This window comes from Flavobacterium sp. FlaQc-48 (genome assembly GCF_044007335.1).
Lineage (GTDB): Bacteria > Bacteroidota > Bacteroidia > Flavobacteriales > Flavobacteriaceae > Flavobacterium.
The window spans coordinates 1-57,671 of sequence record NZ_JBIPCR010000021.1 but is presented as its reverse complement, the minus strand read 5'-3'; the positions used below and the strand labels follow the sequence as shown (position 1 = coordinate 57,671).

General features: G+C 37.1%; 37 protein-coding genes (1 of these 37 running past the window's edge). 23 read left to right on the top strand and 14 right to left on the bottom strand.

Annotated features, from left to right (window positions below):
- From ACHRWY_RS23855 to ACHRWY_RS23835, 5 genes are all read left to right on the top strand, one after another.
- On the top strand, positions 1–3,027 hold the 3' portion of the coding sequence (locus ACHRWY_RS23855) for a T9SS type A sorting domain-containing protein (RefSeq protein ID WP_395357895.1). It extends 4,626 nt beyond the left edge of the window; only the last 3,027 of its 7,653 coding nucleotides appear in the window; its start codon lies beyond the left edge, outside the window; the stop codon is at positions 3,025–3,027.
- A 53-nt stretch (positions 3,028–3,080) separates the two neighbouring features.
- The gene (locus ACHRWY_RS23850) at positions 3,081–3,920 is read left to right on the top strand and encodes a hypothetical protein (RefSeq protein ID WP_395357894.1); all 840 of its coding nucleotides are present in this window, start codon (positions 3,081–3,083) and stop codon (positions 3,918–3,920) included.
- A gap of 180 nt (positions 3,921–4,100) precedes the next feature.
- Entirely contained in the window at positions 4,101–4,733 is a 633-nt protein-coding gene (locus ACHRWY_RS23845; protein WP_395357893.1) for a DNA-3-methyladenine glycosylase, read from the top strand.
- 23 nt (positions 4,734–4,756) lie between these two features.
- Positions 4,757–5,269 carry a G/U mismatch-specific DNA glycosylase gene (gene mug / locus ACHRWY_RS23840; RefSeq protein ID WP_395357892.1) on the top strand — a complete coding sequence of 171 codons (513 nt, stop codon included), beginning with the start codon at positions 4,757–4,759 and terminating at the stop codon, positions 5,267–5,269.
- Positions 5,270–5,824: 555 nt separating this feature from the next.
- A complete protein-coding gene (locus tag ACHRWY_RS23835; RefSeq protein WP_395357891.1) occupies positions 5,825–7,792 on the top strand; it encodes a DNA/RNA non-specific endonuclease in 1,968 nt (655 codons plus the stop codon).
- Between the two features lie 472 nt (positions 7,793–8,264).
- Here the strand turns inward: ACHRWY_RS23835 and ACHRWY_RS23830 are convergent, their stop codons facing one another.
- A complete protein-coding gene (locus ACHRWY_RS23830; protein WP_395357890.1) occupies positions 8,265–8,642 on the bottom strand; it encodes a hypothetical protein in 378 nt (125 codons plus the stop codon).
- A gap of 62 nt (positions 8,643–8,704) precedes the next feature.
- A complete protein-coding gene (locus ACHRWY_RS23825; protein WP_395357889.1) occupies positions 8,705–9,772 on the bottom strand; it encodes a Ppx/GppA phosphatase family protein in 1,068 nt (355 codons plus the stop codon).
- 236 nt (positions 9,773–10,008) lie between these two features.
- On the opposite strand from ACHRWY_RS23825, the gene ACHRWY_RS23820 reads away from it, so the two are divergent.
- Complete coding sequence (locus ACHRWY_RS23820) at positions 10,009–11,253, top strand: MFS transporter (protein WP_395357888.1); 1,245 nt, start codon at positions 10,009–10,011, stop codon at positions 11,251–11,253.
- Between the two features lie 159 nt (positions 11,254–11,412).
- Here ACHRWY_RS23820 and ACHRWY_RS23815 read toward each other — a convergent pair whose 3' ends face one another.
- Both ACHRWY_RS23815 and ACHRWY_RS23810 read right to left on the bottom strand, forming a co-directional pair.
- A complete protein-coding gene (locus ACHRWY_RS23815) occupies positions 11,413–11,676 on the bottom strand; it encodes a hypothetical protein (protein ID WP_395357887.1) in 264 nt (87 codons plus the stop codon).
- Between the two features lie 291 nt (positions 11,677–11,967).
- Positions 11,968–13,221 carry an OmpA family protein gene (locus ACHRWY_RS23810; RefSeq protein ID WP_395357886.1) on the bottom strand — a complete coding sequence of 418 codons (1,254 nt, stop codon included), beginning with the start codon at positions 13,219–13,221 and terminating at the stop codon, positions 11,968–11,970.
- 760 nt (positions 13,222–13,981) lie between these two features.
- On the opposite strand from ACHRWY_RS23810, the gene ACHRWY_RS23805 reads away from it, so the two are divergent.
- The 4 genes from ACHRWY_RS23805 (at position 13,982) to ACHRWY_RS23790 (ending at position 17,541) form a co-directional block, all read left to right on the top strand.
- Entirely contained in the window at positions 13,982–15,697 is a 1,716-nt protein-coding gene (locus ACHRWY_RS23805; protein ID WP_395357885.1) for a sensor histidine kinase, read from the top strand.
- 91 nt (positions 15,698–15,788) lie between these two features.
- A complete protein-coding gene (locus tag ACHRWY_RS23800) occupies positions 15,789–16,439 on the top strand; it encodes a response regulator (protein ID WP_395357884.1) in 651 nt (216 codons plus the stop codon).
- A gap of 282 nt (positions 16,440–16,721) precedes the next feature.
- Positions 16,722–17,093 (top strand): hypothetical protein, encoded by a 372-nt coding sequence (locus tag ACHRWY_RS23795; protein WP_395357883.1) that lies wholly within the window; start codon positions 16,722–16,724, stop codon positions 17,091–17,093.
- A gap of 70 nt (positions 17,094–17,163) precedes the next feature.
- Positions 17,164–17,541, top strand: a complete 378-nt coding sequence (locus ACHRWY_RS23790; protein WP_395357882.1) for a YegP family protein — start codon at positions 17,164–17,166, stop codon at positions 17,539–17,541.
- A gap of 97 nt (positions 17,542–17,638) precedes the next feature.
- Here ACHRWY_RS23790 and ACHRWY_RS23785 read toward each other — a convergent pair whose 3' ends face one another.
- From ACHRWY_RS23785 to ACHRWY_RS23755, 7 genes are all read right to left on the bottom strand, one after another.
- Complete coding sequence (locus ACHRWY_RS23785) at positions 17,639–17,959, bottom strand: roadblock/LC7 domain-containing protein (protein WP_395357881.1); 321 nt, start codon at positions 17,957–17,959, stop codon at positions 17,639–17,641.
- A 72-nt stretch (positions 17,960–18,031) separates the two neighbouring features.
- Positions 18,032–19,972, bottom strand: coding sequence for an OmpA family protein (locus ACHRWY_RS23780; protein ID WP_395357880.1), 1,941 nt, complete (start codon positions 19,970–19,972; stop codon positions 18,032–18,034).
- A gap of 11 nt (positions 19,973–19,983) precedes the next feature.
- Positions 19,984–20,901, bottom strand: a complete 918-nt coding sequence (locus ACHRWY_RS23775) for a type IX secretion system membrane protein PorP/SprF (RefSeq protein ID WP_395357879.1) — start codon at positions 20,899–20,901, stop codon at positions 19,984–19,986.
- 48 nt (positions 20,902–20,949) lie between these two features.
- Positions 20,950–29,001 (bottom strand): gliding motility-associated C-terminal domain-containing protein, encoded by an 8,052-nt coding sequence (locus ACHRWY_RS23770; protein ID WP_395357878.1) that lies wholly within the window; start codon positions 28,999–29,001, stop codon positions 20,950–20,952.
- Between the two features lie 850 nt (positions 29,002–29,851).
- Positions 29,852–30,493 (bottom strand): DUF6891 domain-containing protein, encoded by a 642-nt coding sequence (locus tag ACHRWY_RS23765; RefSeq protein WP_395357877.1) that lies wholly within the window; start codon positions 30,491–30,493, stop codon positions 29,852–29,854.
- A 39-nt stretch (positions 30,494–30,532) separates the two neighbouring features.
- Entirely contained in the window at positions 30,533–31,282 is a 750-nt protein-coding gene (locus tag ACHRWY_RS23760) for a DUF2314 domain-containing protein (RefSeq protein ID WP_395357876.1), read from the bottom strand.
- 459 nt (positions 31,283–31,741) lie between these two features.
- Positions 31,742–31,975, bottom strand: a complete 234-nt coding sequence (locus ACHRWY_RS23755) for a hypothetical protein (RefSeq protein WP_395357875.1) — start codon at positions 31,973–31,975, stop codon at positions 31,742–31,744.
- A gap of 448 nt (positions 31,976–32,423) precedes the next feature.
- Between ACHRWY_RS23755 and ACHRWY_RS23750 the strand changes: the two genes are divergently transcribed.
- Positions 32,424–33,458, top strand: a complete 1,035-nt coding sequence (locus ACHRWY_RS23750; RefSeq protein WP_395357874.1) for a hypothetical protein — start codon at positions 32,424–32,426, stop codon at positions 33,456–33,458.
- A gap of 50 nt (positions 33,459–33,508) precedes the next feature.
- Here the strand turns inward: ACHRWY_RS23750 and ACHRWY_RS23745 are convergent, their stop codons facing one another.
- The 3 genes from ACHRWY_RS23745 to ACHRWY_RS23735 all read right to left on the bottom strand — a co-directional run bounded on the left by ACHRWY_RS23745 (position 33,509) and on the right by ACHRWY_RS23735 (position 35,796).
- On the bottom strand, positions 33,509–34,756 hold the full coding sequence (locus ACHRWY_RS23745) for an MFS transporter (RefSeq protein WP_395357873.1): 1,248 nt from the start codon (positions 34,754–34,756) through the stop codon (positions 33,509–33,511).
- 209 nt (positions 34,757–34,965) lie between these two features.
- Positions 34,966–35,193: a hypothetical protein gene (locus ACHRWY_RS23740; RefSeq protein ID WP_395357872.1), complete on the bottom strand. Its 228-nt coding sequence runs from the start codon at positions 35,191–35,193 to the stop codon at positions 34,966–34,968.
- 6 nt (positions 35,194–35,199) lie between these two features.
- A complete protein-coding gene (locus ACHRWY_RS23735) occupies positions 35,200–35,796 on the bottom strand; it encodes a TetR/AcrR family transcriptional regulator (RefSeq protein ID WP_395357871.1) in 597 nt (198 codons plus the stop codon).
- A gap of 256 nt (positions 35,797–36,052) precedes the next feature.
- On the opposite strand from ACHRWY_RS23735, the gene ACHRWY_RS23730 reads away from it, so the two are divergent.
- From ACHRWY_RS23730 to nagB, 12 genes are all read left to right on the top strand, one after another.
- Positions 36,053–37,285 (top strand): ROK family protein, encoded by a 1,233-nt coding sequence (locus ACHRWY_RS23730; RefSeq protein WP_395357870.1) that lies wholly within the window; start codon positions 36,053–36,055, stop codon positions 37,283–37,285.
- 482 nt (positions 37,286–37,767) lie between these two features.
- Positions 37,768–41,202 carry a SusC/RagA family TonB-linked outer membrane protein gene (locus ACHRWY_RS23725; RefSeq protein WP_395357869.1) on the top strand — a complete coding sequence of 1,145 codons (3,435 nt, stop codon included), beginning with the start codon at positions 37,768–37,770 and terminating at the stop codon, positions 41,200–41,202.
- Positions 41,203–41,219: 17 nt separating this feature from the next.
- Positions 41,220–42,674, top strand: a complete 1,455-nt coding sequence (locus ACHRWY_RS23720; protein WP_395357868.1) for a RagB/SusD family nutrient uptake outer membrane protein — start codon at positions 41,220–41,222, stop codon at positions 42,672–42,674.
- 90 nt (positions 42,675–42,764) lie between these two features.
- Positions 42,765–43,685: a dihydrodipicolinate synthase family protein gene (locus ACHRWY_RS23715; RefSeq protein WP_395357867.1), complete on the top strand. Its 921-nt coding sequence runs from the start codon at positions 42,765–42,767 to the stop codon at positions 43,683–43,685.
- Positions 43,686–43,715: 30 nt separating this feature from the next.
- On the top strand, positions 43,716–44,876 hold the full coding sequence (locus tag ACHRWY_RS23710) for a galactose oxidase (protein ID WP_395357866.1): 1,161 nt from the start codon (positions 43,716–43,718) through the stop codon (positions 44,874–44,876).
- A gap of 285 nt (positions 44,877–45,161) precedes the next feature.
- A complete protein-coding gene (locus ACHRWY_RS23705) occupies positions 45,162–46,403 on the top strand; it encodes an MFS transporter (RefSeq protein ID WP_395357865.1) in 1,242 nt (413 codons plus the stop codon).
- A 131-nt stretch (positions 46,404–46,534) separates the two neighbouring features.
- Entirely contained in the window at positions 46,535–48,625 is a 2,091-nt protein-coding gene (locus ACHRWY_RS23700; protein ID WP_395357864.1) for a GDSL-type esterase/lipase family protein, read from the top strand.
- Positions 48,626–48,785: 160 nt separating this feature from the next.
- On the top strand, positions 48,786–49,997 hold the full coding sequence (locus tag ACHRWY_RS23695; protein ID WP_395357863.1) for an AGE family epimerase/isomerase: 1,212 nt from the start codon (positions 48,786–48,788) through the stop codon (positions 49,995–49,997).
- A 907-nt stretch (positions 49,998–50,904) separates the two neighbouring features.
- The gene (locus ACHRWY_RS23690) at positions 50,905–54,051 is read left to right on the top strand and encodes a LamG-like jellyroll fold domain-containing protein (RefSeq protein ID WP_395357862.1); all 3,147 of its coding nucleotides are present in this window, start codon (positions 50,905–50,907) and stop codon (positions 54,049–54,051) included.
- Between the two features lie 86 nt (positions 54,052–54,137).
- Positions 54,138–55,265, top strand: coding sequence for an N-acetylglucosamine-6-phosphate deacetylase (gene nagA, locus ACHRWY_RS23685; RefSeq protein WP_395357861.1), 1,128 nt, complete (start codon positions 54,138–54,140; stop codon positions 55,263–55,265).
- 12 nt (positions 55,266–55,277) lie between these two features.
- The gene (locus tag ACHRWY_RS23680) at positions 55,278–56,186 is read left to right on the top strand and encodes a DMT family transporter (RefSeq protein ID WP_395357860.1); all 909 of its coding nucleotides are present in this window, start codon (positions 55,278–55,280) and stop codon (positions 56,184–56,186) included.
- 284 nt (positions 56,187–56,470) lie between these two features.
- Positions 56,471–57,671 (top strand): glucosamine-6-phosphate deaminase (nagB, locus tag ACHRWY_RS23675; protein ID WP_395357859.1); only part of this gene is annotated, 1,201 nt, incomplete at its 3' end.

The window sequence follows — 57,671 nt, the reverse complement described above, 5'->3', positions numbered from 1 at the left end:
ACAGTAGTTCCGTCAGGAGCTCCGGGACCTTTTACTTATGTATGGGCTCCAGCTGGTGGTTCAGCTGCAACGGCAAGTAATCTTACCGCCGGAAATTATTCTGTAACTATTAGCTCTGGTAATGGATGCTCTATTGTAAAGAACTTTACGATTATTGAACCTACTGCCTTAGCTGTAACTCCAACACAAACAAACATTTCATGTAATGGCGGTGCTACAGGATTAGCTTCTGTAAGCGTTAGTGGCGGAACTGGTGCTTATTCCTATTTATGGGCTCCAACCGGTGGTTCAGCAGCGACAGCTTCAGGGCTTAGTGCCGGAACTTATACAGTCACCATAAAAGATGCGAACTTATGCCAGACAACGCAAAGTTTCACGATTACAGAACCTGCTGCAATTGTAGCAACGACAACTCAGACAAATGTTTCCTGTAATGGAGGTTCAAACGGATCTGCTACCGTAAATGTAACCGGAGGAACGGGTACTTATACTTATTCATGGTCTCCAACTGGCGGATCTGCAGCTACAGCAAGCGGACTTGCTGCCGGTACTTACACGGTAACTATTACCGATGCAAATTCATGTACTCTAACACAAAGCGTTACTATTACTGAACCTGCAGTTCTTTCTGCAACTGTTTCAAAAACAGATATTTCCTGTAATGGTGCCAATGACGGAACAGCTTCTGTAAATGTAGCTGGCGGAACCGGAACTTATACTTATTTGTGGTCTCCTTCCGGAGGAACTGCTGCTACGGCTTCTGGTCTTGCGCCGGGAACTTACACAGTAACTGTAAAAGATGGTAATTTATGTCAAACTACTGTTAGCGTTACTATTACTGAACCTGCAGTTCTTACTGCAACTGCTTCACAAACTAATGTTTCCTGTAATGGTGCCAATAACGGAGCTGCTACTGTAAATGTAGCTGGCGGAACAGGAGCTTATACATATGCCTGGTCTCCTTCTGGCGGAACTGCAGCCACGGCTTCTGGCCTTGCTCCGGGAACTTATACCGTAACAATAAAAGATGCAAATTCATGCCAGACAACGCAAAGTTTCACGATTACAGAACCTGCTGCAATTGTAGCCACTACAACTCAGACAAATGTTTCCTGTAATGGAGGAACTAACGGATCTGCAACAGTAAATGTAACCGGAGGAACGGGTACTTACAATTACGTATGGTCTCCAACAGGCGGATCTGCTGCTACAGCAAGCGGACTTGCTGCCGGTACTTACACGGTAACTATTACCGATGCAAATTCATGTACTCTAACACAAAGCGTTACTATTACTGAACCTGCAGTTCTTTCTGCAACTACTATAAAAACAGATGTTTCCTGTAATGGTGCGAACAACGGAACCGCTTCTGTAAGCGTAACTGGCGGAACAGGAGCTTACACGTATGCTTGGTCTCCTTCTGGCGGAACTGCTGCAACCGCAACAGGATTAAGTCCTAATACATACACGGTAACTGTTACAGATGCAAACGGATGTTTTTTAACTCAAACCGTTAACATCATCACAACTCCAGATGTTACTGCACCAGTACCTACGGTTGCAACGCTTCCTGAGATCACGAATTCCTGTTCTGTTTTAGCATCACAAATTGCTATTCCAACTGCAACAGATAATTGTGCGGGTACCCTAAATGGAACTACAACAGATCCTTTAACTTATAATGCCGTAGGAACTTATGTAATTACATGGAAATACGATGACGGACACGGAAACATTACTACACAGGCACAAACCGTAAAAGTAACGGCCTCTCCGCTTAATCTGGTAACTTTTGCTAACGCTCAGGCTACTTATAACGGAAATGCTCATCCTCTTCAGGTGGCTAATCTTCCAACTGGGGCAAGTGTAGTTTATTCTGCAAATAATTCGTCAACAAATGCAGGAACTTATAGCGTAACAGCAACGATAACACGATCTGCAAGTACACCAAATTGTTCCGGAATTGTTCTTACAGCAAATCTTGTTATTGCAAAAGCTGCACAACAAATTACATTTAATGCTATTCCGGTTAAAACACTTGGAGTAAACAATACTTTCAATTTAACAGGGGTTTCAAGTTCTGGTCTTCCTGTAGATTACACCTTTACCTATGTTGCTGCTTTAGCTCCTGCTTCAGTTTCAACTACTGGTGTGGTAAATATGTTAACATCAGGTAGTGTAATCATCACGGCCCATCAGGCTGGAAATGGCAATTATCTTCCTGCGACAGATGTTTCTCAATTGTTAGTCATCTTAAACAACAACATTGATGTTAAGAGAATTACGTTAGGAACTAAAGTTTTTGATAACCCTGGTAAAACCATTTACCATTTATTATCATGCGGAGATACGAATCCAAATGTTACGATCCTAAACGAATCAAATGCGACAATTACACCAGCTGCGAACTTTACAATTCAAACGCCTAAACCTGGAATTTACAACCAGAATGTAACGATTACATCACAAGATGGAACTGCATCTGCAGTCTATTCTATTACAGTTGAAAAACCTTTTGGTTTCTTTGATATAGTACATCAAAAATTCAACAATGTATTGCTTGTGAATAATAATCCACAAACAAATGGCGGATATGAATTTGTAGCGTACCAATGGTTTAAAAATGGTCAGTTAATAGGAACTGGTCAATACTACTCTGCCGGAGATAATATTGGCGCAAATTTAGATCCTACTGCAGATTACAGTGTAAAAATGACCACTAAAGATGGAAAGGTATTACAAACTTGTACTTCAAAAATTACATTTACCAAAAAACCTGAGGCAAAACTTTATCCTAATCCAATTGAAACCGGAAAAGTTATCACTGTTGAAGCGGACTTCCCTGAGGAAGAATTGCAAAATATGCAAATAAGCCTTTACTCTGCAACAGGCCAGTTAATTAAAGTAGTACAATCATCTTCAGTGAAAACTGAAATACAATTACCACCAACAGCAGAAAGTAGTATGTATCTGGTAGTTCTTGAAACTCCTAATGTCAAAAAATCTTTCAAAGTAATTGTAAAATAAATTAAATCCTGCCGGTACCAGATCAAAATGGTACTGGCATAATATAACTTAAGATGAAAAAATATACAACATCACTCGCTATAATTACTGCACTTTTAGCTGCATGTTTTAACAGTTTTGGTCAGGATAAAAAACACGAATTTTCTATTTATGCAGGAGGCCCGTTTTCCTTTATAAAATCGACTTCGGCAGGAGAAACCGTACCCGGGAATGGCATCAATGCAGGAATTCGTTACTCCTATTATTTAAGTGAAGGTCTTAGTCTTGGAATTGGCGTAGAATATCAAACCTACAACTCTGATTTGAAATATAGTTATACTGCGGGGCAATACAATAGTGTTGACGGTGAAAACGAAGCTTTTCAGTTCAGGTACAAGGCCACAAATTTAAGAGAAGAACAAAAATTAGGATACATTAATGTTCCAATAGGCATTCAGTTTGAAACTCCCGGTACCACAAAATTATATGTTGCTGCCGGAGCAAAAGTAGGCTTTCCTTCAAGTGGAACTTATGAATCGACTATAGGAAACCTTACTACAAGTGGTTATTATCCACAATACAATGTAGAATTGTTTAATCCTGCATTTGCCGGTTTTGCAAATACAAATAATGTACAAACACCTAAACAGGACCTTGATACTAAAACTTCGTATTCCGCAACTTTCGAAACAGGTCTAAAACAGCAAATTGGAAGTAAAAATTCCATTTACATTGGCGTGTATTTAGATTATGGATTAAATAACATTTATGATAAAAGTGAAAATAAAAATTTAGTACAATACAATCCAGAACAGCCGGTACAATTTAAATACAATAGTGTATTTGATTCAGGCCTGGCAAGAGATATGAGATTGGTTTCTTATGGTCTAAAATTAAGAATTGCAATGCGTTAACGTCAAAAAATCAAAATATATAATCGTAACGTTTGTAAAAGCCTGAAAACAATAGTTTTCAGGCTTTTTTATGCCAAAAATTTAAGCGAATCCATAGTATTTTACGGAGCGGAATTTGAATCCCGTCACAATCTTTTTTAGATAATGTATTACTTTTACAACATTATAATCCAGTAGTTCATGTCTAAAGATTCCAAAAGCAATCCAACTAAATTACAATTCTCTTATTATCTAAATCAGGATGTTCTCTTTCTGGCGAAAGATCTTTTGGGAAAAGTACTTTTTACTCAGATAGAAGGAAAAATAACCGCAGGTATAATCGTCGAAACCGAAGCCTATTTTGGTGTACAGGACAAAGCTTCTCATGCTTATGGTGGCCGGCGTACCGACCGAACTGAGACATTATACAGTCAGGGTGGTATTTCGTATGTTTATTTGTGCTACGGCATTCATAATCTTTTTAATGTGGTGAGTTCTGTTGATGGTGAGCCACATGCCATTTTAATAAGAGCAGTTGAACCTCTAATAGGCAAAGACATCATGGAATTAAGACGAAATATGCCTGCCAGCAAAGGAGCTATTTCTGCCGGTCCGGGTTCTGCAGCCAAAGCTTTGGGAATCGACAGGACTTTTAATCAAAAAGATTTAACCGGAGAAGAAATCTGGATTGAAGATCACGGCATTCGCTACAATCCTGATGAGGTTGCAGCTACGCCAAGAGTGGGTGTGGCATACGCACAGGAAGACGCGCTTTTGCCCTGGAGGTTTTTTATTAAAAACAACAAATATGTAAGCAAGCCAAATAAAGTTTAAATCTCAATTCTTAAAATAAAATAATGCCAGCACAATTAACCGATATTATAGGTCCAGACCTAAAAGTTCTTTTTTGCGGAATTAATCCTGGCCTAAAATCAGCTTTAGACGGTCATCATTTTTCCGGGAGAAGCAATCGTTTCTGGAAAGTTTTGCACCAGTCAGGATTTACACCCAAACAAATCGAACCTGAAAATGACAAAACTATTCTCGAATTAGGATTAGGACTTACCACTGCAGTTGCAAGGGCAACAGCGCGTGCAGATGAACTTTCAAAAGAAGAGTTCAAAGAATCTATTGACGTTTTTAAAAATAAAACAGAGCAATTCCATCCCCAATATATTGCCTTTCTGGGCAAAGCCGCTTACATTGCTTTTTCAGGTAAAAAACAAATTTCATGGGGATTACAACCCGACGATTTCTGTGGCGCTAAGGTTTGGGTTCTTCCAAATCCGAGTGGTTTGAACCGTGGTTTTACTTTGGTTGATCTTGTGAGCCATTATGCTGAATTATATCGGGCTATTTCCGGGATCTAAAATAAATATGTTTCTTAAGATGTTTTGGTTAATTACGTCCCCCGTTCGCTTCGCCCGAGCCCTAAAACTTTTATTTAACAAATCTAAACACCGCTTATATATTTTAGAAAAAGAATGAAAAAAGAACGCATTTTTTTTACATCCTAATCGATGTACATTTTAAATAAACAAAACTTCTTCCCTCATAATACCCCTTCTTACGGTTCTCATAAAATAAGTTATCCTATTTAATTTTAAAACGGCTTTGTTCAAAGCCGATACGCTCTCGTGCGCAAAAAAATAGTATCTCTTTTTCTAAGGATAAAAGAATAGCAATTGTGTGTAAAACTGCTCTACATTCAAAAACAGGTATTTACACTTATCTGTAATTCAAGCATTTAACCTAAATTTACAGGTAATAATTTAAAATTGATTATGCTGAGAAACTATATAAAACGATGTTACAATCCTTAGGTACTCCTTCTTACTGTTTGCTCTCCCTCTCAGGAATCATAATCTTTTTTTGTAATTCCCATGCTTCTTTTTCCATCTATTAATAACCTAAATACTCAAACCATGTCAAATTTTACAACATTTTACGAAGAACATTTTATTAGAGAATTAGAGAGTCAAAAGCAACTATCAAAAAGTCAGGAAACCGACATCAAATTAACCACTTTTGCTAAGCGTGTTGGCCGTATGGCTGATAGTGGTGCCGGAATTACAGTTTTAGATCTGGAACGCTATATGGGGCGTAATGATCTTTTGCGATTTAATTATTTGTCGCGCGGTATGCAGGCCGGTAAAGCGGTTTGCCGAATTTACGTGGCAGACAAATTTGGAGGCGGTTCCTGGGGCACTGGATTTTTAATTACACCCAATCTTATTATTACCAACAACCATGTAATACCGGATCCTGAAAGTGCTGCAAGATCCTTTGCAGAATTTGGTTATGAGGCTGATAATAATGGCCTTTTACAACAAGGCAAACGCTTTAAAATACAACCTGAAAAAACATTTTTGACCAGTATCGCAAACGAACTTGATATTACCATTCTCGGGGTGTCGAATATTGCTGATGATAACATAACCTCTATTGCCGATTATGGTTTCCTGAGAATGAATCCCGCGCTCCATAAAGTAGAAAAACTAGAATTTGTATCTATTATCCAGCATCCTAATGGAGATGAAAAATACATTTCGATCAGAGAAAATAAAGTCATTAAAATCGGAGATGAAAATCCGGATAAAGATATTAAAATATGGTATGAATGCGATACTGCAAAAGGATCTTCGGGAGCTGCGGTATTTAATGACCAGTGGCAGGTTGTAGCGTTACATCACAGCAGTGTGGCCGATAGCCGAAATAACAATGGTACAATTGAAGTAAAACTGGTTTCGGGCGAATGGATTCCAAAAAATGATGAAAATGAATATGAAGAAGATCTTTCCTATATCGCAAACGAGGGTATTCGCACCAGCAGAATTGTAGCCTACATTAAAAATCATATTGGATTACCCGAAAATCAGTCTGCTAATTTGTCTTTTCTAAAAGAGTTTCTCGACGATGTACTGGGCGTTAAATCTATCACAACTTCAAATACAAAAGAAAGTATTGTTACCACTTCTCCCCTTCTTGAATCTTATACAGAAAAAACAAAAAACATCTGGCCTTTAGAACATTATACGGGACGCACAGGTTATCAGGATGGCTTTTTAGGAATTAACCTTCCATTACCCGAAGTGACAGCCCGAGCTTTAAAATATGGGCCAATAACACCTGTGCAGGGAACATTGGACAACGTCCTGAAATACCAGCATTTTTCTGTAATCCACAATTCAAAACGAAAAATAGCTTTTGTAACTGCAGTGAACATCGACGGAAATACCTGGAAAAATATAACGCGCGGTGTTGATAAATGGTACTATGATTCCAGAATCCCTCTGGATGTACAATTAGGGGAAGAAATGTATTCGAACGAACCTTCTCCCGGCGGAAGTAAAAAAGGCTGGTTCGATCGTGGTCATCTGGTAAGAAGGCAAGATCCGGACTGGGGAACTGACGATGAGGCATTATTGGCTGATGAGGATACTTTTCACTGGCCAAATTGTTCACCGCAATATTGGTTTTTTAATCAAAAACAGGAGCTTTGGCAGGGACTTGAAAATTATATTTTATACAATACCGATAAAGACAATCTGAAAGCATCTGTATTTTCGGGACCCGTTTTTGATGAAAACGATGAGCTACACAGAGGGGTACAAATTCCGCAGTATTTCTTTAAAATAGTCGCTGTTACTGACAGTACCGGAAAACTTTTTAGCAGTGCTTATGTCGTATCTCAACAAAAATGGGCAAAAGATATTCCGTTTGAAGTATTGCCCGTAGGAGATCTCAATAATTCTCAAACAACAGTTGCCAAAGTAGAAGAGATGACCGGTTTACAATTTCCTGATGCCCTAAGAGAGGCAGATGTCAGAAAAGACAAAAATGATACACCATTACGATCCCTGGCAGATGTTGAAATACCAAGAAGAGCGTAGTGAAATTTTATTCTAAATGAATTCTGACAGTGTCAAAATCCATAAAAAAACCTGTAAAACAATATTTTACAGGTTTTTAAATTTCTACAAAAAATAAAATTCAATATTTTAAACTTTACAGCTACCTGATCATTTTTCAATTACAAATACAAAAGTTTAATGTTGATCAGACAGCCTAGCTCGACCCCAAATCGATGTTATCCCTAATGAAACACAACAAGTAGGCCATCTGAAACAACAAAAAGATAAATAAAAAAACAATGTGCAAAAACTAAATACGGTACAAAAAAACAATTCAACTGTTGGGAATTGTTTTGCTATTTTCCAAAAACACAATCTCTTCGTTAGTATAGGTAGCTTCTCAAAATTTTAATATTTACTGGATATACAGTATAAAATGCATACCCATTTTATAAAAAGCCTTGAAAGAGTTTGAAAGGCATTCTCAAATTCCGGCCTTTCAAATCAACTTTTACAGCTTGCTTGCGATTTCTTTTTTATACTTATTCAGGATTGCTTTTGTCATTCCTAAATTTGCTTTTGTGGCATCTACGGCCAGATAAATAAAATACTCGCCATTGTCTGAAATATCGATGATATGAATTTGAGTCGAGAGCGTAATCATAATATTATCGATGACCTGATCATTTAATCCCAACACATTAATGGCATTCATTTTTGCTTTAACGACTTCTAAGTTAAAGGCAGAAGCCAGTTCCGGATCAAAATCAGGAACTACGGTTAATGATAAATACGATATTCCACTTTTAATTTCAGCTACTGATACGGCAATAAAACCCGGGACATTTTTTTTGAGGTCTTCCCCAAATTGATTTAAAAAATCTGACATTCTTTTTTTATTTAAATTACTATTGTTACTTCCGCTTTAAGGAATTTATTTTTACTGCTATCTTAATAAACCGGTTTTGATCCTTTTGAGTGATCCACAATGTAGCTTACTAACCATGCGACTTGTCCCTGCTTTGCAAAGAATATTTTCTTGTTATTGATATTCGGGATTTCTTCTAATGCGGTAAGCAAAATGTTACTGGCCGCAATAAGGTTTTTTTGAGAATAGGTCTCCAGAACTTTTTTTACATCAGGGTTCGTTAGCGATAAACTCACTATTTTTCCGAAATTATTTTCGATAATAAATTTTGATGAAACAATATCTTCATACCGAATTTCATTAAAATTATTCTCTGCGGATTTCTCATTAAACAAAGTGTAAAATGCCCAGACAGCACCACCCGATAAATAAATGTTTTCTTTCTTTACTGACTCCGGCCTGTTCGAATACATTCTTTCAAAATCTTCTCTTAATGTGGGCATATAATCAAAAGAAGCCTCTTTATAATCCAGAGAAGGTTTTAGCTTATTTCTCTTTATCACTTTTTCTGTTAGTGTGATCGTACCAATATCTACGGCAATAGGGAAAAATATATTTGCCCCATTGACCACATTGATGTAACCTCCTTTTGTATTTCCTCCGCCAATATCCAATATCATGGAGTTCAAATAATTTTTAGGCGGAATACAGCCTTTCAAAAGCAGCTTTCCTTCTAATGATGCCGTAATGACATCCAGATCTTTATTGGTCAGCACTTTTATTCTTTGTACCAGATCGTCTACATTTTTTGCCATTCCAACTCCTGATGAAGCAACTATAAAAATATTCTGGTTTTCAATTTTAAAATCCACCAGCAATTTTTTATAGTTTTTTAAAACAATAGTACTGGTAGAATCGATATCACTTTCTGCTAAATTTCCGTCGATAGACATTCCTCTTGATATTCCGGTATTTTCAGTCCAGAAATCTTTTACTTCAAATATTCCTTTTTTTGAGTTTTGAACATCAATGACAGACATTTTTACTCCTTTGCTTCCAATTTCGATTCCGCCGTAAAGAGATTGCGACTGAACCTGAATATTGCATAGAAGCAATAAATAAAATATAAAATTACAAGTTGTTCTTTTCATTTTTAATACTAATACATTCATACTCTATTTTGATAATGCAAAAGTAATTTTGACAAAATAAATACGCTGTAGAACATGTAATGAGGTTTTGTAGAAAGCATTCTACAGTCTGATAATCTGTCGTTCTACAAATTTCTAACTATTGATTTTCAGAGGCTTTACGACTCAAAAAAAGGTCTTTTTTTACCCTTACAGGTTTGTAAAAAATTCTACTTTTGCGAAAATTTTAAAAAGAAATGTTCAAAAACTATCTCGATAATTATAAAAATTTCCCAAAGGAAATATGGATCCTTACTTTAATTACTTTTATCAACAGAGCCGGAACTATGGTGATTCCGTTTCTTTCTAAATACATGAAAGAAAACCTGCATTTTACTTATAATCAAATTGGCTGGGTTATGGTATTTTTTGGAATTGGTTCCATGATTGGAACCTGGCTCAGCGGAAAACTGTCTGACTTAATAGGTTTTTATAAAGTAATGCTTTTTAGCCTTTTTGCCAGCGGAATCGTCTTTTTTATGCTGCAATACATCACTACTTTTGAAGCTTTCTGTGCCGCAATTCTAATATTAACGAGCATAGCCGATATGTTTCGTCCGGCAATGCTGGTATCATTAAATACGTATACTAAAAAAGAAAACCGTATTCAGGCCTTAACATTGGTCCGGGCTGCAGTGAATTTGGGTTTTCTGTTTGGTCCTGCTTTGGGAGGCTTGCTTATTATGCAAGTGGGGTATCAGTACTTATTTTATGTTGACGGATCAACCTGTATCCTTGCCATTTTAGTTTTTGCCATTTTTGTAAAAGAGAAAAAGCTTCCTTTTAAACTTAAAAAGCATATAATCCCGGAAGAAAAGTATACGATAATCAGGGATAAGCCTTTTTTATTGCATTTGGGTATTTCGATGATCACGGGAATCTTATTTTTTCAAATTTTTACGACTTTGCCTTTGTATCATAAAGAACAATTTTTATTATCTGAATTTGATAGTGGCCTTCTTTTAAGCATGAACGGTTTACTGATTTTACTTTTTGAACTGCCTATTGTGAATCACATGAAACGAAATAAAACCGATAACATCAAAATTATCCTCTTAGGGCTTTCCCTGATGTCTGTTAGTTATTTCCTGCTCTTAATTCCCTGGAGCGGAATTTTGATTGTCATGATGCTTTTGATGGCTTTTGGTGTAATGTTTACTTTTCCGTTTGCCAATTCATTTGCTATGAGCCGGGCTTACAAATCTCAGGAAGGAAAGTATATGGCCGTTTTTACTATTAGTTATAGTATTGCACATATTCTGAGCACCAAAACAAGTATGGCCATTATCCAGCATTACGGGTATAACAGCAATTGGATTTTTATGGGAGTATTAGGTAGTTTTGGGGTTTTGCTTTGTTTTACTCTTCAAAAAATGGTGAAGAAGGAGAAGATTGCGACTAAAAAGAAAATCATAAACTCATTATTCAAATCAAATATTTAGAACAGACTTTCTTTAGCAGATTTACTGCAAAAAAAAAGAGCTGTTTTTCAACAACTCTTAAGGCTTCTATTTATAAATTAAACTAATTCAAATTTCTAAATTAAAGCTGTGTTATTATATTCAGGCTTAAGGCGTATATAAAAGATACCTTTATAACGGTTATTTTGTCATTTTATTGGAATAAAGTACAATGGTGTCGTCAAGATTTTCCTGAGTTATAAAATCTAAAATAAAATTATGAACTACATCCCGTGTCGCTGAGGCAAGGGTAAAGGCATTGATATAAAACTGTTCATCTTCTTCAACAAAATGAATAATCTCTGTATACCCTTTAGAAATCAACTGTCCTTTTAATTTAATTACACTGAGTTCTTTCTGGTTTCCTATCTCCTTTTTGATTTTTAATTTTACGACTTTATCCATTGTGGCATTTTAAAGTGTTGCTAATACATTCATTTATTTTTATAATTCAGGGCAACTACTTTTATGAATGGGTATTAAAATTTAAGATAATTTATACGCTCCAATATACCATCTATCAAAAGAGATGATTCCTCATTTTCCCTCAAAGATTGTCCGACTCTGTGAGTTTTGCTTACCACATTTTATCGCTGATGATACATTTATTGCGGCAATCGAAGCATATAAATATCTCTAGATAACGGGCCTCATAATCAACATTAAGGCCCGTTTATCAACAAAAAACCCAAATCTTTATTTCACTCTAAAAGTAACTTTGCGCACTAATTTTCTGGCAGCATCAGAATCTTTGTCTACTGATGTATCTTCTCCTGCCCCAACAACTTTTAATCTTGATTCGTTGATACCTGCTTTGATCAGGGTATTTTTTACATTGACAGCACGGTCATTAGACAATTTATCATTGTAAGCTGATCTTCCTAATTCATCAGCATGGCCAATAATTTCAACAGATGAAGATGGATTTTTTCTTAAATAATTCAGGATAAAATCAATACCTTCTGTAGATACATTTGTTGGTGTTGTTTTGTTGTAATCAAAATACGTACACACATAATCGCCATTAATTAAGTTTTTAATCAATTCGTTATTATCCGGTGTTGTTTTGCTTTGGTCTTTACCGTAAGTTTTCACTAAATAACTTTCTAATTCGTCCGGAATGTTATTGTTGTTTAAGTCGATCGATTTTCCTTTAGTATTTACCATCACACCTGAAACTGTGTTTGGTTCTTCGTCTAAATAATCTGCAACACCATCTTTGTCCGTATCCAGCATTGACGTTTCAATATCTGCAATTCGTTTTTTCAATGCATCAATTTCACCTCCGTTATCCACAATCCAGTCAGCATGTTTTGCGTTTTTACCCAGGTAAACGGTCAAACCTACGGTTCCGTTAAAAAGAATTCCGCCAAAACCTCTTGTGTTTGCAGTACTTGCTGCATCAAAAGCAATGTTTTGGTTAGTATTAAGAATAGTGGTAAAATCTCCCGTTAAAACAAGTCGGTTCGATAATTTGATCTGACCTGTTACCCCTGCAATAAAATTTCCCATTCTGTCTTTTAAGGCAGAATTCTGATCTTCTAATTGTGCCAGTCCAAAACCCGCATGACCTAACAAACCAATTGTATTGGTCCAGGTTTCAAAATTCATGATTCGGCCTAAGTTAGCTACTGCCTGAATGTCTGCTCTGTAGTATTTAGTATCAAAATCCAGGGAGTTATTTTTTCCTGTAAAACTGTTGTAACCAAAATCGGCTTTTAAACCAAATTTATTATTAAACATATAACGAACTCCTAAATCTGCAACATACGGACTTGGCGTAGAGGTAAAATAACCTTCTGACATTGGTCGTTGAGGTTTGTTGAATCCCCCGCTTAATTCGACAGACCATTTATTAAAATCTAATTTGTTGTTTTCTTCAGTTTTGTTTTGAGCACTTATAGTTGTAATTGCAGCAGCAAAAACCAAAGTAAGCATAACTTTTTTCATTTTTATTTTGTTTAAAATTTTCGCCAAAATTAAATTACAATGATTCATGAAAAAAATGAGCAGTAAAAATCCAGCCCCGATCAGGCGGCACAAACTACTCAAAAACGAATAAAAAACAAAGATTAAAACATTGATAATCAGCAGTCAAAAACATATTCAAAAAATCTCTGATTAAGAGGAATATCCCTATAATTGTAAAATTTAAAGATCTTTTTTATAATTTTACACTTTATTTCAAAATCGGAAATACGGCTCTAAAAATTGTAGTACATGTTCTACAGCCAATATCGTAATGTTCTACGCGCCACTATGTATAAGCAAGTTATCTTTGCCATTAATTAAAAAAAGAAAAACAAATATATTTTTTGAATAAATGAATTTAAATATGTAGATTGTATTAACATATTAAATTATTTACTGAATTAAAAGACCTACCCCAAATCTCTTTTAAATATGTGTTTTTGATTTAGCTTAACGTTAATTTTTTATCAAAAAATTAATGCATTGGTTAAATTTTGTTATTAAATATTCAAAATAACGATTGATTTATCAGATTAATTTCACCTAAAGTGAGTTAATCAGCATCGCAACATCTAAACAATTATTAATTCTAAAAAAAGTAGTACCAGTACTACTTAATGAGTCGGCTAAAAAAAACTAATAACCATTAAACGAGTTAGATTTTTTCTATACTCCGCATCTTTTACTATTTAAAGTATAAATTTTGATTAAAAAGCATTTTAAAGAAAATACCACCAGTTTGAGAAAATTAAAATTTAAATACAGAAAAACAATTCATTATGCCCTGTTGGCAGCCGTAATTTTTTTGGAGGTCGCAGTTGTTGCAATTTGGTATAATGAAAATAAAAAAGAAGCTGAACTTTCAAAAGTTTACAGCACTTTTAATTCAATGAATCGAATATCAAAGCTGACCAGTAAGGTAAGCAACTCCTTTATAGATTCTCAAAAGCATTTTAATAATTATATTATTTCTAAAGACAAAGTTTCTTTAGACAAATACACTACATCTTTAACTGAAGCAAAAGAACTTGTAAACAACCTGAGTACAGTCACTCAGCATGACAAGGCTTTTAAAAGTATATTGATCCGTAAAAAAAAATCAGAAGCAGACATTATAGCTTTGCAATCTGCCATTGATTCTATCATTACTTTACAAAGTGATCCAAACAATAATCAGGCAATAAAGAACTTTAAGCTGCAGAAGTTTGAATTCAAAAAAACGCTGGACAGTCTTAAAACAGACTCGTATATCATGGTCGATAGTGTTTCAAAAAAAGGGCTTTTTTCAAGACTGGGCGATGCTATTTCAGGAAAAGTAGATATCCAGAAAGAGCAGCTCAATACGATTGTAACCATGAAATATAAAGACAAAGTTACAACCGGAAGTGTCGAAGACCAGATTAAGAATGTCTTAAAAACCACAGACAAATATTATGCAGGCGAATTTAATCATTTAAAGAAATCCTTCATCAATTTAAGAAACCAGGACTTAAAACTCATTAAACTTAATAATGAACTGCTGAGTTTAAGCCAGGAAATTTTACCTAATTACAATAATGCTTTGGATACACTTCAGGGAAATTCTCAAAACAAGCTTCAGGACCAACTGAATTCCAGTGAAAAAGTTCGGAATTATAGTATTGTAATGCTGGTTTTGTTAATGTTTATCATCTCGCTGATCCTTTTTAATTTTACAAGACTGGCATTCGAATATGAAAAACGATTAACCAAAGCGCAGGACCAGATTCGTCAGAGCTTAGATTTTAAAAATAAAATTATGGGTATGATCAGCCATGAAATCAGATCGCCTCTTAATATCATTTCGATTTACAGTAAAAAAGTAAGTTCGTCGATTGTTGATGTTGAAATAAAAGACACTTTTAAATCGATTCAGTTTACCACAAATGCCCTGGTTCATTTGGCGAATCAAATTTTGGAATACTCCAAGGATGAAAATTATCAGCCCACTTTAAAATGTGCCAATTTTAATCTGAAAACCGAAATCTATCAAATCGTTTCATCGATGTCTTCGCTGGTTGAATCCAAGGGCAATAAAATCGAAATAAATTCAAATTTAAACGAAGATTGCGAGGTATACTCTGATGCCACAAAAATTCATCAGCTTTTTTACAACATCATAGGAAACGCCAATAAGTTTACAGATAATGGTGTAATTGCGATCACGATTAACCTTGAAGACCTTTCGGATTTTGAACGGAACCTACAAATTGAAGTTCACGATAACGGAACCGGGATTTCTGAAAAAGACCTGAAAAGAATCTTTGAATCGTATTATCAGGGTACTACTTCCAAAAAAATAAATGACCTGGGCGTTGGCCTCGGACTAAGTCTCTGCAAGGAAATAATTGAACTGTTTGACGGCGAAATTAACGTTCAGAGCAAAGAAGGAAATGGTACAACTGTAACTTTTAACCTCATATTAAGTCAAATTTAAAAAAAACAAAAAAAATGTATGAGGCATAATAACGAATTTATTATGCCATCGCGTATTAACACTCCAAAAAACCAAATTAATTGTTTAACTAATGAAATCATCCAACAACTATAATTTTTTAATTGCCGACGACCATAGCGTATTGCGTCAGGGAGTTTCTCTTATTATTAAAGATTTGTTTTTAAACGCAAAAATTTTCCAGGCTGGTAACTTTAAAGATACTTTTAAAATTCTACGCGAAACCACCATCGATTTATTGATTTTGGATGTGAATTTCCCGGATGGAAACAGCTTAAATATTTTACCTGAAATTAAAATTCTTCAGCCTGCTACTAAAGTTTTAATGTTTTCTGCTTACGACGAAAATATTTATGCCATGCGTTATCTAAATGCGGGAGCTTCCGGTTATTTAAACAAGGAAAGTACCGAAGAAGAAATGAAACACGCCATCAATACCATGATGTTGTCTGGCAAGTTTATTACACCAAGTGTTAAAGACCGAATTTTAGATTCTTATATTTCAAAAAAACCAATTAATCCTTTGGATCTTTTATCAAACAGAGAAATTGAAGTAGCGCGTTTGTTAATTAAAGGCTACGGTAATCTGGAAATCCTGGAATTACTAAAAATTAAAAAAACAACGGTAAGCACGTATAAATACCGCATTTTTGAAAAACTGCAAATCGATAACCTCGCCAGTTTAATTGAACTTTTTAATCTTTATTCTGAAGATAAATATTAATTGATCCCAACATTACAACTTAAAAAAACATCTTATTTATTTGATCTGTATCACGAAAAGTGGAGTCTTTAGGCGCCACTTTTTTTTGTTTTTAAACCTAAAGCAAAACAGACCTCAGCCCTGTAGAAATCATTCTACAAAACACTGCTAACTTGTTCTATAAAGTATTGATTTTACAGCAGGTAACTTTGTAAAACATTGAATGGAGTTATTTTGAAATCAAACCAAAGAATGTAAAAATCTTTTAGCGATAGCTGTAAATTTTTAAAGATAAAGGGAAAAATGGGAAAGGGAAAAATATTGCTATATGATACCAAAAAGAAGTTTTTCAAAATCCTGAAATATGCATTCAAAAAGGATTTTGTTTTTGACGTTTATTCGGATATCACAGATTTTGAAGCGTTGCTGGACGAGTATTCTTCGGCAGTATTTGTCATCTATTCCGAAAGCAATCTGAAGGAATTTATGAGAGTTTCACAAAAAGGAGTCCCCATAATTGTTTGTACCTCTAAGCAGGAAATTTTTGAGAAGCTAAAAGATATTAATGAAATTTTCTTGTATGACTGCTCAAAGATAAAATCAGAAATGGTGGTTGAGCTGAAGAATTATTTTTCATTCGAGCAATTTGTTTTTCATTCCATCTCAATTCAATAATCGCAATAACAGAAACAGTACCGCTATCATTTTTCAAACAATTGTGTAGCGCTAAATAAAGTAATCTAAAATGGAAAAATTTGTAATTAATAAAAATTCGAATTGCGAATTTCAATTTGAGTTTATAGACAAAAAAGGGCATATTATTTTGAGCAGTGGCGGATATACCCGAAAATTAATGTGCCTTAAAGGCATTGAATCTGTGAAAAGAAATTCTCAGGATAATATTAAGTTTTTCAGAAAGACCAATTCGAATAATGAAGCCTATTTTAATCTGAAGGCTTTTAACGGAAAAATCATTGGCGTAAGCAGGTTGTTTAAAAATAAAGATTTACGGGACAAAGGCATTGAATCCTTAAAAGTAAAAGCGCCAAAAGCCCCTATTGAAGACCGGTCTAAACAATCGATTAAAATGATTTTTAGCCCCTCGCTGGATATTGCCATTTAAAATTTTCAACCTTTACTTATACTTAAAACCAAAAAAGCTAATTCAGATTTGAATTAGCTTTTTGCATTCTCTTTAAAAATTATATTAGGATTGTATATTAGTTTCTAAAAGCAGCATCCATTTTAAGTAATAAAAGCCCAATTCGGGTATTGTCCTTAGAAAGCAAAGCAACACAATTATCATAACTGTCTATATTGGCTACCACAATACCGTTATTGTTTTTGATCATCACCTGTCTGGTCAGTCCGTTTTCAAGGTCATCGGTAAATTCCTGGCACATTTTAATAATAATCCCCATCATAGCTGCTACATTATGATCGTATTGCAAATTAACCGATTTTATCAAAATCCCATCTGTATTAAAAATCAAACCAGAGTCGGCACCGGTTTCATTTATTAAGGTATCTATATCAATCATATTTTATGTAAGTATAAAAAGAGGCCGTTCTAACTATAGAAAAGACCTCTTTTTTTTAAAACCAATTCACTATTATTCCATTGAAACTATTATAAATTCGCTGCGTCTGTTTGCCTGATGTTCTGCTTCTGTACAAGGTACATTGTCTGAACAGTTATTGACCAACTGGCTTTCTCCATAGCCTTTTCCGGTTAATCGGTTGGCAGCAATTCCTTTTTTTACCAGCCAGGCAATGGTAGATTTGGCTCTTTTGTCTGACAATGCCAGATTGTATTTTGCCGTTTGGCGGCTGTCTGTATGCGAGCGAACGTCTACTTTCATTTTTGGATATTGCTGCATTACTTCGTAGATTTTCTCTAGTTCGAAAGCACCTTTTGAAGTAATGTTCCATTTATCCAAATTAAAATAAACAATCGAAATGTCCATTATTTTAGCCAAATCACTATCAATCGTTACCGGTTTTACACGCTGTTCCAATGCAATATTCAACTCTGTTTTACCGGTAGCATCTTTAATATTAACCGGTGTTTCTTTGGTTTCATAATTCTCTTTGGCAGCTCTTACGTAATAACTTTTACCGCATTCTGCCTCAAAATGATATCTTCCGTCTTCGCCTGTTTTCATTTCTGCAATACTCTTAAATTGATCGTCAAGCAAATTCACTGTCGAAAATGGCAGTAAAACATTAGTGTCCAGATCTAAAATGGCTCCAAACAAACTTTGTGTACATTCCATTTTTTTAACCTCTGTAAAACGATAGATATCATCATATCCCATTCCTCCTTTTCGATTAGACGAAAGAAAACCATTGCGGTTTTTACTGTTGATTATAAATGCAAAATCATCCTGTTTGCTGTTGATGGGTTCCCCAATATTTTTGATTGTCCCAAAAGAAGCATCACCATTCATTTTAGCCACAAATATGTCCAGTCCGCCTAATCCCGGTTGCCCGTCGCTGGCAAAATACAACTCGTTATCTCCTGACACAAACGGAAAAGTTTCGCGTCCTTCAGTATTGATTGTTTTACCCAAATTTTTGGGTGTCCCAAAACTTTCGTCGTTATTGACAGATACGCTATAAAGATCTGATTGTCCGTACCCGCCCGGCATATCTGAAGCAAAATAAAGTGTTTTTTCATCCGGGCTTAAGGCCGGGTGTGCTGTATTGTAATTATCACTATTAAAAGGAAGTTCGCTTATATTCTCCCATTTTCCATCGATTAAACTTGCTTTGTACAATTTGAGCAAGGTAATTTTCTTGTCATTTTTTCCTTTTTTACCATCCAGAAAGTTGTTTCTGGTAAAATACATGGTTTTACCATCCTGAGTAAAAGTTGGTGTGGATTCATTGAATTTTGAATTGACTTTTTTCGAAAATTTCTCTACTTTACCTACACTTCCATCCGATTGTAATTCAACCGAATATAAATTGGTAAACGATTGATTGGTCCATTTAAATACCCTTTTGGCAATGCTTCCGGTATCTCTCGCTGAGGCAAATACCAGTTTATTATCCAGAAAAGCGCTTCCGTAATCTGAATACCTGGAATTTATTCCTGCATTTGTCATTTCAAAACGTCCTGAATTTGTTTTAATCACATCCAGATAGTTTTTATTATGCTTCGCTAATTCGGCTCGTTCATCATTGCCGGATTTCTGCTGAAAAAGCTCCATTATTTTTTCTGCCTTCGCATAATTATCTACAGATTTCAATGCCTGGGCATAACGGTAATAGTATTCCGGGTTCTGGTTCTGGTTCATTTCAAATAAAGCATCATACCACTTTGCTGCCTGTGGCAAAAGCCCGTTGAAATAATACGAGTTTCCTAATTTTTGAAACATCTTCTCGTCCTTATATCCTTTATTGGCTACTTTTTCATAAGTAGCGATGGCGTCGATATAAGCATACTTATCATAATCTTTATCGGCACTGGATATACGGCCCGCCTGTGCCAGTCCTTTGATGGTAAAAAGCACTAAAAAAACGGTACAAACTAATTTTTTAATTTTCATAACTGGAAGTATTAAAAGAATCTCGGTGAAGTTATTCGGCTGTAATTTTTCAGGAATTCAAAACGCAGGAATATTTCATGCGATCCTGAATTGTATTTATTCAAACGGGTAGTTTCATGATCGTAGCCATATCCTATATACAAACCGTCTGTAATTTGAAATCCAGCCATAGCACTTATGGCAGCACTCCATCTGTAGGCAACTCCTAAAACAAATTTATCGTTGAACATAAAGTTGCCCGAAAGATCTACCTGCAAAGGTGCTCCTTCGACCATTTTGGTTAATATTGCCGGTTTGAATTTTATGTATTGATAGTGATCCAGATCAAAGACATATCCTGCAATTAAATAATAATTGATTTTGTCTTTATAAATAGCTACGTCATTGTCACTGTACCGATTGGTTTCGATAAAATTTGGAACTGATAAACCAATATAAGCTTTGTCTGAATGCCAGTACACCCCCGCTCCGATATTGGGTGAAATTTTACTGTTTAAATCCTGAAATTGCGGATCGCCCTGATTTTCGGGATTCAGTTTATTGATATCCAAATTAAATAAATTGGCTGATGCCTTGATTCCGAAAGACAATTTGAAAGTCTCTGAAGTCGGGACTGTATAGGATAAATCTGCCGATAAGGTATTCTCATTCGTTGGCCCGATTTTATCATTGAGCAGCGAAACCCCTAATCCTAAATTGCTATTGTTTAAAGGGGTATTTAAGGAAAAACTGCTGGTTTCCGGCGCTCCGTCAAGTCCAACCCATTGGGTACGATATAGTCCGAAGATACTCATGGCACCTCTTGAACCGGCATAAGCGGGGTTTATGCTAATGGTATTGTACATATATTGTGTGAATTGTGCGTCTTGTTGCGCATAACTCCCAATTGATGCCAGAATCAATACCAATACTATAATTTTTGTTCTCATGTGTTTTAGTTTTATAATTCCGGGAGATTACGCTCCCGGAAATTAAATTTATCTCGTTATATACAAATAGCCTGATTTCTCGTGTGCTCCGCCGTTATTGATATCTTTATATTTTAAGATATAGAAATAAGTTCCGGCTGGTAATTCACTGGACTGGCTTACCGTAGTTCGTCCTTCAGAAATTCCTTTAAATACACGATCTGTATTGTTGTAATGATCACGTTCGAATACTAATACTCCCCAACGATTGTAAATTTCTACCCTGTTATCTGAATAACATTCAAGTCCGCGAATGTAGAAAGCGTCATTTTTTCCGTCTTCGTTTGGTGAAACGGCATTAAATACTTCGATTACACAACCGGTAACATCTAATACTGTTGGTTTATCTTCTGAAAGAGAACTGTCATCCGAAACATCACTTACTGTTGTGTTTAAAGGTGTTGTTCCCGTTACAGTTGCCTGATTGCTTACTTTTCCTGAATTAATATCGGCCTGAGTCAATTTATAGATTCCTTTAAATTCAGTTGAATTGGTTTCTCCTGCTTCTAAACTAATTGGGTCTCCCGTTAACTCTAATCCTTCTTTAATATCGGTTACGCTTACATGGGTCAACGGCACATTACCAAGATTTGTAATTTCAAAACTATAACTCAGTGTTTCTCCCGCTTGTGCAAAACCATCATTGTTATTGTCATCAAAAACAACTGTTTTGATCAACCCAATTGAACAGTTGTATAAGGTCAGGCTAACCGGTGTTCTGGTTAAGCTGCTGCATCCTGAAGTTGTATTTACGGTTTCAGCGTAATAGGTTACTGTTCCTACCGTGTTTAATGTTGGCGATGTTACACTATTTCCAGCTGTGGCTGACGTATACCAAACTACTTTTGTTCCTTCGGGCGCACTTGCAGTTGCCGTCAGTGTTTTTACATTTTCAGATACGCAAGCGCTTTGATCTCCTCCGCTTATTGGGGCAGGAATCGTATTTTTCATGATCACATTTTGATTGACACTGGTAATATTGCCATTTCCATCATCAAAAATCCAGGTCACTACCGTAGTTCCCTGCTGGGCAATGGGGAAAACAGCTGAGGTCGTTCCGGTTATTATTCCCGCACAGGCATCGTTAGCTTTTGGCGTTTCAGGTGTTCCGCTACAACCTTCTAATGTCACATCGGCTAAAGCAGGTACAACCGGTACTGTTGTATCTTTTACGATTACATTTTGATTGGCCTGAATTGTATTTCCGTTACCATCATTAAAAGTCCAGGTGACTACCGTTGTTCCTTGTTTGGTAATTGGAAAAACGGTTGTGGTCGTTCCTGTTATCATTCCGGCACAAGCATCAAGAGTGGTTGGTGCAACTGGTGTTCCGCTGCATTCTCCAATAGTTACATCGGCCAAAACTGGTATTGTTGGAGCTGTTGTATCTTTTACGATTACGTTTTGACTGGCTGTTGTTGTATTTCCGTGACCATCATCAAAAGTCCAGGTTACTACTGTAGTTCCTTGTTTGGTAATTGGGAAAACGGTTGTGGTCGTTCCTGTTATAGTTCCTGAACAAGCATCAATAGTGGTTGGTGCAACTGGCGTTCCGCTGCATTCACCAATCGTAACATCAGCCAAAACCGGTGTTTGTGGTACTTGAGTATCTTTAACCGTAATGGTTTGAATTAAATTTGTTTTTAGTCCGCTGCAATCTGTTAAGGTATACGTTCTCGTTACGATGTATGGTGTATTAATGCTGCCTGATCCACCGTTGTTCGTATCTGAAACAGTTATTACAACACCTCCGCTACAATTATCTGCTGCATCGGTAATCAGATTTACATTGGCTACCGGAATTTCCGAAATACATTGTACGGTTATATCAGCAGGAGCTGTTCCTGTTGGTGCAATTGTATCATCAATAGTGTAGGTATACACCCAATTATGCGCGTTGCCTTCGCAATCTGTAAAAGTATACGTATAGGTTACATCTCCTTCGCAAGCTGGCGTTGCCGAAATAACCGGCGCACTTGCCGTTAAAGTATTTCCGCAATTGTCTTTTACAACCGGAACTACAGGTGCTACAATTCCCGAAACACATGCCACAGTTGATCCCTGATTGGCTGGCATGGTAAAGTCTGCTCTTTCAATGGTGTAGGTATACACCCAATTGTGCGCGTTTCCTTCACAATCTGTAAAAGTATACGTGTACGTTACATCACCTTCGCAAGCTGGCGTTGCCGAAATAACCGGCGCACTTGCCGTTAAAGTATTTCCGCAATTGTCTTTTACAACCGGAACTGCAGGCGCTACAATTCCCGAAGCACATGCCACAGTTGATCCCTGATTGGCTGGCATGGTAAAATCTGCTCTTTCAATGGTGTAGGTATACACCCAATTGTGCGCGTTGCCTTCACAATCTGTAAAAGTATACGTATAGGTTACATCTCCTCCGCAAGCTGGCGTTGCCGAAATAACCGGCGAACTTGCCGTTAAAGTATTTCCGCAATTGTCTTTTACAACCGGAACTGCAGGCGCTACAATTCCCGAAGCACATGCCACAGTTGATCCCTGATTGGCTGGCATGGTAAAGTCTGCTCTGTCGATAGTAAAAGTTTGGATACTATTAGTCGTATTTAAAACTGTATTTTCACCAGCATCTCTTACCTTATTGTTATTGGTATCTGCATATTCCGTTACCGTATAAGTTCTCGTAACTGTTCCGCTACAACCCGGATTTGGTCCGTTTGAAGCACTGATTACAAGTACACCACACGGGTTAGTTCCTATAAATCCATTTGCATTTCCTAAAGCTTCAAATTCTGATTTAGTTAATGAAGTGGCAGTTGGCAGTTGCTTATAACATGAAATAGTGGTCGCTGCAAATGTGGGATGGGTTACTTCAAATAAACAACAAACCGGTGCCGTTCCTGAAACTAACAGATTATTACATCCATTAGCATCCTGAATGCTTACATTATAATTGGTTCCTGTAGTAATTGTACCAGAAGTCCAACTATTTCCTGACCATGTTCCCGGTGCTCCTGTTCCTGTTACGGTATAGGGTGCTAATCCTTTTACCGCTACATTCAAAGTATATCCTAAACCATTGGCAGAGCATGAGGTCGACTCTGTTCCCACTTTCTCAACAGATGTTTTAGCTGTAAGGGTTGCAATATTAGAAATATTTCCTTCTGCATCACGTCCGGTATATTGTATTGGCCTTGGATTTAGTATGGTATTCGATACTGGAACAAAAGTGATTTCTCCTGTTGTTTCATTGACATTCCACGTTCCTTCTAAATCAATCGTCATGCTTATCACATCACCATTCCCATCTGTAATGATTCCTGTTGCCCCAACTGGTGCAATTAAACTTATTGTAGCAGGTACAATAGTATCCCCCGTTGTATCATTTGCTAGTACATTGATTACTGTTGAGGTTGCTCCCTGTGTATAACAATGTGAATCGTTTGTGGCAACCGGTAATAAATCCATGGTTTTAGTAGCTGTTTCACAGATACAATTATCTGCTGTAGAGATAACAGCCACTATTTTTCCAGCTCCGCATGCACTTGCTCCTGACAATGTATAGTTTTCAGTACCTGTTGCTCCTGCAGCAATTGAACCTGTCATGGTATAGGTTCCTAACAATGATCCTGTTTGATTTCCTGATGCATCGGCACAATAAAAACTTATTTTAACAGGATTGGCCGGACCTGAATTGGTTTGATTTAATGTACTGGTATTCGTAACCGATACAGAACCAGAATAAGTGCCTGCGGTATAAGTGCCTTTAAAACTTGTAATTTCTAATGTTGGATTCGAAATTGTATATTCGTAAGAAGTGCTTCCGGTTTGGATCGCAATATTCGAACAAATTCCGCCCGGAGCTGAACTACAGCCTACTCCGGCAATGTCATCAACGGTTTGCAGTACTACCCTGTAGTTTGAACACGCTACGGAACTTGTTTTTTCGACTGCAAATGTATAGTTGAGTTTATCTCCTGAGTTCATTCCGGCAGGAATTCCTAAGTCGATATAACGTTGACCTGCTCCATTGGTGGCAATTCCTTTAAATGTAGCGCATGGGCTACCAACGCAAGCGTATGAACCTGCCACATAATCATAACCCGGAGGCAGAATGATATGTGCTGAACCTGTTGAACCTGTTGGCACAGAAGAAACAATGGTATGGGCTGCACTAAAAACTACCGGACTATTGCAATTATTAAATGAGCCTGAAGTTAGCGCTAAATTGCTCACGACAAAATAACCCGGAACCACACCATTTGCGTTAATGGATAATGAGGCTGATCCTACTCCGTCTCCTGTAGCCGGTGCACCACATGAACGATTTGCACTGGCAAATATGTTGATGTTTGAACCTGCTACAAAATCGCAATTGGTGTTTAATGAAAAACGAAGTCCTATTAATCTTAAATTATTATTTCCTCCGTCATTTAATGTTCCGGGTAAGCCCTGAATTGGATAATTTGGATGTGAACTTAAATCTACCGTTGTTCTTGTGCCTGAGCTGGTAAAACTAACCGGGCTCCAGTTCCCTGAATTAGCAGGATATTCGGCCTGGATTGAACCGGATTCATAAAACATTCCAACAGGTAAATCAACCACAAATTTGTTGTTTACCGTATTTCCTGCTCCTGCAGAGTTCATTCTGTACTCAAACGGAATAGCGGTACATAAGTCGACTGGTGCTGTTGGCTGTTTTACAGTGATAATCTGTACCTCCGCAGTTTGCGGAATAAACGGTAAAGCTATTGTATTATGGTTACAAGTATAACCGGACGGATCTGTTGGAAATGAAGCACAGTTCCAGCCTGCATCAACATTGATGGTTGTAGCTACACAAGTAGTATAATTAAAATCGATACGATAATCTTTTGTTGCCGCTGTTGTTAATCCTGCAGCACTCAGTTTAAACCATACCCCCCCAGCATAATTGATTGGTGTTAAAGCTGTATTGGTCGCTACATCTACGATTTGCGTGATGGTAACTCCGGATACATTTGGTACAGAAATCCAGGTATAAGGGGCTGTAGCTGTTCCTGTATTAGCCAGGCGAACTGTAAAACTTTCGGTTGGTTTTGAAGCCTGTATGGTTCCGGTTTGATTTGTAAACGCAACTGTTGGTTTTGTTGCTGCATTGTAAGGTACAGTGACCGTAAAAGTTTGCGTTTTTTTATCCGGATTCGAAAATCCTAAATCTTTATAGTGATAATATAAATCCTGAAATTCACCTGTTATCGAATACGATTCAGAGGCAGCTGTAGCACAGGTTGGCGACATATCTACGTAATAAGACTGATAATTTAATGAAGGTCGTAAATCATTTACGACTACAGGAAGTTCATATCGGTAGGTATTTCCAACTACTGAAGCCGGTGTTAAATAAGCAGCTCCAAATTGAGTGTTTTTTACTCCAACCATCGCATAACCTGCCGGAACCGTAACTGTATAAGCCGTCATGACATATCCGGGACGTATTTCATTTTTATAAAAGTTTCCGGATGCTGCATATTGCCTAAAAATGGTACTTTGAGACGAAGCAATTCCGCAGGCATTTGTAGCATTTTGAGAATAGGGACTAAACCCAAAACTGGTACCCACCAGATAAAGTTCCGGAACTCTGTTGTTACAGGAAACTTCATTATTCGCAGCATCTAAATTATAGAAATACATACCGTTACCGGTTTGTACATCATTATTAGGTAAAGCATTCGTTGAAACGGTATAATGTGCTACTGTTTCATAAGTATCTCCGGCTAATAAACCTCCTGCCGGCAAGGCTGCAGTTAAATTCCATCGTATGACCTGAATACCATATGAAGGTAAAACTCCGGTAGTAGTGGTTCCGGTAGTGGTAAATGTTGTACTTGTTCCGGTTGAAACAGTTACCCCTGCTCTTTTGATCACTACATCAATACTCAAAGGCGTTAGTTTATCACCATTTCCTGCATATTTATTAATAGAAGTGTTGAGGTATAAATTGGCTGCCGGAATACCATTTTGAACTCCGGTAGCCGTAATATCAATTTGATCCAGGTACAAAGCTTTTGATAAGTCGTAGGCAGAAATAGCACTTCTAACCTGATGTGTAGTCAAAGTAGTATTGGTCCATCCTAATGAATTATCGGCTCTTTCGACTTTTGAACTTCTGATACTGGCTCCTCCAGCCGGACATGGACCCGGACAAACTACCTTTCCTACAGTGTACGTACCACAAAACACGGCACTATTACAGTTACAGGAAGCTGTTTTATCATTAATATATTTAAAATTGTATGGTATCGTTAATCCTGCACCACACGAAGTATTACAATCAACAACCAGATCAAGATAAACCATTCCCGGTAAAACGCCCGGTGAGACTACCGTCACCACGTTACCCGTTTGTGTGATTGTTGGTGTTAAAAAAGTGGTGCTATTAATGTCTTTTCCATTATTCCACTGTGGATTACCTGTACCCGAAAGACTAACTCCTGCAGGTAAAGTAATTTCATAAGTCCACTTTTGATTGGCATTAAAATTAAGTGGGGCCATGGCATACCAGTTCACAGAAAACCGCATTCTGAAAGGCACGCCACAATCTACATTCGAAGGGGCATAACTATTATCTGCTGTTTGTAAAGTTTCTCCAAAAAAAGTAGACAAAGGAGTATCCCTGTCTGCACTATAATGAGAATCTCTAATAAAATCAGAGGTCGCAACTGTACTGCTGCACATCGTCGTATACGAAATTGTACCACAAAATGAATAATATAAAGAACGGCTAATGTTGCAGGTTGCGCTACAGTTCATTAGCGCAGCAATATCAAAAGTTACGGATGCGCCAGCTGGTAAATCATCGTAAAAACCATCTCCGTCAAGATCATCCAGACCAACTCCAACCCCATCAGGATCAGCGGTAAATAAATCTTTAAGATTCATACTGTAGATACTGGTCCCTGTTCCTCCGGTATGTGGTACCGTTTTACCATTAATCGTTGCAGCATTTAAATTTAAACTCTGAAACTGCATATTTTGCAAAGCTGTTCCAGCCGCAACACCTTGTCCGATATTAAAGGCAGCATTGTACATTGTTGCAGCGGTTGTATTTCCTGTTCCTGCATTTTTGTATAAAACTTTAAATAAAAACGGGGTACAATCGTTAACATAACCCACTTTAGAAACGGTAAACTGGCTGTAGTTTGGGACACCTGAAACCATCGTAACACCTGCGCTACCTGATACCGTCTGGCACCAGGTTGCCGGCGTTAAACCGCAGCCCCAACCTGCGGAATAATTCGTCGCTGCACTACATGTTTTTACGAGGTAGGTTTCTGTAAAAGTCAAAGCTTCACCAAAACAAAAATCACCACCGGGTAATTGTGCGGCATTTATGGTATAATAAGAAGTTGTACCCACGGTAGATGTTGGCGTAATCGCAACACCTCCAAGAGTAAGACTTGTTTGTTTAATTCCGTTTGAAGGATAATCTATCGTAAAATTAACCTCATTTGTGCATCCGTTACCACCATTGGTAATCGTAAAAGTCCTGGAATACGTCTGACCTATAACAGCGTTATTTTGTGTTGCCGGTTGCGTAAAACTAAATACAGGATAAGAAACCTGATAAGCAGATGATGTTCCTGTACTTGCCGTTTGACCGGTAATGGTTCCGGTAACAATGTCTTTAAAAGTTGTTCCGGATATGGCACTTGTTCTTGCAGTACAAGTTGCTTTTCTGTCTATTGTAAAAACAATATAATCTCCGGCAGTTAAGGAGTTTGGCCCCAGTTTAAATTGGGGTGCATTGACTGTTCCGCCATTATCCGTAATGGTTAGTGCAGCTGTTCCGCCGTTTTTCAAAACACTTCCTGATACGTATTCAATACCAGCTGGTAACTGGATGGTTACACTTCCTCCGGTTGCAGAGGCTGTGGCAACATCAAGTCGGACTTGTAATAAAGAAGAGGAATTACAAACCGTTAAATTTCGTGGATTCTGCACAGGTGCAGCGGCATGATTAGGAAAACTAATCAGAAAAGATTGAGCGTTAACACTTACACATCCCAAAAAAAACAGGATTAATAAAGTAATTTTTGCTTTCATGTTGTGGTCGTTTTTGTAATGGTTTTTAATTTTAGAATATATAATTATGCTATTTTACAGCGTGACGATATCTATCCTAACAACCATTCATGCAAGACATCTAAAACACAAGTACAATTCGTTACTACGAATGTTTGTTTCAGTTTATTTCACATTATTGTGGTGGTTAGAAATACTATTATTTCCAAACAAATAGGGTGGATAATCTTAGGATAGAATTTGGGGAATTCCGGCACTGTGACTAATACTAAAAAATCAATTATATAATTCTGATAAGAAAATTATTTCGACAAAAGTAATTTCAACGAAACCAATAAATTGTAGGACACACAACTCTTCTGTGTAGAACTTTTTCTACATCAAATAAGGGCTTTTCGCAGGTGTTTTGAAGTGGTTGTTAAACTCGTTTGAATAAAGAAACAATCCGCTAAACCAACAGAAGACAGCTGGTTTTCAATCAAATATTTTTTTTTATTTTGAAGAAGTTTAAAAAAAAATCAGGCAGAATCGAAAACATCCAACCATGATGTTTTCGATTCTGCCTGATGCATCTGCAACTTTGGGAGATAAACTAACCAGTCTTCCCTTGGTTATCCACTATTTTAAGAATACCTTATATTCCCTGCTCAGGCACTGACTTGCACTGGTCGCTAATTTTCCGGAATGCTCTTTACTAATGAGCTTACGACGTTTTACAACTACCGTATCACCATTTACACAGGTATTATTAACTTTTTTTCATAGTAAGCCGGACCATTGAATTGGTATTGGCATTAAATCCTGAAACAAAAAAATGGCAGGTTAAGTACTCTCACCTGCCATTTTAGTTTATTTCTTATTTTAAAGAGTTTTACTCCGTCATCACATCAACTACTTTTTTATAATCCAGTAAGTCCCTGTTACTTTCATCATACAGAAGTTGCCATTTAAAATTGGGAATCAAAATTTTGCTTGTCGCCTGTTCATTCCATACCACTTCAAAACCGTTTTTCTTTAATATCTCTGCTACTTTTTTACCAACGGCAATTGTAACGTCATCATGATCATTATTGATTTTTTGAAATGCAATATACAAACTCGGATCTTCTAATTCTATGGCTCTCGAAAGGTCCTGTTCGTGATAAAAACAATATCCGGCAGATGCTTTTTGGCGGTCGTTTAATTGAACTTCAACTTCGACCACTTCATACTCTCCGTCACTTGTGGTAAAACCTGCATTGTGCAGGGCAATAATATTTTGGTGGCACAACTCATCAAATGCTGTTATCAATCGGTCTGTATCTGTTGGTTTGCTCCATTTTTCACTTTCTTTTAGCACCTTTTGAAATTCAGTATCAATCAGGTCATTTGCCCATTTTTCCGAAATTTCGCTTTCAAATTCATTATCTTCAATTTCTTCCAGTATATTTTCTTTAATTTCATCAGGCGATAAAAATCCCATTCGTACCTGATTAAATATAGACTCATATATAAATTCTTCGTTTTCTGTCATTGTTTCTTCTTTTCTATCGGTTTAAAAAAAACGTTTGTTTTATTTTTCAAGTACCGGAATAATATGTTCCCAATCGAGTGCTCTGGCAAAATCTAATGCTGTCTTGCCGTTTTTCGTTTTTTCGTTTTTGTCTATTCCCAGATCCAGTAAAACTTCGACTGAGGTTACATTGCCCGCAATGGTTTCTCTGTGCAGAAAATTATAACCAAAATCATCGCTTAATAATTCTTTTGGATTTTGTTTTAAAAAGTCAATTAAACTGTCCTTCATATTGATACTCATAGGATGTTCTATTAAACCCTCAGGATGTTCATCCTGGTTATGGACCACTCTGATATTGTTATAATCGTCAAAATCCAAACCCCAGGCCTCATCATGTTCTGCCCTTTCGTGATCATTCATTTCAGAACGTAAAGCCTGAATTGTAAAACCTCCGTATGCTCTTCCTCCGGACGAAAATAACCAGTCACTCAACTGACTTAGCGGAATCTCTACATGAGCTCCATTATCAATATTGGTGAGTTCATTGGGCGTATTAATCAAAATACCTTTTATAGTTTCGCCATCAAATTCAACATCGTTAATCCACATGTGTTCGACTGCTGTTTCGTCTTCAAGTTCTTGTGAGAATGCAACTTTCACACACGCCACATCCAATGCCGGAACAATACGACGGTATTCCCAGGAAAGTTCCCTCCAAAAATATTTAAACGTTTTTTGTGCCCTTTCAAAAGCTTCGATCATTTTTGGACTGTCTGCTTTTGCAAAATAGATATTGTTATCTGCCATTTCTTTTATTTTAAATTCTACGTTTATTTAATTTTACTTTTAAGAACCCTTTTATTTCACCACAAACCGCAATCAACAATAATAAGAATTACGGGTGCTAAAACGAAGTCTCAATTGGTATGTATAAGTTTTGGTCCGGTATTCGAACCTGCGCATTTTATATTCGAAATAAAAACAATTCTAAAACTATACATGCTAACGTATAATTTACACTAATCTTGTAATGTAAATCTTCTTTTTTTACAAATTAATTCATTTCGAAAGTAACTAGTAGCAACACAATCAGTTAAAACAGGCACTTTTCTAAAATCTTAAAAGCAGAATTTAAAAGAATTGAGGACCCTGAATTGTCTGAGTCTCCTAACTTGGGTCTCTGCAGCCTCAAACGCAGCGAAACCAATAAAAAACCCCGGCTTTTCAGGATCGGGGTTTATAATTATTTATTAGTTCTAAAAAAACTTATTCTACATCTAAATAAGGACTTAAAATTTCGGCCAATTCATTCAGCCAATAAAAGTTATTTTCTAAATTGATTTTTTCGTTTTGAATCGTTTCGTGCTGTCTCAAAGATCCCAAAGCAAGAACATAATTTACCTGCCTGATAGACTTCGCCATTTCCTGCGGATCTATGGTGTTTTTAAAAAAATTCATCAGCCTTGTTTCGGCTTCTTTTGAAAGGGTGTTTGTACTCATAATGTCGTATTAAAAATTTATTTTGTTCTTAAAGCCGTATTTTAAGCAGTGTAAATATAGTAAAACTATTTTACTGTTATAGGTTTTTTCTCATAAATAAAAATAAATAAATTATTTTTATAGGATAAAATACCTACTATAATTTTACTGTTAAAACTCATTTCCAGTCGCTTAAAAACATTAAAAATACATTACATGCGCTAAAATAAATAAACCAAATTTAATATCAGTCAAAATTGTTGCTTTTACAAGTAACTAATGTGAACAGAAACAATACCAATCATCTGAAATAAAATCCGGTAACCATGATCAAAATGACATTTACAGCGTTAAAAAAGGTCTTCCTTAGTCGCTTTTACAAGAGAAAAAACATTCTCCAAAATGATACAATTCATTTAAGAATCTCTACTTTTAAAACATAAATTTATAACGGATTTCCAAAAGTTTTATGATAAAAAAATACAGCTCCTTACTTATTTTTATTGCCATCGAAATAAGTATAGCTTTGATTAGTTTAAGTAATTCCGTTCCAAATGATTCCGTTTTAACAACCCTGTTTCTCATCGTGGCTCCGGCACTTTATTATGTACTGACAAAGAAAAAACAAACCGAATTTACGTTTTGGTTTGTGTTTTATTCTGTCTTTAAAATTACTCCCTATATCTTCAAAATGGAAGGCAATATTTTTGAAGTCATTTTTGAGTGGAAAATCTATTTAAACAGTGCCTTTCTGATCTTCTTGTTATGGAAAGGATTCCAATTTATTCGAAATTTCAGAAAAGCAGTACAACAAAACGATACGATTGAAAAGGACGAATATGACATTATTTCGGATACTTTAAAAAAAGCAATCCCGTTTAAAAAATTAGGAAAAATGATCTCTTTTGAAGTTTGCTCTTTCTATTATTGTTTTATAAAATGGAGCAGAAATAAAAGTGATACTACTCGTTTTTCCGGATACCGCGAAAGTGGCGTAAGCGCGGTTTATATGGGTTTAATGCTGGTTTCTGTAGTTGAAGCAATTGGGGTACACATGCTTCTGGTTGCCTGGAACAGCGCAGTCGCGATTCTTTTTTTGGTACTTCACGTTTATTTATTAATCAATTTGACAGGACATTTAAAAGCTGTTTTTTTTAGGGCTCATCTTGTTTTATCACAAAAAATAATCATTCGTTACGGGCTTTTTGACACTTTAGAAATTCCTCTTGATTCAATTAATATGATACAAAAATTTGAAGGTGATTATGAGAAAAGCAATGAACTTGTAAAATTTGCATTGTTAGGCAAACTGGAACCTCATAATATTTCGATTGAACTAAAAGAGAGCAGAACCGTTACTTTACCATTTGGCATTACAAAAGACCCCAAAAGAATATTGCTTTATATAGACAACGCAAATGATTTTATCAAAACCATAAAAGACAAAATCGAGGAACCCAAAACCTTTGAAACGGTATCTCTAAAACGGGAAAAAAGCATGTGATACAGTAAAATATCACATGCTTTTTTTATGAATCAGAAAAAGGTAAGTCTTTAAACTTTCAGTGCTTTCTCTTTTGATTTTACGAGCTGATTTACCCTCCAGATTAAAAACACCGTTGAAAGTGTAATCACGGCAATAACATATCCTAAAATATCATAATTTTCTAAAGGCGCCGATTTTGTTTTCTGATGTACAATATACCCGGCAAAAACAGCTCCGATTCCGCCTGCAATTTGTTGCAACGAAGACGAAATTGACATGTATGCCCCACGGTCTTTCATTTCAGGAATAGCAGTATTTAAGGTTGTGGCCGGAATCATTCGGCTCATAATTCCCATGAACAAAATCATATTGATCACTACGATTTCCCATAACGGAATTGGATCTAAATTGGTATAAATAAGGATCATTACAATTGAAATCACAGAACCTCCGGCAAACAATTTAAACTTGCTTATCTTATCACTCAATTTTCCCACTAATGGCATAATAAATAAAACCGAAAGTCCGGTAAAGAAAAATACCATAGGCAATTCAAGCTGACTGATATGAATATTGTTGACCAAAAAGGCGCTTCCAAAAGGCTGCAGCATAAAACCTCCAACCGAAAGAAAGGCAATAGAAGCAAAACCAATCTGATATTGTTTGTTGCTCAAAGTATGCCAAAGATGTACAAAAGGGCTTTTGTCCAACTGCAATTCTAAGTGTTTGTTAATAGCCTCCATTTGGGTTATGATCGCTATAAGAATCAACACGCCCAAACCGGCAATCATTAAAAATGACGAATGCCATCCCCAGTGATTGGCGCAATATAGCCCAATTGGGATTCCTAAAATCTGACTGGTGGCAAATGCCATTTGAATAAACCCCATAACACGCCCTCTTTGATGTATAACGAATAAATCGGTTACAATGGCCAGAGAAACAGAACCAATAACGCCGCCAAAAAGCCCGGTCACGATCCTGGCTAAAAGCAACATCGTGTAGCTGGTAGAAAGGGCACAGAAAACAGTACCAATAATAAATCCTGTATAAAAGAACATCAGGAGTTTTTTACGGTCAAATTTATCGGCAAAACCTGCGGCCAGCAATCCTGAAATCCCGGCACTAAAAGCATAAGCCGAAACGGCAAAACCAAAGTTTGCCGTGGTCATATTAAGCGTTTTCATTAAAATATCTCCCAGCGGAGAAATAACCATAAAATCAAGTATTACAGTAAACTGCAAAAGTGCCAGAATAGCAATAATGATAATTTGGTGTGAAGTAAAAGCGGGACTTTCCCCAGTAGTTTTTTCCATTTAAATGGTTATTTTTTGATTAAGGTTCATTTTTTGGGATACACTACGCAAAAAAACGTAACACATAAAAACATAGATTTTAGGTTTAGAAAAAGAATACAAAAAGAAACATTTCTTTTACATAGTGCCTATGTATACTTTGAAAAAGTGAAACGCCTTTCTGATCATGCAAATCCTGTGTCCCTATGGGTTAAAATGCATCCTGTGGGTTAAAATAATTCCTGACACTCATGACCAAACTCTGTGATCATGCCAATAATTGTTTCAGGTTTCAGTACATCCGATACAACGCGCAATACGCAATCGACATCTTCGTGATCGATACTCCATTGCTGAATATCCGAATGACTATTTAATGTTTTGTGCAGCTCACAAGACGGATCTGCATTTTTAATATTGGTTTTAAAAACATGTATTGTATTTAAATCTGTTTCCATAATTTTTCATGGTTTTAAAGCTTTAATCGTTGCCTTAAAAGCTTCGTGCATCATTTCTCTGGTAAGTTTAAATGGCTTCCCTCCCATACTCTTACCCTCAGTATGGAGGTTTAACAAGGTGTATAACGGGCCATAAGCCACCGCCCAGAACACTTCGAATGTTAGTGGTATGAGTTCTTTATTACGAAGTCCCCTTTCAATAAACTCCTTCATAATCATTCTAAAATCTGCAAACTCTTTAATAGAATCCAGAATGGCTTCTCCGTGAGGTGAATGTTTGATAATTTCAAAAAATGCAACTTCTTTAGGATATTTCATTGTAAAGGCAGCCCGGTTCTCCCATTGTTTCCACAACCCCTCTTCAAATGACATTTTCGGCGAAAAATCTTTTACTGTACCTGTAAAAAACTTAAGTGCAATCACCGCCCCTATTTTTTGTATTAAATCATCTTTGTCTTTGTAATAAATGTATAGAGTACCAACAGAGATAGAACAGGCTTTGGCGAGTTTGTTCATGCTAAAACCCTGAAATCCGTCTTCCACAATTTGATCAATTGCAGTTGCAATCACCAGTTTCTCTTTGTCAATGTCTCTAATTCTCATGCCATTTTTTTGACAAAGATAAAATAATAAATGAATGAACATTCTTTTATTTATTTTTTTTTCATGCTGCCATTACGGGATAGGGTGACGTATACAATCAAAATCGAATTGTATTTAATTTTTCACCTTTATTATTATAAAATTTTAAAAACTATTTAGCAATAGCTAAAAAATTTAATATTGAAACCTAAATACCATTATTAATTTAAAAATTATAGTAAGTTTGTAAGTAGTAATTACTGTAATTGATAAAACCATGAGTTTAAAAGACTTATTAGACGTTAGCAAAGACAAAAGCCTCTCAGGGCAAAAATGGCACATGCTTAGGCAATCTATCACAAAACGATTGTTATCGGGCGGAAATGCTACTATTGCAGAATTAAGTACAGAATTACAATCGAGTGTTCCTACTGTAACCAAAGCCGTAAATGAATTACTCACCGAAGGTTATGTAATTGATATGGGTAAAATTACCAATAGCGGCGGACGCAGGCCTTCGTTATACAGTATCAATCCTACCTGTGCTTACTTTTTAGGCGTTGAGGTCGGAATCAGCAGTATGTCGATTGGCTTGCAAAACATCAAAAATGAATTAGTGAGTGTTGAACTCGGAGCTTCGTTTATATTAGAAAATACACAGCAATCCTTATTAAAATTTTGCGAACTTATCAATTCCTTTATCGAAGACAGCTCTGTCGAGAAAAAAATGATTGTTGGGGTTTGCATCAACTTTTCGGGCCGGATCAATTCGATGGAAGGTTTTAGTTATAATTATTTTTTTAGCGAAAACAGACCGTTAAACGAAATTATCTCAGAACAATTAGATCTTCCGGTACATCTCGAGAATGATACCCGTGCAATGGCCTTTGGTGAATATTGTGAAGGTGTTGTAGACGATGAGCAAAACATCATTTTTGTAAATTACAGTTGGGGAGTTGCTATTGGAATGATTACCGACGGAAAGCTATATTACGGAAAATCAGGATATTCAGGAGAATTTGGTCATAGTACTATTTTCAACAATGAGATCATGTGCCAGTGTGGAAAACTAGGCTGTCTGGAAACCGAAATTTCAGGCTGGTCTTTAATCAATCAGTTTAAAGATGCGGTCAAAGAAGGAAAACAATCTAAAGTAATCCTTGACGAAAACTCTTCTACCCTGCAACATAATGCCATTATTAATGGTGCTGTAAATCTTGAAGACACGCTTTGTGTCGATTTAGTAACACAGCAAAGCGAAAAAATGGGACGCTATTTATCTATTCTGTTAAACATCTTCAACCCTGATCTACTGGTAATTGGCGGAGATTTCGCACAATTGGGCGACTATGCTTTACTACCTATTCAGTCTGCATTAAAAAAATATTCTCTCGGTTTAGTCAACCGTGACATGAAGCTTAAAAAGTCTGCTTTAGGCCGTCGTGCGGGCGTTATAGGTGCTTGTTGCGTCATTAAAGAAAAGATGTTATTTCCGTTAATTAATAACTAAATTCGCCAACTACTTCTTAATTATTAAAATATTTTAATAACTAAATTTGATATATTAAAATATTTTATATCTTTACCTCATAATATTAAATTAATTTATTGTTAAAGTTCTCGTAACCTTTAGTCGGGTACTATTAAAAGTTACATTCTTAAATCAATGAAGCTCTTAGAATGCTATAGTAATTTATAGCACTTCTTTTTTAATACAAATTAAAGCTTAAGAGATTTAACTCAAATTAAAGTTTAGAAAATTACCCGTTTATCGGGTTATTCAGTACAGGAAAAATACAAGTTTTATACATGAGGTAAGAAATTAAAAATCACAAATATCAATTCAGACCATTTGCATACCTATCTAGATCTGCATCATAAAAAAAGCCAGCTAATGCTTGCAACATCGCTGGCCGGTTCCTGAAGGAACAATGATTCGAAATAGATAACAGCCTTTAACAAAGTTATTATTAACCAAACCATTACAAAAGTATGAAATTATTGCCTAAAAGTAAACCTAAAGATTGCAGGTCTACTCCTAACTACGTAAAAGTTATCAAATTAACATCGACGTTGCTTTTAGTTTTTACCTTGCAGTTAGCCGCTGCAAAAACAGAAAAAAGTACTGCATTTACAGATAAAAATGTAAAAAGAACTAATCCCATCCAGAAAAAAGTAACCGGTGTTGTGACCAATGAAAAAGGCGAAGCTTTACCTGGTGTAAATATTGTTGCTAAAGGAACCAACTTTAGTGCTCAGACTGATTTTGACGGAAAATTTACGATCGAAGTCCCGGATAATACCACTACTTTAATTGTCTCTTATATTGGTCTTCAGGAACAGGAAGTAACCATTACCAATGCTCCTCTTACCATAGTCCTTAAAGAAATTGGACAACAAATGAATGAGGTTATTGTGGTAGGATACGGTTCTCAAAACAGACGAACTTTAAGTACTGCCGTTTCTAAACTGGATAAAAAAGTTTTAGAAAATGTACCTTATTCAAACGTAACACAATCGCTTCAGGGTAATGTTACCGGTTTGGTGGTTAAAACTTCTTCTGGTCAGCCGGGAAAAGCTTCCAACATTTTAGTACGTGGAGGTACTTCTATTGATAATCCGGCGGGAGCTACTCCTTTATATATAGTAGATGGGGTAATCCGTTCTCAGATCGACGATATAAACTCTCTGGATATTGCTTCACTTCAGGTTTTAAAAGATGCTGCCGCTACTTCTATTTACGGGGCAAGAGCTTCAAACGGAGTTATTATCATTACGACAAATACAGGTAAATCAGGCAAAATGAAAGTTACCTATAATGTTTCGACCCAAAGCAGTCGGATAGGTAAAAAATACGATTTCATGGACGGAGGAGATTATATCAAATTTCAACGTCAGGGTCTCTATAATGCTGCCGAAATTGCGGGACTTGGTACTACAACCGGTATTGCAAGACTGGGGCAGTTAACAGGCGCCACTCCTGCAGGTACGGGAAACAACCTTCAAAACAATACGCCATTTGCCACTTTATTAAAATCGAATTTATCAGCCGAAACCATTAGTACGCTTCAGGCAAAAGGATGGCAGGAATTACAGGATCCATTAAATCCTAACAGTACCATTATGTACAAAAGCACCGACTGGAATGATGTTTTGTTTCAAAATGCCATGACGCAAAGCCATACACTGGGTTTTAGCGGAGGTAACGATACCGGTGTTTTTGATTTGAGTTTAGGTTATTTAAAAGGTGATGGTATTACCATCTTTACAGGCTATCAAAGATTTACCAGTAAATTAAATGCTTCGTTAAAAGTAGCCGATAATTTTACCATCAATGGCCGTATGTTGTTTTCTAAGTCCAGCAACAATCAGGTAGTAGCAAACAGTGTGGTTTTCAACAGATATTTAGGAAATTCCCCCACTACAAAATTATATTTAGAAGACGGAACACTGGCTCCGGGTCAGAATAACATTAACGGAAACCCTTTATACCAAATGGGAAAAGTTAAGGGAATCAACGAAAACAATAAACTTCAAATGAGTGTTGATGGCGAATTGAAACTTGCCAAAGATTTCACCTTTACGCCTTCGATGTCGTTATACAGTGAAAACGAAAACGACAACACTTTTCAACAGGCATTTTTAAGCGGAAGCAGTGGATTAATCGACAATACACGTACTGCAACACGATTGAGCAACCAAATTTATCAGGTACAATACGAAGGTGTTTTTGCCTATAAAAAAGGATGGGATAACCTGGGTGATTTTGATGCCAAACTGGGTATTTCGAAATACGACAGAAGCATAAAAGCTTTTAACGCTTCAGGAAAAGGAAGTCCGTCAGATTTAGCACAAACTTTAGATTCATCACCAATTCCGGTTTCTGTTTACAGCAACAATACAAAATTGGTTTTAAACAGTGTTTTTGGCCGTGTAAATTACGATTACAAAAACAGGTATTTTGCCACAGCATCTTTCCGTTATGATGGTGCATCAAGTTTAGGACCTGATAACAGATACGGTTTCTTTCCCGGAATTTCTGCCGGATGGAACGTACAGGAAGAAAAATTCTGGACTGCTGCCATGCCAAAATTGGTTTCATCACTTAAACTTCGTGGAAGTTATGGTGTAAACGGTAACTTAGGTACTCTGGGCGATTTTCAGGCAGGCGGATTATATTCCGGTTCAACAAATGGTGTAGCCAATAGTTACAACGGACAATCGGCGATTATCAACTCACAAATTGCAAATCCGGGTTTAAAATGGGAACAGTCTCAAACCATAAACGGAGGTTTCGATTTAGGATTTAACGAAGACAAAATCAGAATTATTGGAGATTTCTATAACAAACTAACCTCAGATTTATTAACGAATCTGACTTTACCTTCAAACAGTGGTTTCTCAACAGTTTTAACCAATCTGGGCGGGTTAAGAAGCAAAGGTTTTGAATTGGAAGTACAAGCCAATGTTTACAATCAAAACGACTGGAAAATTAATGTGGGGGCAAACGTTTCTCACAATACCAATACTATTGAAAAACTTCCTTACAACGGAAACCTGAATAACAGAATTGGAGGAACAGAAATTTTTGATCAAAAAAGCGGTTCTTACCAATATGTTGGAGGTTTACAGGAAGGACAAAAAATTGGAAATTTCTATGCACACAACCAATTGTACATTCTTTCTACTCAGGCACAAGCCGATGCTTACAACTTAAAAGTCCACGATACCTATGTAACCAAAACGGCAGCCGGAGGCGGAAATCCTGAAGGCAAAAAATTCGCCGGAGATGCTGTTTTTGAAGATACTGACAACAACGGAATAATCGACAGCAGAGACAGAAAATATATGGGTAATATGTTCCCAACGTTTGTAGGAGGTTTTAATTTTGATGCAACTTACAAAGGATTCTCCTTAACCGTAAGAACAGATTACTCTTTAGGAGCTACAATTTACAACGAAGCAAGAGCCCGTTTCTTAGGCCAGTTTCAGGGGAACTACGGATTACTGGCAGAAAGTGCACAATCCTGGCAAAAAGAGGGTGACATTACAGACGTACCCCGTTACCGTTGGGCAGATCAAACCAACCAAAACAACTTGTTCAGATCTGAAGCAAGCGGAGCAGCTTACAACACCAATATGTTTCAGGGAAATAGCCGTTATTACGAAAGTGGGGATTACTTATGCATTAGAGAAATCACTTTTAGCTATAACTTTCCAAAAACATTTGTCGAAAAAGCAAGGTTAGCTTCACTTCGCATGTATGTGACCGGAAGCAATTTATACTACTTTACCAAATACAGCGGATTAAGCCCTGAAGTACAAGGTATTGACGGAGGATCCAGTTTAGGGTTAAGTGCAGCCGGATCTACCGGTACGTATCCTGTTCCCAGAAATATTATCCTTGGTTTAAATATCAGTTTGTAAATTTTAATACTAAAATCATGAAAAAGAAATTCCTTTTATACACTATACTTTTTGCTAGTCTTTCTCTATTCAACTCGTGTCAGGACGATTTAGAGCTAACATCTGATAGTGTGATTACATCTGATAGTTTTTGGAAAACAGAAGATGATGCCAAAGCCGGCGTAAACGGTATGTACGTTAATTTTAGAATCCAGACACAACAAAATTATTACTTACTGGGTGGTGCCAGAAGTGCCGAAATCACAGCCGGAGTACAGTCTCCGCTCACTTTGGCCAATTATTACAACAACAATCTTACACCGCAAAATATAGATGTAGACTGGGCAGGCCTCTATACCGTAATTCATCAGGCCAACTTAGTTTTAAAGTATGTTCCTCAAATTAGCTTTAGTCCTACAACAATAAACGAGCAAAAAAGATATCTTGCACAAGCCTATTCCATGCGTGCATTATGTTACTTTATCATGGCACGTTCCTGGGGAGGGGTTCCAATAGTGACAGATCCTACAGAGAACACCAATCAGTCGCAATATATTATTCCGCGTAATAGTATTGAAGAAACGTTTGCTTTCATCAAAAAAGATATTGATGCAGCGATTGCCAATTTCCCGGATGCCAACAACACTAAGACTCAATTATCCCTTGCATCCGTTTATGCTTTAAAAGCCGATGTAAATTTATGGACCGCTAAACAATTAAACGGAGGAACAGCTGACTTAAATACAGCTCTTACAGCCATAAACACAATTCCCGGAACCCCAACCTTATTGCCTAACTTTAAAGATGTTTTTGCTTATGATAAAAAAGGAAATGCTGAGGTCGTTTTTGCCGTTCGTTATTCATTAGCAGATTTACCATCAAATTTAGCAGACAACTGGAATCAGTTTATGTTTGTGGGCCCAAGTGATTTTGCTCCCTTAACAACAGCTACAGCAATTGCTACATTTGGAACTTTAGGAACCGGGGCAGGAAATGCCGGTATTTCAAGAGTGCAGCCGGATATTACACGATTTAATTTTACCGGTACAGATACCAGAAAAGCCGCGACATACTTAACTTTATACAACGGAACTGTTCCTGTAGTGACAGGTTTGGTAAAGTATAACGGGACTGTAGACGGAACACTCAGAAGATTTGTAAGCGATATTATCATCTACCGTTGGGCCGATATTTTACTGATGAAAGCCGAAATTAAAAATGCATTAGGTCAGGATCCAAGCACTGAGATGAATCTGGTTATGAAAAGAGCAGATGCTTCGGCTTCTTTTACCAATGATACTCCGGCAAATAACGATAATGTGATTTTAAATGAACGTTTAAAAGAATTGGCCTTCGAAGGAAAAGCGTGGTGGGATCTGGTTCGTTTCAACAAAACAAGCTTAGTACCATCAATGACAGGAAAACAAATCTTGTTTCCAATTTCTCAGAACACGATCAACTTCAATCCAAAAATTACTCAAAATCCATTGTAAAAAACGGATTTAACAATAGAATAAGATTAGACTGGAAACTTAAAAAACTTCCAGTCTATAAAATACAACAAACAACAAAAAAACATACTCATGAAAATTGAACATTTACAAGGTCTGATTTCTGCTCCATTTACTCCTTTTGACAGCCACGGAAAATTAGACGTAAGCCTGATTCCGCCCTACTATGCCTTTCTGAAAAGAAACGGAATTACGGGAGCTTTTATCAACGGATCAACCGGAGAAGGGGTTTCTATTTCAGTAGAAGAGAAAAAAGCCGTGGCGCAAGCCTGGGCAGATTGTTCGAACCACGATACCGATTTCAAAGTAATGGTTTTCCTTGGCGGAACCTGCCTGACAGATTGTATCGATTTGGCCCAACACGCTTACGAAATTGGTTTGTACGCCGTTTCTTTAACCGCACCTTTTTACTTTAAACCCGGAAACGTTGATACCCTTGCCGAAATTTGTATTAAAGTAGGAGAAAGCGTTCCAAACATGCCATTGTACTATTACCACATTCCGGTATTGACAGGCGTAAACATTCCGATGTACGATTTGGTAAGGGCTTTAGATGGCAAACTTCCAAACTTTGCCGGCGTAAAATACACACACGAAGATTTTATGGATTTCCAGAGTTGCATGAGCTACGAAAACGGAAAATTTGATATGCTTTGGGGACGTGACGAAAACATGTTATCGGCTTTGGTTTTAGGGGCAAAAGGTGCTGTTGGAAGTACTTTTAATTATGCTGCGCCATTGTATTATGATTTAATTGATGCTTTCAATAACAATGATTTGGTTAAGGCAAGAGCGCTTCAGCAAAAATCAATTGATATGATTCGTTTCTTAGGGAAATATGGCGGAATCTCTGTTGGAAAAGCCTATATGAAATTAGTTGGCCATGATCTAGGAGGATTCAGATTACCGGTTAAAAACATGAGTGCCGAGCAATTTGAGTTATTCAAAAAAGATGTCGCGGGTTTAAATTTTGATACTTTCAAATCCAAATAAATCAGTTTGTTTTCTCTAAAACTAACCCTTATGAATACGCCTTTTTCTTCCTTAATCCTTACTATTTTAATTATGTCTGCAACCGTTGGTTTTTCGCAAAAAACAAAGATTACAAATGTCGAATGGAAAAAAGCGGCCCAATTGCAAAATGCTGACGGAAGCCTTTCATTGGGTTTTGCAGGCCCGATAAACGGAGTAAGTAATACTGTTCTGATCGTTGCCGGCGGCGCTAATTTTCCAGATAAAATGCCCTGGGAAGGAGGAAAAAAACACTATTCAGACGAAATTCATGTTTTAGAAAAAACGGGAGATGATTTTCACTGGAACAAAAAAGCAGCGAATGCATTACCGGAGCCTATTGCATATCCCGGAAATACAACCACAAGTTTAGGAATTGTTTATGTAGGCGGAGAAAACGAAAACGGACTTTCGAATAAGGCGTATCTTCTAAACTGGAATGCCGACAAAAATGAAGTGGAAATAAAATCGCTTCCGGATTTTCCACTAGCGATTACCAATATTGCCCTTACACATTTAAACAATGTAGTTTACGCTATTGGCGGAGATGAAGCAAAACAATCCTCCGATTTAGTTTTTAGTATCGATTTAAATGCTAAAAAACCCGTCTGGAAATCGTTGACCAAATTGCCTTTTGCTTTGGCGAATTCAGTTTCGGTGATCCAAAATGGTAAACTTTATGTGATTGGAGGAAGAACCAAAACGAACTCAGGAATCAGCGATTTGCACAACACCACTTTGGCTTTCGATCTTAAAAAACAAGTTTGGGAAACCAAAGCCAATATCTCTGACGGAAAACAAACCACCTGTTTTTCTGCCGGTGCGGGAGTTGCTGTGGGCAATGAATCTATTTTAATTCTTGGCGGAGATAACGGAACGACTTTTCATAAAATCGAAACCTATTTGTCTCAAATTGCTAAAGCCACTTCTGACGAGGAAAAATCAAAGCTTATCGCCGAAAAAAACATATTAAACACGACACACAAAGGTTTTTACAACGATATTTTGCAATACAACACACATACAAATAAATGGTCAAAGGTGGGCGAATTGCCTTTTCTGGCGCAGGTAACAACAACAGCAACAATCTGGAATGATACCGTGGTTTTATCGAATGGAGAAATAAAACCCGGAATTCGTACCCCTGATGTCATGTTGGGAACTATTAAATGATTAAAAGTTCGACAAAGAGACCTAACAGGTTTTTAAACCCTGTTAGGTCTGGCAAAGAATCAGAATAAAATCTGTTTAAATCTGCATTATCTGTGTGTAAAAAAAATTAAACACCTAGAAACATAGATTTAAATTCGAAGTAAAGAATGTTCTAGAAAAACACATTTTTTTCACATAGCGCTATGAGTTTTATTTGGAGTGAAACGCCTTTTCAAGCTATGCAAACTATGTCTCTATGTTAAAAAATTAAGCTCAATAAATAAAATTTTATAAGCATATCAAAATATGAAAAACTCTAAATATTATCCCTGGTTAGTCGTCGCGTTGCTTTGGATTGTAGCGCTGCTCAACTATATGGACAGACAAATGCTGGCGACCATGAGACCATCAATGGAAGCTGACATTCCTGAACTGGTTTCAGGTGAAAATTTTGGACGTTTAATGGCCATTTTTCTTTGGATTTATGCTTTAATGAGCCCGATTTCAGGTCTTATTGCCGACAAATTAAACCGAAAATGGTTGATTATTGGCAGTTTATTTGTTTGGTCTGCCGTTACTTATGCAATGGGATATGCCACAACTTACAATCAGGTTTATTGGTTAAGAGCCGTTATGGGCGTGAGTGAAGCCTTATATATTCCGGCAGGTCTGGCTTTAATTGCCGATTACCATCAACAAAAAACCAGATCACTGGCCATTGGTATTCACATGACCGGGCTTTATGTAGGTTCTGCCTTGGGTGGTTTTGGCGCTACAATAGCTGCCCGGTTCTCGTGGCATGCTACTTTTCATAATTTTGGTATTGTGGGTGTTATTTATTCGATTGTTTTAATTTTCTTTTTATACGAGAAAAAAGAAAAAACGGTAGTCTTTGACCCTGAATTTAATAAAACACACGAAAAAGATTCCCTTTTCAAAGGCCTTGCTTTATTGTTCAGCAATATCTCCTTTTGGGTCATTTTATTTTATTTTGCTATTATCAGTTTACCGGGCTGGGCCACAAAAAACTGGCTGCCTACCCTATTCTCAGATAATTTAGGCATTTCAATGGATCAGGCCGGACCAATCGCTACAATTACGATCTCCTTTTCATCCTTAATAGGCGTAATTTTCGGTGGAATTTTATCAGACAAATGGGTTCAAAAAAATATTAAGGGACGGGTATATACCAGTGCCATTGGGCTGAGTTTAACCATTCCCGCATTGTTGTTAATCGGTTTTGGGCATTCTTTATTTCACGTCGTGGGTGCCGTTTTATGCTTTGGTATCGGATACGGAATGTTCGATGCAAATAATATGCCCATCATCTGTCAATTTGTTTCGTCCAAACATCGGGCAACGGCTTATGGTGTCCTTAATATGACCGGAGTCGGTTGCGGAGCATTGGTTACGTCACTATTAGGAAAATCAGCAGATTCAGGAACTTTAGGGTTTGGTTTTGCGCTGATGGCCGGAGTTGTGCTGGTAGCACTACTCGTTCAGGTTAGTTTTCTGCGTCCCAAAGTCAATGATTTTGCAGATGCATAGACCATAAAGTTCATCCCCTTTTTTACAATTTAAGAGTTAGTTGTTTTTTGGTTTTTTAATAAGCCCGGGCGGAGCCATGCGTTCTGCCCAGCTTATAATTGCCACATTTTTAATAATAGTTCTAATAAAAAATGAGAACAAAAAATCGAAATATTCATATTATAATCCTTCTTCTTTCAATGATTTCGAATCTTGAAATGACGGCACAGACTCCAATAAAAATAGCTTGCATTGGTGATTCTGTAACGGCGGGCTATCTTTTAGCGCATCCTGCAGCTGAATCCTATCCTTCGCAGCTTCAGGTTTTACTGGGAAGTCAATATGAAGTCAAAAATTTTGGACATAGCGGGGCCACACTTTTAAAGAAAGGAAGTACACCGTATTTTAAAACCGAAAAATGTGCCGAAGCCATTGCATATCGTCCGGATATTGCGATTATTCATTTGGGACTAAATGATACTGATCCTAGAAACTGGCCCAATTATAAAGACGATTTTGATGCCGATTATTCATGGCTAATTGATACTTTAAAAACCCAAAATCCGAAGGTGAAAATTTTCATCTGCAAAATGACTCCGATATTCAATGAACATCCACGTTTTAAATCCGGAACCAGAGATTGGTTTTGGCAGATTCAGGAACATATTGAAGGAATTGCAAAAGCCAATAATGTTGGTTTAATTGATCTCCACGAAAAATTATATAATCGCCCTGATCTTTTTCCGGATGCTTTACATCCCACAAAAGAAGGCGCTGCAATTTTAGCAAAAACCGTTTACGGAAATATTACGCAGGATTTTGGCGGATTAAAATTATCGCCTGTTTTCGCCAATAATATGGTGCTGCAAAGAAACCAGCCCATTGTAATTTATGGAAATGCAAATGGAGGTTACAAAGTCGAAATCACTTTAGACAATAAGAAAGAAATCGCGATTACTAATGAATTCGGAAAATGGAAAGTTATTTTTCCTGCAATGAAATCCGGCGGAACACATCAGATTACAATTTCATCAAAAGAAGAAAATATAGTTTTAAGAAATATACTAATTGGCGATGTTTGGTTTTGTTCCGGACAGTCGAATATGGCATTTCCGCTTCAGAAATCAGAAAACGGAATGGCTGAGGTAAAAAACGCCATCAATAATACCCATCTTCGTTTATTCAACTTTGAAGCTATTGCCGAAACAGATGAAAAAGCCTGGGATTCTATTACTTTAGAAAAAACCAATCGGTTAGAATTTTTCTCCGGAAAGTGGAAAATTAGTGATTCTATAAGTGCCAAAGATTTCTCGGCCATAGCCTATTACTTCGGACAAAATATTGCCCGAGAAGAAAATATCCCTATAGGTTTAATACAAGTTGCCGTTGGCGGATCTCCCATAGAATCCTGGATCGACCGCTATACTTTAGAACATGATGACAAAGTGGTTGATGTTTTGACCAACTGGCGAAAATCTGATTTCATAATGCCGTGGGTAAGATCTCGTGCCGATGAAAACTTGAAAAATGCTAAAAACCCAAAACAGCGGCATCCGTACGGCCCCGGTTACAACTATGAAGCCGGCGTAACACATTTTACTGATTTCCCCATAAAAGGAATCATTTGGTACCAAGGCGAAAGCAACGCACACAACATCGAATTATACGAGCATTTAATGCCAGTCCTGGTTGGAAACTGGCGAAAAGCGTGGGGAACCTCCCTACCCTTTTATTATGTTCAATTGTCAGGAACAGATCGTCCAACCTGGCCGTCCTTTAGAGATGCACAAACCAAAATCCAGAAAAATATCGCCAATAGCGGCATGGCGATTAGTATGGATTATGGTGATGCTACAAATGTGCATCCTATTCAAAAAAAGCAGGTTGGAGATCGTCTGGCGCTTTTGGCCCTGAAATATACCTACGGAAAAAATATAACCGCAAACGGGCCATCGGCCATAAAAGCAATACAAAAAGGAGATCAAATTATTATTTCTTTTTCGAATGCCAGACAATTAGCTACAGCCGATAAAAAAGAACTAACAGGTTTTGAACTGGTCAACGAAAAAGGAATCCGGATCGAAAGCAAAGCAGTTATTATTAAAAATGAGGTTTCAATAAATATTCCGAAAGGCGAAAAGATAAAAACCGTTTTATACGCCTGGAAACCTTATACAACAGCAAACCTGGTCAATGAAGCCCATTTGCCTTGTTCGACTTTCAGACTGGATTTAAAACCATAAAAACGAAACCCGAATTTGCCCTGCCTGTTCGCTATCGCCCGGGTCACGAATTAGCAAAAAATTAAAAAACATAATCCGTTTAAATCTGCGCTATCTGCGTGCAAAAAAAAGAAAATCAACACTTAGCAAATACAAAAACTAAGTCAAAAACATATATAAAATGAGTTATTCCAATACGGATCTTCTACACCTAAAAGATTTTTATCAGAACCAATTATTACAGGATACCGTACCTTTTTGGTTTCCACAATCCATCGACACAATTCATGGTGGTTACTTATTAATGCGGGGACAAAATGGCGATTTAATCGACGATGATAAATCGGTTTGGTTTCAGGGCCGAACTGCCTGGTTGTTATCGACACTTTACAATACTGTCGAACAAAAGCAAGAATGGTTAGACGGTGCCCAATCCGGAATCGACTTTATAAACCAACATTGTTTTGATACCGATGGAAGAATGTTTTTTCATGTAACCCGCGAAGGAAACCCGATTCGTAAACGTCGTTATTATTTTTCTGAAACCTTTGCTGTAATTGCCATGAGTGCTTATGCCAAAGCCAGCGGAGACGAAAAAATTGCAGAACAGGCACGCCATTTATTTGGGGAATGTATCAAATATTCGAGTACTCCGGGATTATTAGAACCAAAATATACGAATGAACGTCCGTCTAAAGGAATTGGGTCACCTATGATTATGATCAATACGGCGCAGCAGGTACGGGAAACCATCGGAGATCCGCGTTGCGATGAATGGATTACCAAATGGATTGCCGAAATCGAAAATGATTTTGTAAAACACGACATCCAATGTGTAATGGAACAAGTGGCTCCTGACGGGTCAATCATTGATCATATTGATGGTCGCACGCTTAATCCGGGTCACGCGATCGAAGGTGCCTGGTTCATTTTGCATGAAGCAAAATATAGAAACAATGATCCGCATTTAATCGAATTAGGCTGCAAAATGCTGGATTATATGTGGGAACGCGGTTGGGACAAAGAACATGGCGGTATTTTATATTTCTGCGATGTTTACGGTAAACCCGTTCAGGAATATTGGCAGGACATGAAATTCTGGTGGCCGCATAATGAAGTTATTATTGCCACATTATTGGCTTACACCATGACCGGTGATGAAAAATATGCCCGCTGGCACAAAATGATCCATGATTATGCGTACAGTAAATTCCACGATAAAGAAAACGGAGAATGGTTTGGGTATTTGCATCGAGACGGAACTGTTGCTCAAACAGCAAAAGGAAATCTTTATAAAGGACCTTTTCATTTACCGCGTCAGGAATGGTATTGCTCAAACTTATTAAATGAATATCTTGAAAAAACAGTCAAACATGAAAATCAAAGTTTGTAAATCGGTAGTGGAGCCTTTAGCACTAATTGTTACTAGAAATGTAATTCGTATTTGATGTGCCGTTAGGAAAATAAATATTAATAGAAAATACAGATTGATTTTAATAGGCCATTAGGAAATGAATTTTAGTAGACAATAATAGAGTTTGAATTAAATGTGCCGTTAGGCACTAAAGGTCGGTAGAAAAAAATTAGGTTCACGATCCGTGGACGTGCCGTAGGTACGTAATAACGAACGTTTGTGGCGTACCTACGGCACGCTAAATGACATTGCGATTTCTGATTTCCTACCAACCTGTAGTGCCTAAAGGCACACCGAATACGTTCAATACACTGTTATATTTTGATTGAAATTAATGTGCTGTTAGGTTTTATGCATTGGTACAAATATAAATTGAGTGATATACCGTTAGAAAAATAAATGTTAATAGAAAATACAGATTGATTTTAATAGGCCATTAGGAAATGAATTTTAGTAGACAATAATAGAGTTTGAATTAAATGTGCCGTTAGGCACTAAAGGTCGGTAGAAAAAAAATTACGTCACGATCCGTAGGCGTGCCGTAGGTACGCAATAGCTACGTTTAATTGCGTACCTACGGCACGCTAAATGACATTGCGATTTCTGATTTCCTACCAACCTGTAGTGCCTAACGGCACAGTAAATAACATAAGGCTATGTGAGAAAATCATGATTCTTAAATTTTAATTTTAGATCTATCCTGAAGCTCCGGAACTATGTGTTCAATAAAATTGTATTCATCATCTTGTCGTAAAAGTCAATGATTCCATCAGGTAGTTCGTGATTAAATCTTACACTTATTAACCAATTTTAACCAAATATAAAAACTATGAAAAATGTATTACTATTATTTTGTTCGTGTTTTATGTGTTTATACGGTACCTGTATGCAAGCACAAAGTGGTAAGGTTTTGAACCTTGATGGAATCTCTACTTTTATGACAGTCGCAGATCATCCTGATTTAGACTTCGGCGCAAGCCAGAACAAAACGATTACCTGCTGGATAAAGACAACAACTTCAACGGGAACACCTAGAATTTTTGCCAAAAGAAACGGCGCCTCAGGAAACGGATATGAATTTTGGACCGGAAATGGCACCAATGCCGGAAAATTTGCGATGAACATGAGTGGTACCGGAACTCCAAACAATATTAGTACGGCAGGATATTCGGCTAATTCTATTGCTGACGGAACCTGGCATCATATTGCGCTGGTTATTGATGCCTCGAGTAATCGAACCATGTACGGTTATATCGATGGTGTTCTGGCCAATACCGGTAAGCCTTTTACCTCTGTTACTTCTGATTTTTCGAATGCTTTAAGCTTTGTTGTTGGAGCGACTTCAGATGCTGGTAACAGTTACAAATGGACAGGTCAAATCGACAATGTACGGGTTTGGAACAAAGCCATGACTGCAACTGAATTACAGGCAGATATGACCGCTATTGTCAATGCGCCCGCAACCGATCTTTTGGCAGCATGGAATTTTGAAAACATAAGCGGTACTTCGGTTCCTGATGTTTCGGGCAATAACCATCCCGGGACTCTTACAGGATCTCCAACCGTGTCGAATGCTTTTCCGATGATTTTATCTTTAGATGGTGTTAATGATTATATGTCGGTGGTGAATCATGCTGATTTTAATATTGCTGCGGGTCAGAATTTAACGGTAACCTGCAAAATTAAAACGTCTGATTTTGGCAAACGTATTTTAAGCAAACGTCCCGGAGGTGCCGGAATAGGATATGAATTTATCAATAATACTTCGGCAGGCGGCGGACAATTTGGGGTTAATTTAACGACAAGTGCAGGTGCAGCAGGACCTCCGTACGGAACCTCCAATATCGCAGACAATATCTGGCATCATTTGGCCATGGTAGTTGATGTTGCTTCAACAAGCTGTAAAATTTATGTCGATGGTGTTTTACAACAGACTAAAACCACTACAAACATTGGCGGAACCAATACAGTTTCGAATACCGGAGATGTATTGTTTGGCACACTCAGCACTTTTGCTTCTTATATGAATGCACAATTAGATGATATTCGTTTCTGGAATAAAGCTATGACGGCCGCAGAAATCGTAACCGATAAAACGGTAATTGTTACCGGAACGGAAACGAATCTAATTGCGGCCTGGGATTTTGAAAATGTTAGCGGTACAACTGTTCCGGATATTTCGGGAAACAATCATACGGGAACCTTAAATAACGGAGCGGCTGTAATTGCGCAAACCAACGAAATGCAGATCAATTCGGTTTCCCTGGTGCAAACAGAATTACCAACGGGAATTGGCGATACAAACCAACGTATTATTGCCGTAAAAGCTGCTGTGAGCGGTACTATAAATCCACTTACGGTAAGTACTTTAAAATTTACCATGACCGGAACTACCACTATTGCTGATGTTACGAATATTAAAATTTATTCCAGCGGAAGTACGGCTATTTTCAATCCTGCTACGTCCACTTTGTTTGGAAATGTAACTCCGTCTGGCGGAAATCTTGTTGTAAACGGTTCGAAAGCATTAGTAAACGGAGACAATTATTTTTGGATAACGTATGATATTTCGGCTACAGCCACCGAAGGAAATCTGTTAGACGCTACTTGCGAATCGATCACAGCCAATAGCATTACCTACAATACAGCCGCTAATACCGTGGCAGGAAATCGCGTTATTTTACTGGCAAACACTTTACTCTTTACACCCGGAGATGCAGGTTCTGCCAGCTATAGAATTCCGGCAATTATTACCGCTGCCGATGGTTCATTGGTAACCGTAACCGACAAAAGATGGAATGGTGCCGGAGATTTGGCAGCCAAAATTGATCCTGTTGTTCGCCGCAGTACAGATAACGGAAAAACCTGGTCGGCACCGGTAACAATTGCTAATTTTGGTGCTTCAACCGGAGCCGGAGATGCAGCTTTGGTTTTGGATAAAACTACAGGGGAATTATTATGTCTCGTTTCTGCCGAAAAAGGCTTTTTTGCTTCTACAAATGCCGCTCCGGCCAAAGTTCTGGTCATTCACAGTACCGATAATGGTATAACCTGGGGAACTCCGGTCGATATTACAAGTCAGATTTATGGACCAAATCCGGGTTGGAAAGGCTTATTTGTAGCTTCTGGAAGAGCGCATCAATTGCGTGACGGAAAAATTGTCGCTGCCATTGCCGTACGTGAAAATGTCTCGGGAACAGAACATATCAATAATTATATGATCACCAGTGCTGATCACGGAGTTACCTGGACGGCATCAACAGGAAGAGCCGAATTAGACGGAGACGAAGCCAAAGTAGTAGAATTAAACAATGGTACGATCATGATGAGCATTCGTAATCCGGGAACACGCCGTTTTAATATTTCTACAGATAAAGGCGCAACCTGGGGAACTGCTTACAACCAGGCGAGTATTACCGACCCTAATTGCGATGGTGATTTTATTCGCTATACTTCTACCCTTGATGGTTATGATAAAAATCGTCTGTTACATTCGATTCCGTTTTCCGGAAGCCGTAAAAATGTGAGTGTACTGTTGAGTACGGATGAAGGAACAACCTGGGGATCGCCTAAAACTATTTTTACCGGAGCCTCGGCTTATTCAAGTTTAACGATATTGCCTGACGGGACAATTGGTCTTTATTATGAAAATGGAGAAAGTTCAACCTATCAAATGTATTTTGTTCGTTTTAGCTTAAATTGGCTCACTAATGGCACCGATAGCTTTGTTGCAGCAAGCAATCCTTCTTTAAGTAAAAAAACAGAGGAAAATATTGGCAATACAGATTCAAAATTTGACGCCGTGGTTGAGCCTAATCCAACCAACGATATTTTTAATGTTACCTTTAAGAATGCAAAAGGAAATGTTACGCTTAAAATAGCAGATGTTTCAGGAAAAGTAATTCAAAAAATAACTTTAAATGATTCTGAAACCGGCAAAACGTTGTCCTTAGGAAATAAACCCGACGGTATGTACATTTTACAAATAAATGATACTAACACAACGCTAAGCCGAAAAGTGATCAAAAAATAAAAAAGAGCCAAAGGCCCGGCCTATATTGCAGGGCTGGATTTTAATCCCGTCTTAATCCGGTTTAAAAATAAAATAAAAATTAAAAAATGAAACAGGCGATTATCAATACGACCGTGCACACAGGTGATGAGATCATTACCAACGGAGTCATTATTATCGAAAACGGAACTATTGTTTCTGTTCAAAAAGAAATTCCTAATGATATCGAAACAATTGACTTAAAAGGAAATCATATTGCCGCAGGCTTTATCGATATTCAGATCAATGGTGGAGAAAGACTTTACTTTAGTCAGACGCCTACTGAGGAAACGATTCAGGATATTTACGATTCAAGCTTAAAATATGGAACTACTCATGTATTGCCATGTTTGATCTCCTCTTCGCATGAAACGATTCTTCAGGGAATTGAAGCTGTTCGCACTTACATGAAGAAGCACCATAATGGTGTAATCGGAATGCATCTGGAAGGGCCTTTTTTGAATCCGTTAAAACGTGGCGCACATAGTATCGATCAGGTTCGAAAACCAACAAATGCCGAACTGGAAGAAATCATCCGACTGGGAAAAGATGTGATCAAAGTAATCACCATTGCACCGGAATGTTTTACAGAAGAACAACTAAACATGCTGATCAAAAGTGGTATCGTAATCTCGATTGGACATTCGACGGTTACACACAAAGAAGCGCAGTTTTATTTTTCGAAAGGTCTAAAACTCGTAACCCATTTATTTAACGCCATGACACAATTCGGACATCGCGAACCGGGTTTGGTGGGGGCTGCTTTTGAAAACGAAAATGTCTATGCTCCTGTTATTTTAGATGGTGCCCATTGCGATTATACGGCCGCAAAACTGGCATACAAACTCAAACAGGATAAATTCTTTCTGATTAGTGATGCAACCTTTTTAGGCCGAAAAGTAGCCAACTTTAAATGGGATAATTTTGATGCGCATCTCGAGAATGGTTTTTACAGAAATGACGACGGAAATTTAGCCGGAGCTACCATTTCGATGTTAGAAGCAGTTCAGAATGCGTATAATCATTTAGAGGTTTCGGCAGATGAAGCTATTAAAATGGCCACTTCACGTGTTGCGGCTGCCATTGGTTTAGAAGAGCAATTCGGCAAAATAAAAGCCGGATATCCGGCAAGTTTTGTTCAGTTCAATGAAGATTTATCCGAGATAGAAACATTGAATTTTTTAAGACATCAATAACTGTTTCATAAAATGATCAAAGAAAAAATGCTCCCGATTACTGCCAAAATCAAAGAATTTAAAATCATTATTGCCGGAATATTGTTTGCCTTTTTATGGGCATCTGCCTCTACTGCAACCAAAATCGGACTGCATGCCGCGCAGCCTTTTGTGATTTCTATTTTCAGGTTTATAATAGCCGGGAGCATAATGCTTTTTATATCCCATATCGTAATGGCAAAACGATTTCCACAGAAAAAAGAATGGGTTCAGATCAGTATGTATGGTTTGTTCAATATTACTTTTTATCTGGGATTGTATGTCGTTGCCATGCAAAAAGTATCCGCCGGTTTGGGGAGTTTAGCTGTAGCAACTAATCCTGTTTTTATTGTTTTGATCTCGGCTATTTGGTTATCGCATAAAATCAAATTCAAAAACATCCTTAGTTTAATGCTCTGTTTTATTGGTGTATTTCTAGCGGCTTATCCTTTATTACAAAACAGCTTTGCAACTCCCGGCGGCATACTTATTTTAGTGACCAGCATGATTGCGTATTCATTAGGTACTATTTATTATTCAAAACAAAACTGGAACGGGTTGCACATTCTCACGATCAATGGGTGGCAAACCATTATTGGGGCTGTGTTTCTGCTTCCGGTTTTATTTTTAACGTATGATGCTGATAAAAATATTTTCAACAGCGATTTTTGGCTTTCGACTTCCTGGCTGGCTATTGCGGTTTCTATTGGCGCTGTCCAGTTTTGGCTGTATTTATTAAAAAACAATCCTGTTAAAGCTTCGTACTGGCTTTTTCTCTGTCCAATTTTCGGATTTTTAATTGCCTTTTTTATGGTTGACGAACCGCTTACTTTATATACGCTTTTTGGAGTTGTATTTGTCATCATCGGATTGTACACCTCACTTTCTTCCGATAAAAAATAAAATAATGAACTGGAAATATATTTTTAGACATAGAGGCTATCTTAATGTTTAAATCTGTGTCTTAAATATTTTTTTACGCAGATTTTTTTTAAGTCTGACTTTGATTTAAAATCTAACAGATAAAAAAAACAAAAATCTAAGATGCTCATAAAAAAGCATGCTTTACTAACATAGCGATCTGCATTAAAACTAGTGAAACGCTTTTATACACAAAGAAAAGCGATACCTCTGTGGGTTAAAAAATGATCCACAAATAAAAAATTAACCAAATAAAATTTATACAAATGGAAACTGATTTAGAAACCAAACCTGATATCAGCTATAAAAGTGCGGGAAAATTTGAAGAAACCAGATTTGAGAAAATCCACAACGAAATCTTCAGAAATTCAGCAGAAGCTTCTATAATTGTGGCGCAGGAAATCGCGCAATTAATTAGATCTAAACAAGAAAAAAACAAGTCTTGTGTATTAGGTTTAGCCACAGGTTCTTCTCCTGTAAAAGTCTATGAAGAATTAGTGAGAATGCACAAAGAAGAAGGACTAAGTTTTAGCAATGTGATCACTTTCAACCTGGATGAATATTATCCAATGACAAAAGAGAACAACCAGAGCTATCATTATTTCATGCATCAGCATCTTTTTAACCACATTGACATCAAACCTGAAAATGTTAATATTCCCGACGGAACCGTTGCTATTGATGAACTGAACCAATACTGCATCGATTACGAAATGAATATTAAAAATGCCGGAGGACTTGATTTTCAATTATTAGGAATTGGGCGTACCGGTCACGTAGGTTTCAATGAACCGGGATCGCACATCAATTCCGGAACCCGAATCATTACTTTGGACCATATTACAAGAGTTGATGCTTCATCTGATTTTAATGGCATAGACAATGTTCCCAAAAGAGCCATTACCATGGGAGTTTCTACCATCATGAGATCCAAAAGAATTGTACTAATGGCGTGGGGACAAAACAAATCCGATATCATCAAGAGAACCATTCAGGGTGATGTAAGTTCTGAAGTTCCCGCTACCTTTTTACAAAATCATCCCAATGCGACTTTTGTACTGGACCAGTCTGCAGCATCTGAATTAACCCGCTTTAAAACGCCCTGGTTAGTTGGAGAATGCACCTGGACACAGGAATTAAAAAGCAAAGCGATTGTTTGGTTGTGCCAAAAAACAAAACAATCGATCTTAAAATTAACAGACCGTGATTACAACAACAACGGAATGTCTGACCTTTTGGCGCAGGAAGGTTCTGCTTATGATTTGAACATCAATATGTTCAACGTCTTGCAGCATACCATCACAGGATGGCCCGGAGGAAAACCCAATACAGATGATTCGCATCGTCCGGAAAGAGCCAATCCGGCCAAAAAACGAGTGATTCTTTTTAGTCCGCATCCGGATGATGATGTGATTTCTATGGGAGGAACTTTTTCAAAACTGATCAAACAAGGGCACGATGTACATG

Coding starts and splice junctions, on each gene's coding strand:
- ACHRWY_RS23785 (WP_395357881.1), bottom strand. CDS start 17,959: ATGATTGATATAGATACCTTAATAAATGAAACCGGTGCCGACTCTGGT.
- ACHRWY_RS23835 (WP_395357891.1), top strand. CDS start 5,825: ATGTCAAATTTTACAACATTTTACGAAGAACATTTTATTAGAGAATTA.
- ACHRWY_RS23845 (WP_395357893.1), top strand. CDS start 4,101: ATGTCTAAAGATTCCAAAAGCAATCCAACTAAATTACAATTCTCTTAT.
- mug (WP_395357892.1), top strand. CDS start 4,757: ATGCCAGCACAATTAACCGATATTATAGGTCCAGACCTAAAAGTTCTT.
- ACHRWY_RS23760 (WP_395357876.1), bottom strand. CDS start 31,282: ATGGCAGATAACAATATCTATTTTGCAAAAGCAGACAGTCCAAAAATG.
- ACHRWY_RS23720 (WP_395357868.1), top strand. CDS start 41,220: ATGAAAAAGAAATTCCTTTTATACACTATACTTTTTGCTAGTCTTTCT.
- ACHRWY_RS23765 (WP_395357877.1), bottom strand. CDS start 30,493: ATGACAGAAAACGAAGAATTTATATATGAGTCTATATTTAATCAGGTA.
- ACHRWY_RS23815 (WP_395357887.1), bottom strand. CDS start 11,676: ATGGATAAAGTCGTAAAATTAAAAATCAAAAAGGAGATAGGAAACCAG.
- ACHRWY_RS23770 (WP_395357878.1), bottom strand. CDS start 29,001: ATGAAAGCAAAAATTACTTTATTAATCCTGTTTTTTTTGGGATGTGTA.
- ACHRWY_RS23680 (WP_395357860.1), top strand. CDS start 55,278: ATGATCAAAGAAAAAATGCTCCCGATTACTGCCAAAATCAAAGAATTT.
- ACHRWY_RS23690 (WP_395357862.1), top strand. CDS start 50,905: ATGCAAGCACAAAGTGGTAAGGTTTTGAACCTTGATGGAATCTCTACT.
- ACHRWY_RS23745 (WP_395357873.1), bottom strand. CDS start 34,756: ATGGAAAAAACTACTGGGGAAAGTCCCGCTTTTACTTCACACCAAATT.
- ACHRWY_RS23700 (WP_395357864.1), top strand. CDS start 46,535: ATGAGAACAAAAAATCGAAATATTCATATTATAATCCTTCTTCTTTCA.
- ACHRWY_RS23850 (WP_395357894.1), top strand. CDS start 3,081: ATGAAAAAATATACAACATCACTCGCTATAATTACTGCACTTTTAGCT.
- ACHRWY_RS23750 (WP_395357874.1), top strand. CDS start 32,424: ATGATAAAAAAATACAGCTCCTTACTTATTTTTATTGCCATCGAAATA.
- ACHRWY_RS23705 (WP_395357865.1), top strand. CDS start 45,162: ATGAAAAACTCTAAATATTATCCCTGGTTAGTCGTCGCGTTGCTTTGG.
- ACHRWY_RS23830 (WP_395357890.1), bottom strand. CDS start 8,642: ATGTCAGATTTTTTAAATCAATTTGGGGAAGACCTCAAAAAAAATGTC.
- ACHRWY_RS23795 (WP_395357883.1), top strand. CDS start 16,722: ATGGGAAAGGGAAAAATATTGCTATATGATACCAAAAAGAAGTTTTTC.
- ACHRWY_RS23825 (WP_395357889.1), bottom strand. CDS start 9,772: ATGAAAAGAACAACTTGTAATTTTATATTTTATTTATTGCTTCTATGC.
- ACHRWY_RS23740 (WP_395357872.1), bottom strand. CDS start 35,193: ATGGAAACAGATTTAAATACAATACATGTTTTTAAAACCAATATTAAA.
- nagA (WP_395357861.1), top strand. CDS start 54,138: ATGAAACAGGCGATTATCAATACGACCGTGCACACAGGTGATGAGATC.
- ACHRWY_RS23790 (WP_395357882.1), top strand. CDS start 17,164: ATGGAAAAATTTGTAATTAATAAAAATTCGAATTGCGAATTTCAATTT.
- ACHRWY_RS23730 (WP_395357870.1), top strand. CDS start 36,053: ATGAGTTTAAAAGACTTATTAGACGTTAGCAAAGACAAAAGCCTCTCA.
- ACHRWY_RS23695 (WP_395357863.1), top strand. CDS start 48,786: ATGAGTTATTCCAATACGGATCTTCTACACCTAAAAGATTTTTATCAG.
- ACHRWY_RS23780 (WP_395357880.1), bottom strand. CDS start 19,972: ATGAAAATTAAAAAATTAGTTTGTACCGTTTTTTTAGTGCTTTTTACC.
- ACHRWY_RS23810 (WP_395357886.1), bottom strand. CDS start 13,221: ATGAAAAAAGTTATGCTTACTTTGGTTTTTGCTGCTGCAATTACAACT.
- ACHRWY_RS23715 (WP_395357867.1), top strand. CDS start 42,765: ATGAAAATTGAACATTTACAAGGTCTGATTTCTGCTCCATTTACTCCT.
- ACHRWY_RS23735 (WP_395357871.1), bottom strand. CDS start 35,796: ATGAGAATTAGAGACATTGACAAAGAGAAACTGGTGATTGCAACTGCA.
- ACHRWY_RS23755 (WP_395357875.1), bottom strand. CDS start 31,975: ATGAGTACAAACACCCTTTCAAAAGAAGCCGAAACAAGGCTGATGAAT.
- ACHRWY_RS23800 (WP_395357884.1), top strand. CDS start 15,789: ATGAAATCATCCAACAACTATAATTTTTTAATTGCCGACGACCATAGC.
- ACHRWY_RS23710 (WP_395357866.1), top strand. CDS start 43,716: ATGAATACGCCTTTTTCTTCCTTAATCCTTACTATTTTAATTATGTCT.
- ACHRWY_RS23820 (WP_395357888.1), top strand. CDS start 10,009: ATGTTCAAAAACTATCTCGATAATTATAAAAATTTCCCAAAGGAAATA.
- ACHRWY_RS23725 (WP_395357869.1), top strand. CDS start 37,768: ATGAAATTATTGCCTAAAAGTAAACCTAAAGATTGCAGGTCTACTCCT.
- ACHRWY_RS23775 (WP_395357879.1), bottom strand. CDS start 20,901: ATGAGAACAAAAATTATAGTATTGGTATTGATTCTGGCATCAATTGGG.